This window comes from Paenibacillus ferrarius, from assembly GCF_002027705.1.
Lineage (GTDB): Bacteria > Bacillota > Bacilli > Paenibacillales > NBRC-103111 > Paenibacillus_E > Paenibacillus_E ferrarius.
The window spans coordinates 1-57,671 of sequence record NZ_MBTG01000016.1; the positions used below are offsets into that span (position 1 = coordinate 1).

Annotated in this window: 49 protein-coding genes (1 of these 49 running past the window's edge); 9 read left to right on the plus strand and 40 right to left on the minus strand. The window is 48.7% G+C overall.

The features are described from left to right. The first annotated feature begins 158 nt into the window (after positions 1-158). Complete coding sequence (locus tag BC351_RS18400; protein WP_079412048.1) at positions 159-1,481, plus strand: IS4 family transposase; 1,323 nt, start codon at positions 159-161, stop codon at positions 1,479-1,481. Between the two features lie 504 nt (positions 1,482-1,985). Here the strand turns inward: BC351_RS18400 and BC351_RS18405 are convergent. The 3 genes from BC351_RS18405 to BC351_RS18415 are packed head-to-tail and all read right to left on the minus strand — an operon-like array spanning position 1,986 to position 4,860. Beyond that, positions 1,986-2,786 carry an ABC transporter ATP-binding protein gene (locus BC351_RS18405; protein ID WP_079414206.1) on the minus strand — a complete coding sequence of 267 codons (801 nt, stop codon included), beginning with the start codon at positions 2,784-2,786 and terminating at the stop codon, positions 1,986-1,988. Positions 2,787-2,812: 26 nt separating this feature from the next. After that, entirely contained in the window at positions 2,813-3,853 is a 1,041-nt protein-coding gene (locus BC351_RS18410; RefSeq protein ID WP_079414207.1) for a FecCD family ABC transporter permease, read from the minus strand. After that, positions 3,850-4,860 carry a FecCD family ABC transporter permease gene (locus BC351_RS18415; protein ID WP_079414208.1) on the minus strand — a complete coding sequence of 337 codons (1,011 nt, stop codon included), beginning with the start codon at positions 4,858-4,860 and terminating at the stop codon, positions 3,850-3,852. The genes BC351_RS18410 and BC351_RS18415 overlap by 4 nt, the downstream gene beginning before the upstream one ends. 197 nt (positions 4,861-5,057) lie before the next feature. Between BC351_RS18415 and BC351_RS18420 the strand changes: the two genes are divergently transcribed. Beyond that, on the plus strand, positions 5,058-6,041 hold the full coding sequence (locus BC351_RS18420; RefSeq protein WP_079414209.1) for an ABC transporter substrate-binding protein: 984 nt from the start codon (positions 5,058-5,060) through the stop codon (positions 6,039-6,041). A gap of 328 nt (positions 6,042-6,369) precedes the next feature. Here the strand turns inward: BC351_RS18420 and BC351_RS18425 are convergent, their stop codons facing one another. The 18 genes from BC351_RS18425 to iolD form a co-directional block, all read right to left on the minus strand. Next, positions 6,370-6,870, minus strand: a complete 501-nt coding sequence (locus BC351_RS18425; RefSeq protein ID WP_079414210.1) for an RICIN domain-containing protein — start codon at positions 6,868-6,870, stop codon at positions 6,370-6,372. A gap of 144 nt (positions 6,871-7,014) precedes the next feature. Beyond that, positions 7,015-7,425 carry a hypothetical protein gene (locus BC351_RS18430; protein ID WP_079414211.1) on the minus strand — a complete coding sequence of 137 codons (411 nt, stop codon included), beginning with the start codon at positions 7,423-7,425 and terminating at the stop codon, positions 7,015-7,017. A gap of 185 nt (positions 7,426-7,610) precedes the next feature. Next, the gene (locus BC351_RS18435; RefSeq protein ID WP_079414212.1) at positions 7,611-9,860 is read right to left on the minus strand and encodes a glycoside hydrolase family 88/105 protein; all 2,250 of its coding nucleotides are present in this window, start codon (positions 9,858-9,860) and stop codon (positions 7,611-7,613) included. Positions 9,861-9,875: 15 nt separating this feature from the next. Beyond that, the gene (locus BC351_RS18440; RefSeq protein ID WP_079414213.1) at positions 9,876-11,612 is read right to left on the minus strand and encodes a hypothetical protein; all 1,737 of its coding nucleotides are present in this window, start codon (positions 11,610-11,612) and stop codon (positions 9,876-9,878) included. 12 nt (positions 11,613-11,624) lie between these two features. Next, positions 11,625-12,572, minus strand: a complete 948-nt coding sequence (locus BC351_RS18445; RefSeq protein WP_079414214.1) for a sugar phosphate isomerase/epimerase family protein — start codon at positions 12,570-12,572, stop codon at positions 11,625-11,627. A 101-nt stretch (positions 12,573-12,673) separates the two neighbouring features. After that, on the minus strand, positions 12,674-13,690 hold the full coding sequence (locus BC351_RS18450; RefSeq protein WP_079414215.1) for a Gfo/Idh/MocA family protein: 1,017 nt from the start codon (positions 13,688-13,690) through the stop codon (positions 12,674-12,676). 24 nt (positions 13,691-13,714) lie between these two features. Continuing rightward, positions 13,715-14,794: a Gfo/Idh/MocA family protein gene (locus BC351_RS18455; RefSeq protein WP_079414216.1), complete on the minus strand. Its 1,080-nt coding sequence runs from the start codon at positions 14,792-14,794 to the stop codon at positions 13,715-13,717. Between the two features lie 112 nt (positions 14,795-14,906). Then, positions 14,907-16,580, minus strand: a complete 1,674-nt coding sequence (locus BC351_RS18460; protein WP_244209080.1) for an extracellular solute-binding protein — start codon at positions 16,578-16,580, stop codon at positions 14,907-14,909. A gap of 69 nt (positions 16,581-16,649) precedes the next feature. Then, positions 16,650-17,522 (minus strand): carbohydrate ABC transporter permease, encoded by an 873-nt coding sequence (locus tag BC351_RS18465; protein ID WP_079414218.1) that lies wholly within the window; start codon positions 17,520-17,522, stop codon positions 16,650-16,652. Positions 17,523-17,542: 20 nt separating this feature from the next. Further along, entirely contained in the window at positions 17,543-18,397 is an 855-nt protein-coding gene (locus BC351_RS18470; RefSeq protein ID WP_244209093.1) for an ABC transporter permease, read from the minus strand. Positions 18,398-18,824: 427 nt separating this feature from the next. Next, positions 18,825-19,844: a LacI family DNA-binding transcriptional regulator gene (locus tag BC351_RS18475; protein ID WP_079414220.1), complete on the minus strand. Its 1,020-nt coding sequence runs from the start codon at positions 19,842-19,844 to the stop codon at positions 18,825-18,827. Between the two features lie 76 nt (positions 19,845-19,920). After that, positions 19,921-20,739, minus strand: a complete 819-nt coding sequence (iolB, locus tag BC351_RS18480; protein ID WP_079414221.1) for a 5-deoxy-glucuronate isomerase — start codon at positions 20,737-20,739, stop codon at positions 19,921-19,923. Between the two features lie 18 nt (positions 20,740-20,757). Further along, the gene (gene iolG, locus BC351_RS18485; RefSeq protein WP_079414222.1) at positions 20,758-21,795 is read right to left on the minus strand and encodes an inositol 2-dehydrogenase; all 1,038 of its coding nucleotides are present in this window, start codon (positions 21,793-21,795) and stop codon (positions 20,758-20,760) included. Next, positions 21,792-22,670 carry a class II fructose-1,6-bisphosphate aldolase gene (fba, locus tag BC351_RS18490; RefSeq protein ID WP_079414223.1) on the minus strand — a complete coding sequence of 293 codons (879 nt, stop codon included), beginning with the start codon at positions 22,668-22,670 and terminating at the stop codon, positions 21,792-21,794. Before fba ends, iolG begins: the two co-directional genes overlap by 4 nt. A gap of 20 nt (positions 22,671-22,690) precedes the next feature. Further along, the gene (locus tag BC351_RS18495) at positions 22,691-24,136 is read right to left on the minus strand and encodes a CoA-acylating methylmalonate-semialdehyde dehydrogenase (protein WP_079414224.1); all 1,446 of its coding nucleotides are present in this window, start codon (positions 24,134-24,136) and stop codon (positions 22,691-22,693) included. Between the two features lie 25 nt (positions 24,137-24,161). After that, positions 24,162-25,172, minus strand: coding sequence for a 5-dehydro-2-deoxygluconokinase (gene iolC / locus BC351_RS18500; RefSeq protein WP_079414225.1), 1,011 nt, complete (start codon positions 25,170-25,172; stop codon positions 24,162-24,164). A gap of 7 nt (positions 25,173-25,179) precedes the next feature. Continuing rightward, positions 25,180-26,088: a myo-inosose-2 dehydratase gene (iolE, locus tag BC351_RS18505; RefSeq protein WP_079414226.1), complete on the minus strand. Its 909-nt coding sequence runs from the start codon at positions 26,086-26,088 to the stop codon at positions 25,180-25,182. A 21-nt stretch (positions 26,089-26,109) separates the two neighbouring features. Then, positions 26,110-27,975 (minus strand): 3D-(3,5/4)-trihydroxycyclohexane-1,2-dione acylhydrolase (decyclizing), encoded by a 1,866-nt coding sequence (gene iolD / locus BC351_RS18510; RefSeq protein ID WP_079414227.1) that lies wholly within the window; start codon positions 27,973-27,975, stop codon positions 26,110-26,112. A 183-nt stretch (positions 27,976-28,158) separates the two neighbouring features. Between iolD and BC351_RS18515 the strand changes: the two genes are divergently transcribed. Next, complete coding sequence (locus BC351_RS18515) at positions 28,159-29,967, plus strand: cache domain-containing sensor histidine kinase (RefSeq protein WP_158082134.1); 1,809 nt, start codon at positions 28,159-28,161, stop codon at positions 29,965-29,967. Next, complete coding sequence (locus tag BC351_RS18520) at positions 29,954-31,531, plus strand: response regulator (protein WP_079414229.1); 1,578 nt, start codon at positions 29,954-29,956, stop codon at positions 31,529-31,531. Before BC351_RS18515 ends, BC351_RS18520 begins: the two co-directional genes overlap by 14 nt. Before the next feature lie 178 nt (positions 31,532-31,709). Here BC351_RS18520 and aroC read toward each other — a convergent pair whose 3' ends face one another. Beyond that, on the minus strand, positions 31,710-32,765 hold the full coding sequence (aroC, locus tag BC351_RS18525) for a chorismate synthase (protein ID WP_079414230.1): 1,056 nt from the start codon (positions 32,763-32,765) through the stop codon (positions 31,710-31,712). Positions 32,766-32,972: 207 nt separating this feature from the next. On the opposite strand from aroC, the gene BC351_RS18530 reads away from it, so the two are divergent. Then, the gene (locus tag BC351_RS18530; protein ID WP_079414231.1) at positions 32,973-34,346 is read left to right on the plus strand and encodes a WD40/YVTN/BNR-like repeat-containing protein; all 1,374 of its coding nucleotides are present in this window, start codon (positions 32,973-32,975) and stop codon (positions 34,344-34,346) included. A gap of 49 nt (positions 34,347-34,395) precedes the next feature. On the opposite strand, the gene BC351_RS18535 is transcribed toward BC351_RS18530, so the two are convergent. The 11 genes from BC351_RS18535 to BC351_RS18585 all read right to left on the minus strand — a co-directional run bounded on the left by BC351_RS18535 (position 34,396) and on the right by BC351_RS18585 (position 47,807). Further along, the gene (locus BC351_RS18535; RefSeq protein ID WP_158082135.1) at positions 34,396-35,211 is read right to left on the minus strand and encodes a response regulator transcription factor; all 816 of its coding nucleotides are present in this window, start codon (positions 35,209-35,211) and stop codon (positions 34,396-34,398) included. After that, positions 35,195-37,048 carry a sensor histidine kinase gene (locus tag BC351_RS18540; RefSeq protein WP_158082136.1) on the minus strand — a complete coding sequence of 618 codons (1,854 nt, stop codon included), beginning with the start codon at positions 37,046-37,048 and terminating at the stop codon, positions 35,195-35,197. The genes BC351_RS18535 and BC351_RS18540 overlap by 17 nt, the downstream gene beginning before the upstream one ends. Before the next feature lie 106 nt (positions 37,049-37,154). Then, positions 37,155-38,789 (minus strand): extracellular solute-binding protein, encoded by a 1,635-nt coding sequence (locus BC351_RS18545; protein ID WP_079414234.1) that lies wholly within the window; start codon positions 38,787-38,789, stop codon positions 37,155-37,157. Positions 38,790-38,857: 68 nt separating this feature from the next. Further along, positions 38,858-39,733, minus strand: a complete 876-nt coding sequence (locus tag BC351_RS18550; protein WP_079414235.1) for a carbohydrate ABC transporter permease — start codon at positions 39,731-39,733, stop codon at positions 38,858-38,860. Between the two features lie 18 nt (positions 39,734-39,751). Beyond that, the gene (locus tag BC351_RS18555; protein WP_079414236.1) at positions 39,752-40,702 is read right to left on the minus strand and encodes an ABC transporter permease; all 951 of its coding nucleotides are present in this window, start codon (positions 40,700-40,702) and stop codon (positions 39,752-39,754) included. A gap of 142 nt (positions 40,703-40,844) precedes the next feature. Next, positions 40,845-41,726 (minus strand): LysR family transcriptional regulator, encoded by an 882-nt coding sequence (locus tag BC351_RS18560; protein WP_079414237.1) that lies wholly within the window; start codon positions 41,724-41,726, stop codon positions 40,845-40,847. A gap of 63 nt (positions 41,727-41,789) precedes the next feature. Continuing rightward, positions 41,790-42,998: an MFS transporter gene (locus tag BC351_RS18565; RefSeq protein ID WP_079414238.1), complete on the minus strand. Its 1,209-nt coding sequence runs from the start codon at positions 42,996-42,998 to the stop codon at positions 41,790-41,792. Between the two features lie 200 nt (positions 42,999-43,198). Then, entirely contained in the window at positions 43,199-44,605 is a 1,407-nt protein-coding gene (locus tag BC351_RS18570; RefSeq protein ID WP_079414239.1) for a sulfatase family protein, read from the minus strand. A gap of 7 nt (positions 44,606-44,612) precedes the next feature. Then, entirely contained in the window at positions 44,613-45,491 is an 879-nt protein-coding gene (locus tag BC351_RS18575; RefSeq protein WP_079414240.1) for a carbohydrate ABC transporter permease, read from the minus strand. A 34-nt stretch (positions 45,492-45,525) separates the two neighbouring features. Beyond that, positions 45,526-46,482 carry a carbohydrate ABC transporter permease gene (locus tag BC351_RS18580; protein WP_244209081.1) on the minus strand — a complete coding sequence of 319 codons (957 nt, stop codon included), beginning with the start codon at positions 46,480-46,482 and terminating at the stop codon, positions 45,526-45,528. 5 nt (positions 46,483-46,487) lie between these two features. Beyond that, a complete protein-coding gene (locus tag BC351_RS18585) occupies positions 46,488-47,807 on the minus strand; it encodes an ABC transporter substrate-binding protein (protein ID WP_244209082.1) in 1,320 nt (439 codons plus the stop codon). Between the two features lie 132 nt (positions 47,808-47,939). On the opposite strand from BC351_RS18585, the gene BC351_RS18590 reads away from it, so the two are divergent. Both BC351_RS18590 and BC351_RS18595 read left to right on the plus strand, forming a co-directional pair. After that, on the plus strand, positions 47,940-49,415 hold the full coding sequence (locus BC351_RS18590; protein ID WP_144028448.1) for a sensor histidine kinase: 1,476 nt from the start codon (positions 47,940-47,942) through the stop codon (positions 49,413-49,415). Positions 49,416-49,450: 35 nt separating this feature from the next. Next, positions 49,451-50,137 carry a response regulator transcription factor gene (locus tag BC351_RS18595; RefSeq protein ID WP_244209083.1) on the plus strand — a complete coding sequence of 229 codons (687 nt, stop codon included), beginning with the start codon at positions 49,451-49,453 and terminating at the stop codon, positions 50,135-50,137. Positions 50,138-50,216: 79 nt separating this feature from the next. Here the strand turns inward: BC351_RS18595 and BC351_RS18600 are convergent, their stop codons facing one another. Beyond that, positions 50,217-51,257 (minus strand): YeiH family protein, encoded by a 1,041-nt coding sequence (locus BC351_RS18600; RefSeq protein WP_079414243.1) that lies wholly within the window; start codon positions 51,255-51,257, stop codon positions 50,217-50,219. Positions 51,258-51,431: 174 nt separating this feature from the next. Between BC351_RS18600 and BC351_RS18605 the strand changes: the two genes are divergently transcribed. Beyond that, the gene (locus BC351_RS18605) at positions 51,432-52,313 is read left to right on the plus strand and encodes a LysR family transcriptional regulator (protein ID WP_079414244.1); all 882 of its coding nucleotides are present in this window, start codon (positions 51,432-51,434) and stop codon (positions 52,311-52,313) included. A gap of 398 nt (positions 52,314-52,711) precedes the next feature. Here the strand turns inward: BC351_RS18605 and BC351_RS18610 are convergent, their stop codons facing one another. From BC351_RS18610 to BC351_RS18620, 3 genes are all read right to left on the minus strand, one after another. Continuing rightward, complete coding sequence (locus BC351_RS18610; RefSeq protein WP_079414245.1) at positions 52,712-53,827, minus strand: PAS domain-containing sensor histidine kinase; 1,116 nt, start codon at positions 53,825-53,827, stop codon at positions 52,712-52,714. Further along, entirely contained in the window at positions 53,820-54,470 is a 651-nt protein-coding gene (locus tag BC351_RS18615) for a response regulator (protein ID WP_208629775.1), read from the minus strand. Before BC351_RS18615 ends, BC351_RS18610 begins: the two co-directional genes overlap by 8 nt. A 97-nt stretch (positions 54,471-54,567) precedes the next feature. Then, positions 54,568-55,029, minus strand: a complete 462-nt coding sequence (locus tag BC351_RS18620; RefSeq protein WP_158082137.1) for a GAF domain-containing protein — start codon at positions 55,027-55,029, stop codon at positions 54,568-54,570. Positions 55,030-55,318: 289 nt separating this feature from the next. Here BC351_RS18620 and BC351_RS18625 point away from each other — a divergent pair, with 289 nt between their 5' ends. Then, positions 55,319-55,996, plus strand: a complete 678-nt coding sequence (locus BC351_RS18625; RefSeq protein WP_208629782.1) for a Crp/Fnr family transcriptional regulator — start codon at positions 55,319-55,321, stop codon at positions 55,994-55,996. A gap of 83 nt (positions 55,997-56,079) precedes the next feature. Here the strand turns inward: BC351_RS18625 and BC351_RS18630 are convergent, their stop codons facing one another. The 3 genes from BC351_RS18630 to BC351_RS18640 all read right to left on the minus strand — a co-directional run. After that, positions 56,080-56,511 carry a universal stress protein gene (locus BC351_RS18630; protein ID WP_079414248.1) on the minus strand — a complete coding sequence of 144 codons (432 nt, stop codon included), beginning with the start codon at positions 56,509-56,511 and terminating at the stop codon, positions 56,080-56,082. 73 nt (positions 56,512-56,584) lie between these two features. Then, positions 56,585-57,106 carry a hemerythrin domain-containing protein gene (locus BC351_RS18635; protein WP_079414249.1) on the minus strand — a complete coding sequence of 174 codons (522 nt, stop codon included), beginning with the start codon at positions 57,104-57,106 and terminating at the stop codon, positions 56,585-56,587. Positions 57,107-57,132: 26 nt separating this feature from the next. Continuing rightward, positions 57,133-57,671: the 3' portion of a hemerythrin domain-containing protein gene (locus BC351_RS18640; protein WP_079414250.1), read on the minus strand. 4 nt of this gene lie beyond the right edge of the window; only the last 539 of its 543 coding nucleotides appear in the window; the start codon falls outside the window, past its right edge — the gene reads right to left on this strand; its stop codon occupies positions 57,133-57,135.

Sequence of the window (57,671 nt, forward strand, 5' to 3'; positions counted from 1 at the left end):
CAATGTCATTAAGTTAAGGCGCAGGGTTAAAATCAAAAAAAGAGCAGGTTATCTGAAAAGATAGCCCGCTCTTTTTTTGCATGAAAAAGAAAAAAAGAACTTGACAAGCAGTTGAAAGTGTGTGGCGAAGCCCCTTGAAAAACGAGGAGGTTACGCCAATGAATGAGTACGCGAATTCGCTAAAAGAAACGCTGACATCTCTCATACGAGAAATGTCAGCGCTACCCGCACCATATGTCAAAAACCCCGAAAGAGATTTTACCCGAAAGAAAAAGCTGCCCTTTGAAACGGTTATGCAACTCCTGATCTCGATGGGCGGTAACAGCATCTATAAGGAACTCTTGGAGTCGCAGGGCTATGATGTAAACACCGCAACCACTTCTGCTTTTGTTCAGCAGAGGAATAAAATCCTGCCGTCTGCTGTGGAATTCCTGTTTCACGAATTTACTCAATCGCATACGGATATCAAAGACTACCACGGGTATCGATTACTTGCGATTGACGGTTCGGATTTACATATCGCAACGGACCCTGCCAACACGGACACCTATTTTCAAAGTCAACCGAACACGAAAGGCTACAACCTTTTGCATTTGAACGCAGCCTATGACCTCTGCAACAGACTTTACGTGGATGCCATTGTTCAGCCGCGAAGATTGAGTAGCGAGGGAAGAGCACTTGCAGCTATGGTTGATCGTTCCCCCATCAAAGGTAAAATCATTGTTATTTCCGATCGAGGCTATGAAAGTTACAACAATTTCGCGCATATTGAGCGCAAAGGATGGAACTACGTCATACGGGTAAAGGATTTGGATTCCAATGGTATTCTTTCGGGCTTGCGTTTGCCCTCTAGCGGTTCGTTTGATATTGAAGTTCATCTGACACTCACAAAAAAACAAACCAAAGAGGTCAAGGCTCATCCCGAGATTTACAAGTTCATCCCTTCCAAGTCAACATTTGATTTTTTGGATTTGCATGAAAACTTGTATTACCCGATTTCCTTTCGGGTTGTTCGTTTCGTCCTGCCAAGTGGCGCCTATGAAACTGTCATCACGAATCTTTCTGCCGCAGATTTCCCACCCGATGAACTGGAGTCCATTTATAACATGCGATGGGGCATTGAAACCTCTTTCAGAGCGTTGAAATACACCGTCGGATTGACGAGTTTTCACGCAAAGAAACAAGAGTCCATCATCCAAGAGATTTTCGCAAGAATGATCATGTACAATTTCGCTGAAATGATGACCTCACACGTCGTCATTTCCCAAATGGATAAACGGCACCACTACCAAGTCAACTTCACGGTTGCCGTTCACGTTTGTAGATATTTCCTGCGTTCAAAAGATGATGAACCCCCGCCCGATGTTGAAGCGTTGATTCACAAAAACATTTTGCCGATTCGACCCATCCGCCCAGGACAGCAGAATACGCGCAAAATCCGCTATAAATCAGCTGTTAGCTTCGTCTACAGAGTAGCATAAATCGTTTAACAAGACCATTTTTTTAGCGGATATTCCATCCGTTTGTTTGCTGTGCGCTTTTTTCCTTGTTTGCATAAAAAACAAACGGCACAGGGATTTTTCCCATGCCGTTTTCGGATTCATCTTTATTCCGTATTTTGTCTTTGAACTTATCTTAATGACATTGCGCTTATGGCCATTCCTTTTCTGTCTGGATTGTAAGGGCCATCTGGAGGATGGGCTTTCCCTGACAAACTGCCCTCCTCTAGGAATGGGAACTACAGTACGCTATTCAGCGGAAATAACGGCTAAATAGGCATGAAAGGGAACTGGAGTACGCTATTTCCCCAAAAAAAGCCTGAGAACGTGGGAAAACCACGATATAGCGGATCCTAGTTCCGTTTGGATTACAATCAGGGGCATTTCGAGCGAAATAGCGGACCCTAGTTCCGTTTCGTTGGTGATGGGCGCCGCTCTATACATAAAAGAAGGATGAAAGAGCGCCGCGCTCCTTCATCCTTCTTCTCAGTTCACTTTCAGCATCCGGCCTTTGCCGTGTGGAATGACCATCGGCGTCCCGAACAGCGGATCTTTGGCAACCACGCTCTCCATATTGAACACCGATGAGATCATCGCTTCATTCACGATGTCTTCAGGATGACCTGAAGCCCATACTTTCTGCTCTTTGATGGCGACCATATGATGCGCATAACGGCATGCCAAGTTAATGTCGTGCAAAACCATGACGATGGTACGGTTCTCGTTCTGGTTGAGCTCGAACAGCAGGTCGAGGACATCAACTTGGTGGGTTAAGTCCAGATACGTTGTTGGCTCATCCAACAGGATTGTGTCTGTGCCTTGCGCCAATGTCATTGCGATCCAGGCTCTTTGCCGTTGTCCGCCGGACAGGGAATCTACCGTTCTCTCCGACAAATCCGCGATACCGGTGGATTCCAGTGCCATGCGCACCATGCGCTCATCCTCCTGCGACCACTGCTGGAGCCAGGATTGGTACGGGTATCTTCCCTGCTTAACCAGCTGCAGCACCGTTAAGCCTTCGGGAGCTATAGGACCCTGCGGCAGGATGGCTAAACGCTTCGCGATCTCCTTCGTGGAGAGCTTGGCGATTTCGTGGCTATCCAGCAAGATGGAACCCTCTTTGGGCTTCAACAGACGAGCCAAAGAGCGAAGCAAGGTGGACTTGCCGCAGCCGTTGCTGCCCACGAAAACGGTCACTTTTCCTTTTGGGATCGTCAGATTCAGTTCATTAAATATTAAGGTATCTCCATAGGTAAGACGAAGATCTTTGGCTTCCATGGCAATCATGGTACCCTCTCCCCTTTATGTTCAAATTAGTGATGGCGATGGCGATAAAGCAAGTACACAAAGAAGGGGGCACCGACGGCAGCCGTAAACACGCCTGCCGGAATATCCAATGGTGTAAAGGCCGTACGACCAATCCAATCGGCAAGAAGTAGAATTAAGGAGCCTAACAGCGCCGAGACAGGTAGCACTCCGCCGAAAGCAGGGCCTACCAGCTTGCGGGCAATATGCGGAGCCATCAGTCCGATGAAGGCGATCGCTCCGCCAATCGAAACCGCGGCGCCGGCTAGCGCAACGGAGATAAGAAGCAGAATGAGGCGATGCCTTTGTACACGGCTGCCAACTCCGGCCGCCATATCATCGCCAAGCTCTTGAACATTCACATGCCGTGTGTACAAAAAGGCAAGCGGCATTAAAATCAGCGTCCAAGGAAGCAGCGGAACAACATCTTTGGCCCAGGATGTGCCGTAGATGCTGCCTGACATGAACGTCAAGGACTTCTGCGCGAGAATGTACGGCGCCGAAATGAGCAGCATATAGGTCAAAGCGGTGAACGCCGCGGTCATCCCAATCCCGATTAAGACGAGACGAAGCGGCGCTACGCCTCTTTTCCACGCCATCGCATAGATCAGCAGCGTCGAGACGAAAGCTCCTAGAATCGCGCCGATCGGCAGGAGGTGAATGCTCACTGTCCCTGCGAAGAAATAAAAGAAAGATACGGCGCCGAGTGTCGCGCCGCCAGTGATGCCCACGATATCCGGAGAAGCCAGCGGATTGCGGATCATCCCTTGCAGAATCGCTCCCGAAACGGCAAGCGACGAACCGACGAGAATCGCAACGACGATGCGCGGCAGCCGCAATTTATTAATAACGACCGTATGGGAGCTGTCATTGCCAATATGGAGCAGCACTTTCAGTACGTCCAGCGGCGGAATTTTGAGACTTCCGCTGCTTAGGCTGATCACCGCGACAACAAGCAGGAGCACGGTAAGCAGGAGCGTCACCCAAACGACTTTCCGGCTGATTAAGTAAGAGAAGCTTCTGTTTCTGACCGAGAAAAACTTGCTCATTTGGTTTCGCCTCCTTTTCGCGCGATATAAACGAAGAAAGGCACACCGATAATTGCCGTCATGACCCCAACAGGCACTTCCTTCGGCATAGCAATAAAGCGGGCGCCAATATCCGCAAGAAGCAGGAGCAATGCGCCCAGAACCGCACTATAGGGAACAATCCAGCGATAATCCGTTCCAACCAGATATCGTGAAATATGCGGAATAATGATCCCGATGAAAGCGATGGGCCCGGCCACGGCCACGGAGCCTCCTGCAAGAATGATAATGATGACAGCCGCGACGCACTTAATATACGCCGTATTTTGCCCAAGACCGGTGGCTACATCTTCTCCCATGCTCAGTACGTTGATATGCCGAGACATGACAACAGCAAGAAGCAGAGCGCCAATCATATAAGGATATACGGCATTCAGCATGCTGAGCTCTCGTCCAGCTACAGATCCAACTAACCAGAATAACGTCTGTTCAAAAACTTTGCCGTTCGTTAATTGAATGCCCTGCGTCAAGGAGGAGAAGAAGGCGGTCATTGCTGATCCGGCCAGTGTAATTTTGATTGGCGTCATCCCATCTTTCCCCAGAGAGCCGATGCCATAAACCGCACCTGCACTAACAGCAGCTCCAAGGAAAGCGATCCACGTCAATCCAATGAGGGAGACATCCCCAAACCAAGAAATTGTACATACGATGAAAAAAGCGGCCCCGGCATTTACCCCAAATATACTTGGAGAAGCCAGCGGATTCCGCGTCACAGCCTGCATATAAGCCCCTGCCACAGCAAGAGCTGAACCTACGGTTGCAGCGATCAGAGCGCGAGGCACGCGGGCACTTTTTATAATAAGATGCTCGTTCGATCCATTAAAAGATGTGTAAGCTTCCAAGACACTCCTGAGTGGAATTTTGGTAACGCCAAAAATAACACTGCAAGCCATTGCGATTAAAACCAGTATGAAAAAGACCACTAAGCCTATCCATTTGAACTGTTTGGTAAAAATGCCAGTTGTCATCCAAATCTACTCCGCCCACTATGTATAGTTACTTTGACAAGTTGATTTTATTATTGTAGGAGACCTCCTGAATGATGTCAATGATTATGAATATCATTTTCAATAAAACTTGACACCTCGTCAATAAAAGTATTATATTTATTCACGTGAATGATAATCATTATCAACATAAATGTTTTAGGGGGATATTATACATCATGTTTACGAGCAAAAAGAAAACCCGTTTCGCGAAATTAATTACGGCAGCACTTGCGGTTTCTCTACTTCTTGTTGGCTGTGGTCAGAAAGCTGTCGAAGACAACAAAGATGCCAAATCGGCAACGCCAGCCGTCGAGGAAACACGCACCATTAAACACGCAATGGGTGAAACACAAATCAAAGGAACTCCAAAACGCGTGGTGATCCTGACCAATGAAGGAACAGAAGCTTTGCTTGCTCTTGGCATTAAGCCTGTCGGCGCAGTAAAGTCCTTCACAGGAAACCCATGGTATGATCATATTAAAGCCGATATGGAAGGCGTAACGGTGCTCGGTGAAGAGTCACAACCGAACGTGGAGCTCATCGCCGGACTTAAACCAGACCTTATTATCGGTAACAAGCTGCGTCAGGAAAAAATTTATGACCAGTTGAAAGCTATCGCGCCAACCGTTTTCTCTGAAACCCTGCGTGGCGAATGGAAAGCGAACTTCTCTCTGTATGCGGATGCTTTGAATAAAAAAACAGAAGGCGTCAAAATCATTGCTGATTTCGACAAGAAAATCGAAGATTTCAAACAAAAAGCAGGTCCTAAGCTTCAAGAGAAAGTGTCCGTTGTCCGTTTCATGGGCGGCAGAACACGTATCTACCTAGCTGATACTTTCACTGGCATCATTTTCAAACAAATCGGAATTGCACGCCCGGCAACCAACTATAAAGATACTTTCGTAGAAGAAATCACCAAAGAGCGCATCCCTGAAGTTGATGCTGACATGATGCTTTACTTCACGTATGAAATCGGAGATGGCAAAGGAAACAAACAAGCGGAAGACTTCATGAAAGATCCGCTATGGCAGAACCTCAGCGTTGTGAAGAAAGGCAAAGCTATTCAAGTTAGCGATGCGATCTTCAATACCGCAGGCGGCGTACGCGCAGCTAATTTAATGGTAGATGAGCTTTACAAAATCTATGGTCTTCAAAAGTAATTGACAATAGGAAGCAGCCCTCACGTAGTAATTCTACATGAGGGCTGCTTTTTTCTGTGGTAAGAGTGTTGTGCGAGTTGGCGATAAACCTGCGATTATGCATCTTTTTATCTTAAAATGCGCTTAATCTCCTGTATTCCTGCAAAAGTACAGGTATTTTGACCTCATTTTAAATAAAGGGAGAAAATCTCTTGAAATTCCTGCATAATCGCAGGTATTTCATCATTTCCAACGATTTCGCCGAGGAAAACCTGCACTTTCGCAGGTTTTCGGCTATTTTCAACACCTATTGAGGCAGTCCCCCTCCTTTTCGCTCCCCTCATCGTCCTCAGTTAGGCGCAACCTCTTCTGCCCATTGGCTGGTCCAATAGGTTGCAGGCACGCTGCCTGTTTGTACATATCCCGTTAGTCCCTCGGTGTGCATATACTGGCCATTGGCCCGATTCTTGTATCGCTTGTAACCGGAGACAACCTCCTCTGTCCAGTTGCTTGTGGTATCCGTCTCGGCTGCGTTGCTGTACTCCACATTCCCTGACGCTCCTGCAATCATGTAATTTCCGGTCCAACGGTTTTTGAAACGAATATAGCCGTCTGCCGTCATCTCTTTGGTCCACTGTGAGCTCCAGTAGGTTGCCGGGACTGTGCCATATTGCACTTTGCCTGCTTGCTGCTCGATATGCATATATTCGCCGGTTTGGTGGTTCTTGAACCGATAGTAGGGCTCTGGGTAGCCTCCGTCCTTTTTCCACACTCTTACATAATCGACATTCCACTGTTTGGGAAAAGTAGCATTGTGAACGCCAGAACCTGCGTCCGTATACAGGTTCAAATTGGCCCCCGGCGGCTGCGGTAAGGCCGAAAAACAGCCCTATCATCCCCGACTTAGACTGCGCAACGCTGGTACTAATGCGCAAAAAAGCTACCCTCACTCCAAAGCAGAGTAGGTAGCTCCATTTTCAAACTATTCAACTGCCTATCCAGTACTCTTTCCTGGTTTATCCCCGATCAGTCCCAACAAAAACATTTGTGAAAAAGCAAAGCCGCCGTACGTTTTGGTTACAATCGAAGGTATGGTCAGATCATTCTCCAGATAGATGGATAAAATGAGCTGCGTGAACTCCTTCTGGTTCGTTAAGGAGTATTCCTGCAATTGCTTCGCAAAGTCTTTGCTGACTTGCCCTCTTCCCCCAAGTGATTGCTGCAGCTCATACCCAGCCAGATAGAGAGCAGCAGCTACCGCTTCATCCGTCTTCCGATGTTCAGTCACATAGTTTGAAATCCAATCGCGTACAAGGGACGATGTATCTTTATTGTTTTCTTTGGCGGCAGCTTGAAAGCTCTCTTTCAATTCTGTTGATAAACGAATGTGTAAATTCGTATCCATTTCGCTCATACCTCCAATAAAGGATAAGCGTAGTGTACTATTCCAGTAAACACAATGTCAACACAACGTGGATACATATAAAATACAGCCTGTGCGCGATAGCCGCCCTTGCTCTTATCCGCCGCTTTTTGAAACACGAAGCTGGATGTTTCGGACCAGTACCCGGCAAGCTAATTTGCCAAACATTACTCAGACTCACTTCGCTCCAGCTCCTGCTTTCCCAGCCAATGCTTCAGCTTCACAACTTCCGTACCTGCAAGCATCATGATTCCGACGCCATGATTGTCATTGGTGACGGTGAGCAGATCCTTTTTATAATAATCGGCTGTAAAGGCATAACGCGATCCGCTGCAAACACCGTGAACATTACCTTGGCTGTCTATGGCCAATCGAGTCAAAGCTCGCCATGCTTTCAAAGCTGCGCCGACAAAGTGCTGAGGCTCTTGGAACCAACCAAAGCGCACACCACGCGCAAAGCTATACGTAAACATCGCCGTGCAAGAGGCTTCTTCATACGCCTCAGGATCATTCAGCACTTGATGCCAAAGCCCGCTGTCTGCTTGCAGCTCCACGTATCCTTCACATAGCTCATTGAAAAATTCAACAAGCGCAGCTCGATTCAGATGCTCGGATGGCAGCACCTCCAACACTTCCGTCAGGGAGAAAAGCGTCCAGCCATTTCCGCGTCCCCAAGGAATTCCCGTCGGCTTTTGGTATTTGAAATCAAACACATGTGACATAATCTGTTGATCGGGCATGTACAAATACTTGCGGAATAAAAGAAACTGCTTGGCTGCCTCATCCAGCGCCTCGCTGCTGCCCGTGATCCCGGCATAGCGGCACAGAAACGGTGTGCTCATGTACAAGTCATCCGCCCACATCGTATTCTCGGAATATTCGTCCTTGCATATCCGGTAAAAGGCGCCATCTTCCTTCCGTTCCAGTCGATGCAGGATGAAATCCGCGATACGCTCCGCTATCGGCAAGAAGCCTGCATCCTGCTCTTCTTTGAAGGCTTCCAGCATCGCGGAGCCAAAAGACCCGCAGTTGTCCAGCATTTTCATCATCACCAATTGCTGATTCACTGCCGGGAAACCGTACTGCTCCCGGTCCCACAGGGAGTACTCGAACATCTTGGTGCAGCTTCGGACATGATCCAGCGCATACGCGATCATATCCTGCCGCTCCAGCAAGCGACCCGCTTGCAGCAGTCCGTAGATCGTTACCCCCAGCGGATAATCCCAACGCGCGTAATTCGTAACGTTGCCAACCGTCCATTTATTGCTCAGCATCGCATTCTCATAGTAGGGACGCAGCCAAGCATCGGGCCGATCCAGCCGCCAATACGTTTTGGCGCGGGCGTATGCATCTGTCGCATACAATTGATCCGTACGAGTCAATTCCGCAACGTTTAACTCCACATCTCCATCTAGTAGCCCTACATAAAACCACGCTTCACTTGAACCATGAACCTTTCGCGGAGGGAGCAGAGCAAGTCTTTCCCCCGCAGCACTTGCACGCAAGGTGCAGCCCCACGAAGCAGCCCCGCTTCTGCTGCGGATAATAAGATCGTGCAGCCCCGAGGACAGCTGCACGTCTACTCGAAAGCTGCCCTCGTCGATCAACTCCACGACTCGCGTCCCATCCACCCAAACGGTCAGCGGACCCGTCGAGCTGCCTTCCAAGGCACAAAGCTCGCTCCTATAGCTGGTTTGGTCCAGCTTCGTCCAGCCGTAGAACTGTTTGCCAGACTGCACGCCGAATAAGCGCTCGCCAATCGGCATCGCAAGCTCGCTCTCGCTCCAATCGCACCTCGGGAGCCAGCGCAGATCGCCCTCCTGCTCAGATCCCAACGCATCCGGCAGCGAAGTGTTCTCGAACACATCCCGATCCACCGGAGCTGAATATACCCAACCGGCTTGCCCTTGTCGTTCAGCGAATGGCGTCAATACATGGAGAATCCGCACCTTGGCTTCGTCAGACCCAAACAGACAGCCGAAACCGGCAGCGGTATGCTTAGCTTTGATGAAGAGACGATTCCAGCCCTTCACGAAATTGAGATTCAATTTCACGCACGCATCCGGCTTGATTTCATCAATGACATTCGAGCGATACGCCAGCTCGTCATTAAAATATAACTGAATCGGACCCAAACATTGCAGCAGCACATCCAGGTTCCGTTCCCCGTCACTCCAAACCAGCCCATAAGCGTAAGCATACTGGCCCGGCTTAGCTTCAGGCCATCTGCTGCTAAGGTTCAGGTCGTACAACCCTTGCGCATTTTGCAAAATGCCGGAACGATAGAAAGCACGAAAAACAAAAGGAATCGGAGGATTCGCTCCTATATAACGATCAGCGAGCACTTTCAATGTGCGGCTATCGTCCTCTCCCAGACGGGAGTGTATACTTTCCATTTCATTAAAATATGTCGTCATCTCGGGCCTCATCTCCTAAAGCAAACGGATCTTACATGTATAATCGAATGGCGTTACCAAATTTACATGGACATATTGGCAGCCTGCTGGATGCTGATCTTCACGCAGAACAGGCAGTAAGTGCTCATAGGCACCTGAGGATATCTCAATGGCTTCGCCTTCAACTTCGTACTTCATTGCGCCGCTTTTCAGGAAGTACTTCCCTTCTCCGGCATTCTCCAATCCCATACCGCTAACTTGACCTTCGTCTCCCAGTATAAAAGTTAGCTGCGTAAAGACATCTTCACGCGCATCCGAGTGAATGCGAATCTGCCACTCGGATTCACCAGCTGCAATTTCCGCCTGAATTTCATGGGTTTGCAAATGCGTCATTGGCCGATGCTGATGCGGCAGCAGGTACCAAGGGCTGCCTCCTGCTTGATTCCGTGTATCAGGCAAATGCTCACGCGGAATAGGCCCGTTATACCCTTTTTCCATGATGGTGCTCAGCTTGTAGCTGCCTGCTTCGGCGGTCAAACGATCAAACTTGATGATGCCTGGCGAAAAAGAGGTGGACAGCTTGATGCCCAGCAGTCGAACTTTCCCGTGACGAAGTGAGAAAAAGGATGGTGCCAAAGGCATCATCGTCACGCTAAGATCGTGGTCGCGAATGCGCACGATGGGGGCACCGAATGCGACATGCATGCTGCTGTGCTGAATCTTCATATGATGGCCAACACGTTCCATGCGCTGCAAATGCTCATCAATCGGGTGCTTCTCGTTAATCATCAGCGTATATTGCTCCGGCAGCTCAGCGCGTCCTAAATCATGAATCGCTGTTTCTGGATACAGCAGCAAACCAAGCAGTGCGTTGTTATTTACACCTTCTGCTTTGCGAATAAATGTCCCCGCATAATCGGACATCGCCGCAAACAACGGATTGCGGTCATGCGCAGCCATCAGCCGATAAATCAAGAAATAGGTCGCCATATCATAGGTCTGCCCGAAATCTTGGCGTCCCGAATAGTCCGTAACGACTTCACCTGAGGGATGGACTAAATACATCATCATGTTCAAATTGCGGCGCACGCCCTCCAAGAGCTCAGGACGGTTAAATAACCGAGCTGTATGGTAGAGCGCAATATCGCTGACCGCATTGTAGATGCCATTGCTCCGTTCGGTCCACTCGCCATCTTCCGTAATATCCATGCCCTCTGCCAACCATTCATTAGCTCTAGCTGCCAGCTGAGGCATTGGAAAAATTTCGTACAGCAGGGCGAGAGCTGCTGTTATTACCCAACGATGGTTAGGCGTATGGCAGCCACCGGTCAGCATAGCTGGAATTGTTCGTTCCAGGAAAAGCTTTAACTTGGCCTGAGCAGGTTCCACTGCTGCCCAATTCTGCTGCTCCAGCAGTTGATACATCTGCGTCACGCCGCCAACGACGAAACCTGTATCCGGCGGCGAATTATAGTTCGTGGAGCCAAGCGACACAGTACCATCTGGATGCTGGCGATTAAGCATAAACTGTGCAGCCTTGTCCAATGCCGCCAGCAGCGTTTCGTCGTGATAATAGCGTGAATCCTCGTTCACTAAAGCCGAAACCCAACATGCCATGGTGCTTGGAGAGCTCATATGACTAGCGCGGGCAATCCCTGTTTCATCCCTAATGCCGCCGTAATATTTAGAACTGGGATCAAGGATTTGAAGCGGCAGCGTAGACGTGGTGTAATCGTCGTTGATCTTGACTAAATGATGATAAATAGCATCCATGCGGGTCACCTTTTATCCTTTCCGCGCTGAAATTTTGGTTGTGATCAATTGATGACTTTCGTCAATTTCTGCTGGCTGGCATACAGCCTTTAATTCATATACTTTCACCTTGGCGAAGTTGATCGCTTCCAGAAAATGATCGAAGTACTCCAAATCCTTGCTGTGCACATACGGGCACCAATGATCGGACAATTCCAGCGTTTCATGGATATGAACACCATAGATATATGGTTTGACCTCTTCCAGCTCTTTCAAATTGTCATACAAGCCCATGCGATCCATCATCATGGCATGCCCGATATCGTACCACAGGCGTACAGGTCCGCCTTTCAAATTCTCACAGATCGTCTTGGCCTCCATAAGCGACGGCATCTGATAACAGCGGGATCTTGTTTCAATGCCAAGCGCGATATCCCAGCCTTTTTGCGCAGCATGCTCGCTGACGATTTCCAGACTTTCTTGTATCCGTTTCGTGTATAAGGGACTTAAGCGCTCGCGACGCTCCAGCATCTCTTGCCACAACTGTTGGTACGCTGCTGAATCCTTGCCCTGTTCACGGTAGAGCTTCTTTAAATCTGAATCGATATTGTAGTCAAAAGGCACCTCGCCTGGGTGAACAACCACCGCTTTGGCCCCGTACCGATTGGCGTACTCCATCGAACGAATCAACAGCTCCACAGAGCGTTTACGCTTCTCTTCATCATCGAAACCCAGCATGACAGAGTCCGTATCATAGTCCTTATCATCAATAAAAGGAAATACATTATGCACGCTGGATACGCCGATTTCACCGTTTTCGATCATAGGCTCAATCGTTCGCATCATGGCTTCGGTCACATTATAATTCAGTTCCACGTTGCGAAAGCCGAGTTCCTTGATCTCTTCGATCATCTCTCTGCCAACCGTGTGCCTTTTAATATTCCAACAAGTTGAAAATGAATAGCTGCCTTTATCTATCATGGTTCATCCTCCTTAAGTTTCATCCAACGTCCGAAAACAGAAAAAACCAGACAGCCCATGCCAACCTGCAGGGGATGAACTGGCCTTTTCGCAAGAGATCGTTACTCTGAAAGGTCACTCAGCCGATAGGCCGCACCGGATCGGGCCGACAAATTGGAAGCTTCCATTAAACGGGTTAAATCACGTGCCAGCTCGATATTCTCTACACCCTTCGTCCCATCCTGAATATGAGATACCCATTGCTCGAAAGCAGAAGCTATCGGAGCTGCCGAATCCGCCACTTCCTGCCATCCGCTTGTTCCACCAAGCTTTGCACTGCGAGCAAACAATTTGTTATCGCTTCTGTCGTACATGATGCTGCCTTCGGTGCCCTGCACCTCGATGTTGAACTGTGAATAACTGTTCACGAACCCAGCTTCAACGATTCCCAAAGCTCCACTGGCATAATGCAAAATCGTTACAGCGCTATCCTCCACCTCGCGCCCTGTGATATAGCCATATCCAGCGCTTACGCTTTCGGGTAGTCCCAGAAACAACCTCGTTAAGTACATCGGGTGGCAGCCGAGATCGATCATCGCGCCGCCTCCGCTCTCTTGCAGCTCGAAAAAGTGAGCAGGCAGCGAGCCCCTCGGATTCGCTTCTGTCGGCAGCGCTCCGTTATGGGCAAGACGTATGCGGACTGTCGTCACTACACCCAGCGCTCCTTCATGAATGAGGCGTTGGGCAGCCTGTGCAAAACCCGTGTAAAGACGCGGTAGCGAAACCATAAGCTTAATCCCGGCTGCTTCTACAGCTGCCAGAATTTCGTTGCACTCTTTCGTTGTAACCGCAACGACCTTCTCTGTGAAAATATGCTTGCCTGCCTCCGCTGCGGCGATCATCACCTCACGATGCTGCGTAGTTGGCGTAACGACAATGACAGCGTCTAGATTCGGATTTGCCAAAAGGGCAGATAAATCTTCATAGAACGGAACCCCGAGTTCTTCTGCCTTCTGGCGTCCTCTTTCCGGGCTTTCATCCCATACAGCGATAATTTCCGTATCAGGGTGCTCAGCGGCCATACGCGCATAATCCTTGGCATGAACATGCCAATAGCTTAAGATGGCGACTTTTATCATGTGCGGACTGCCTCTTCCCTCTGTTTAGTCAAAATAGACCGCTTTCCCCGTCCGGTTCGATTCATAAATCGCTTCCAGAATCTCCGACACGACACATGATTGTTCCGGTGTTACAACAGGCTCTCTATCATGAATGACGGCTTCGATCCATAGACGGATCTCCTTATCCTGCATGCTTTCCTTTTTGCCTTCGTAAAAGTCTGCGCCCTTCGCTTCGAATTGCAGTTGATTCATATACAACCGGCTATGATTTTCACCGTTGATGCGCAAGCCATCCTGCATATCTGCGCCGCCTTCCGTACCGCAAAGCGTGCATTTCGCTTCTTTCGTATCGAGCGTATTTAATGCCCAGCTCGCTTCCACCATAATGGTAGCGCCATTTTTCATGACAATCATGGCAAATGCTGAATCTTCTACCTTGAATTCCTTCGGGTCCCACGGCCCCCAGGAATTGGCGGCATTTTCTTTGCGGGAAAGCTTATGATAAGCAGTGCCAAGCACTACCTTAGGTTCATAGTTATTCATCATCCACAGCGTCAAATCGAGGGCATGTGTGCCAATATCAATCAGCGGGCCTCCGCCTTGCTTCTCTTCATCCAGAAAAACACCCCATGTAGGTACGCCACGTCTGCGAACCGCATGTGCTTTGGCGAAATAAATCTCGCCCAGATCGCCATCTGCAATAATTTGCTTCAAATATTGACTGTCAGCGCGAAAGCGATTGTTGTAGCCAATCGTCAATTTGTTCCCCGTACGCTTAGCGGCTTCCACCATGCGGCGAGCGTCCGCAGCTGTCTTCGCCATCGGTTTCTCACACATGACATGCTTGCCCGCTTCCAAGGCGGCGATCGAAATTTCTGCATGTGAATCATTGGGCGTGCAAATATGTACGACTGCAATGGAAGAATCGGCCAGCAGCTCCGAGTAGCTGCCGTATACCTTTGCATTAGGCGCGCCGTACTTGGCAGCCGCTTCCTGAGCTCGTTCGAGTGAGATATCATAAAATCCGACAATCGCCACTTGCTCTATTTTATGCAAACTGGGCAAATGTTTCCCTAAGGCAATACCGCCACAGCCAATAATGGCTACGTTTAGCTTACTCATTCCCGTTTCCTCCCAAGATGAAATGACCTGTGACAACGATGCAGAGCCGTCAAGGGAAATCCGTCCAACTAACGGACCTCCCCACCCTGCCCTGTCTCGCTAACCCTATAAATTACTTCACTTGCTCCATTTGCTGTTTCGCGATAGCGAGCACATCTTTGGCAAGGAACGCTTTATCTTTGTTTTCTTGGTACCATTTGTTCATGAAATCTTCGAGCTGCTTACCGCCTGCTTTGTCCCATGCTGCCTGCGAATCCTTAATTGCTTGTTCAGGACTGTATTTGCTTCCGCTAATAATCGCTTTAACGAAGAGATCGCCTTTTTCCTTCAAAATGGTCGTATTGATAATTTGCAGATCAGCGTTGTACACCGGCATGTGCTCTCCAACCGTGAGACCTGGATACTCTCTTTGCGGATCGAAGTACACTTTCTGAATCTCTTTGTACATATCCATGGCAGCCTTTTGCTCAGGCACCTCGGCATTAAAGCCGCTTAGGACAAAGCTGCATTTATCTTGACCCGATGAGTAGAACATTTCGTAATCGCCTGCATAGCCAACTTCATTTTTGGATTTAGCTGGATCAATCGCTTGTGGACAGCCATTGGCTGCTTTCTTCCAGTGCGTTCCTTCATCGCCATTGATCACTTTCAAAGCGGTTTCCGGCTTCATCATAAAATCAAGATAACGGCCTACAGCTTCAGGATCTTTGGCCTTGGCATTAATAACGGTTGTCATTTGAACCGGATTGTCGATCGCCCCTGTGAACGTACCTACCGGTGATTTAGGATAGCCTAATGGCGCAATATCCGCAGTGGGAACATTTTTCTTCAAAGTCGGAAGGTCGTTCATCATGAAATCGTACCAACCTCCGGTAAATTTCACGTAAATCCCGATTTTGCCATTCAGGAAGTCTTGCTTCGCTTTGGCGCCATCTTTGTCATTAATATAATCCTTGTCGATGATCCCATCGTCGTAGAGTTTCTTTTTGAAAGTAAGAGACGCAAGCTCATTGTCCCACTGACGAATAATTTTGCCATCCTTTACGCCCCAAGCCAATAAGTCCTTCGAAGAGCCTTCGCCGAAGATTTCATTAATCGCTTGCTCGGAATACGTACTCATATTCAAACCGTACGTATCTTTCTTTCCGTTGCCATCTGGATCATTTTCCGCAAAAGCCTTCGCTACCGCCATCAATTCATCTGTGGTTGTAGGCATGGAAAGATTCAGCTTCTTCAACCAGTCCGTTCGAACCAGCAGGAGATGAGCAGGCACAGCTTCTTTTACTTTGCCGATTTCGTACAGCTTGCCGTCCGGCTTCGTTCCAGCTTTTTTCAGCTGCGGGTATTGTGTCAGCAATTTCTGATATTCAGGCATGTATTTTAAAATGTCATCGATCGGGAGCAGCTGCTTTTGATCATACAAACTGCCACGGAACGGCGTATTATACTCACTGACGATGTCCGGCGCCGAACCGGATGCAAACAGCACATTTAACTTCTTCGTTGAATCGCTGCGGAGAATTGGCACATACTTCACATTTTCCGGCCCATTCTGGTTGATCCATTTGGTCCAGCGATTTTCTTCGTACGATCCTTCTGAGGCTGGAACCGCACCGCGATCATACATCGTTGCCGTGACATCGCCACGTTTGGCCGCTGATTTGGCCGATGCCGCTTCAGTTGCAGGCGTTGTAGTTTCCTTCTTGTCGCTGCTGCACCCCACTAATGTTGCCCCTAATGCTACGAACCCTACTGTTACACCCAACCACATTTTCTTGTTCGTCATTCGCATTTCCCCCAATTCATTTATTGTGAAGTTTTGTTAAACGGGAACACCTCAACAGGTTAAACATCCTCAACCCTTTACAGACCCCAGCATGACGCCCTTCACAAAATACTTTTGGAGGAAGGGATACACCACCAGCATCGGAACGACCATAATCACCACGCCGACAGCCTTTACCATTTCTGTTGCTACTGCGGCTTGCTCCTCATTATTTAAAGATGGCGAATTCAGAAGATCATTTTTTTGCAGCATTGCCTGAACGATAACCGTCAAATTCTGCAAGCTGCTTTTATTAATGTACATCAGCACGTTCATAAAGGAATTCCAATAACTAATCCCATAGAACAGCGCTAATGTTGCCAGCATAGGGAGTGACAATGGCAGGATAATGCGGATCAGAAGCGATGTATCGCTGCATCCGTCAATGCGAGCTGCTTCCTGCACCTCATAGGGAATATTCTCAAAATAGCTGCGCATCAGAAGCATATTATACGTACTGATGAATCCCGTAAGCCAGATGGCCCAATAGGAATCAATCAAAGACATTTGCTTCACAATGAGGTAGGTTGGGATTAATCCCCCCGAGAACAGCATCGTAAACACCATAGCCAATATGAGATATCGACGCCCTATCAGATAAGATCTTGATAAGGGATACGCTGCCAGAATGGTGCCAAGCAAACTTAACACAACGCCAACCAGTGTAATGACAATACTATTGCGAAAGGCTTGGAAAGCCGGGCTTGATATAAAAAAGATTTTATAAGCAGTAAATTGTATCCCCACCGGCCAGAAAAAGACATGACCTGAGTCAACTGCTGATCGTTCGCTAAGCGATAAAGCCACGATATGGATAAACGGCATCAGGCACGTTAAAGCGATAACCGCGAGCAGTACATAGTTGATGGCATAAAAGATCTGTTCTCCCCGTGATATTTTCATGGGCTCCTCCTTTTTGGCTTCTAGAATAAAGCTTGGTCAAATTTACGGGCAATCTGATTCGCAATCAAAACAAGACTACAGCTAATGACCGATTCGAAAAGCCCCATTGCCGTCGTTAAGCTGAACTGCGAGCTGCCCAACCCTATTTTATAAATATACGTACTTATCACCTCAGACACGTCGGCTACAGCCGAATTCTGCAAGTTGTACACTTGGTCAAAACCAACCTCCATCACACGCCCCATCGCTAGAATCAGCAATAAAATAATCGTGTGCCGAATACCAGGCAGCGTAATGTGCCAAATTTGCCGCCACTTCGTAGCGCCATCCATACAGGCCGATTCATAAAGCGAAGGATCGATAGTTGTCAGTGCAGCGAGATAAATGATCGTACTAAACCCCATTTCCTTCCATACACCAGACCCAACAAAAATTGCAATCCAAGAATGAGATTCATACAAAAAAGTAATCGGTTCTATATGTAAGAGCTTGAGCACTTTATTGATGGACCCGTAATCTGTCGCGAATAAGGATAAAACGATTCCGGAAACGATGACCCACGAGAAGAAATGAGGCAAGTAAACAATCGTTTGCACCCATTTTTTAAACCAGGACTTGCGAACTTCATTAAGCAAAACAGCCAAAATGATCGGCACCGGGAAGCCCACCAGCAAGCTGAGCAAGCTGAGCCAGAACGTGTTCCAAATAATTTGCAGCGTACTCGCGCTGGAAAACAAGAGCTTGAAATACTTCATCCCAACCCATGGACTGTTCCAGATGCCATCTGCGAAATTGTAGTTCTTGAAAGCGATCACAAGACCGCCCATTGGCCAATATTTGAACAAAATATAATAGGCGATCACGGGGATCAGCATAATAAACAAAGGAATATTTTGTTTCAGCAATCTTCTTCTTCGTATTAGCGCAGCTTCTCTAAGCCGCTGTACATCAAGGGTGACAGGAGTTTTCTCTAACCTGCTGCTCATCACTGCATCGCTCCTTCTTTGGTATACCCTAATTATAGAAGGTACTGCCGATAGATCCCTTAAAAAATTATAGATAAAACTATAATTTCATTGGTTTTGTTTGTGGTTTGGGGAGCGGGGGCGGGGGCGTAGCGCGGACCACTTTAAGGCTGTTTTTCAGCCTTATGGAGGGCATCTCCAGCTTTCCCTCTACTTTAGGGCTGAATTTCAGCCTTACAGCGGGGGGCTTGCGCTGCCGTAGATGCCCGCCCCCCCTCACTATTGAAAAAGAACTGTCCCCAAGTAGCAGATTCTACTTGTGAACAGTTCTTTTCAATTAATGCATGTCACCCGGCGATGCCGTGGATTGACGGATCATCAACTCCGGGCGCAGCACAACGCGTTGTTTGAGTTTCGATTCTTTTTTCAGCTCCTGAATCAGCAGGTCGACGACCTTCTTCCCCATCGGCTCAATCGGCTGGGCGACCGTCGTGAGCGGCGGGTCCGTCACCGAAGCCAGAATCGTGTTATCGAAGCCAATCACCGATAGCTGCTCCGGCACTTTCAAGCCCAGCTGCTTCGCAGCCTGCAAAGCCCCGATAGCCAGCATATCATTGCAGCAGAACAGAGCAGTCGGCCGAACCCCTGCCGACTCTTCCAGCAGCGCAATCGCCTGCCGCTTCCCATCTTCCACGGTATAGTGGCAGTTGCGCACACCGCTGTCCGGCAGTACAACACCCGCTTCCTCCAGCGTGTTCCTAAACCCGCGCACCCGCTCACGGCTGCTGATAACCTTGGCATGCTCCGCCAGAATAGCTATGCGCGTATGCCCCAAATCCAGCAAATGCTTGGCCGCCAACGCGCCGCCAACGCAATCGTCCACAACAACGGTATGCACGCCGATATCCGGCATTTCTCTGGCGATCATCGCAATCGGGATCCCTTGCTTCATTAGAGGCGTCAGCATCTCCTTGTTGTCCATCCCGGTCCCGATGATCATGCCGTCAATACTTTTCTGCTGCAGCAGGTTCAGGTAGCGCTCGACCCGTTCGTCCTTATTGTCTGTGCTGCAAATAACCAAGCTATAGCCCAAATGGTGCCCCTGATCCTCAACCGCCCGCGCAATTTCCGCGAAAAAAGGATTCGATATATCCGGCACAAGCAGTCCCAAAGTAAATGTCTTCTTGCCGGTTAAAGCCGAAGCGATCACACTTGGCTGATAATTGAGCCGCTCCATCGTTTTGAGAATTTCCGCGCGCCGTTCTTCGCTGATCTTCCCCTTGCCGTTCATCACCTGCGACACCGCTGCAATCGAAACTCCAGCCTCGCGGGCGACATCATAAATTGTTGCCTTCATCCTATGACCCCATTTTTCCCGAAGAATACTTGTTTGTCTTCTATTATGCAGGGGCACAAGGGAAGTTGCAAACGGCCTACTCCTCCACTGGCTTCGCCATTAGCCAAGCATGCTCAGGATCATTATGGAACTTCCAAGTGCGCGACGGGCCTGCCATCACATTCAGATAGTAAACGTCATAGCCGGGAGGAGCACAAACAGGATGATAGCCTCGCGGCACCAGCACAGCTTCCCCATCCTTCACCAGCAGCGTTTCATCCAGCGAGCGGTCATCCGTATACACACGTTGGATCGCAAAACCATGCCCAGGATCGACGCGGTAGTAATACGTTTCCTCCAGAAAAGACTCCTGCGGAAGCGCATCCCGATCATGCTTGTGCGGCGGATAGCTCGACCAATGCCCATTCGGTGTAAAAACCTCAACGACAAGCAAGCTGTCGGCCGGTTCATTTTCCGGTAAAATATTATGAATTTGCCGCTCGATATTCCCGTAACCGCGGGTTTCAACCCCCACATGGCTAGGTTCAATCAAGCGCGCAGGATAACCGCCAGCACCGGGAGCGCTGCAAATCGCAAGCTCCACAGCTGTTTTTGCGGCAACTTGATACTGATCATCACTTGGGACATAGACTGAAAACGGCGGAATTTTCTCAAATACGTTCATCCGCTCTCCGATGTCACTCCAGCTTGCCTCCTTGGTCTGCACGTCCGCTTTACCGCTCAGCAGCACTAAGCAAACTTCTTGCTCGCCCGTAACACGGCTCAGAGATTGCCCCGCCGCAAGCCTTACAATTTCAAAACCGACATAGTTCCAGCCAGCGGATTCCGGCGTTATTTTCAAAATGCTGCCCTCAGCATGAGGATGTTCCAAAGGTTTCACAATCAGATTAGGCATATCCCGCAGCTCCTTTCCTTAAAGCGCACTCTGCTGTAACAAAGCCAAAGCCTCGCTAACTTTCACCGGCCGACCCAACCTAGAAGATAACTTGGCAGCAAGTGCGATCCGCTCCGCCTGCATACCATCATGACCGTCCACAGGTACAGCTTTATCGTTCAACAGACAATCTATGAAGATCTGCGTCTCTTCCATATAAGCAGCTTGATAGCGCTCGAGGAAAAAATGCAGCGGTTTCTCGCTCACAATCGCATCTGCGGTGCTGACCACGGCCGTATTCGGATGATCGTTGGTAACGGCTACGCTGCCTTTGGACCCGAACACTTCCACACGCTGGTCATAGCCATAGACGGCTTGACGGCTATTGTCGATGACGCCAAGCGCGCCATTTTCGAAGCGAAGCGTGACTATCGCCGTATCCACATCCCCATGCTCAGCAAAAACCGGATTAATCAGCACATTGCCCTGCGCATACACCTCTTCAACCTCGCTGCCAGCTACAAATCTAGCCATATCGAAATCATGAATCATCATATCCATGAAAATGCCGCCCGACACTTTAATGTAATCCTCATGCGGCGGATTCGGGTCACGAGAAGTGATTTTGATAATATGCGGGTTCCCGATCGTGCCTTCTTGGACAACCTCGCGAACACGCTTAAAGTTATGGTCAAAACGGCGGTTGAAGCCGATTTGCAGCTTCACGCCGGCTTTGTTCACAGCAGCAATGGCTGCTTCCGTTTGTGTAATATCCATGCTGATCGGCTTTTCACAAAAGATGTGCTTGCCTGCTTCAGCCGCTTGCTGGATTAACGGCACGTGCGTGTCGGTCGACGAACAGATGAAGATAGCATCAATCTCTGGATGCTCGATCAGTTCCTTGCTGTCCTTCGTAACTAAACCGATTTGGCGCGCTGCCGCCCAAGCCTCTAGCTCAGGACCGGCAAATAAATCACTCACCGCCACAATGTTCACTTGCGGCAGCCGCAGCAAATTGTCTGCGTGGATTTTGCCGATTCGCCCTGCACCGATGATTCCGATTTGAATAGTTTTCATGATAGACTCCTTCCGGCTTTGCCTGCGCTGCCGAACAATTGAATTTTGGCTCTTACGGATGCCCCAATCGCTTCCCGCGCGGGGATTAAATAATTCCGTGGGTCATAGGCCTCTGGATGTTCATTCAAAAACGATCGTATGGCCGCTGTACAGGCGATTTGATTGTCTGTATTCACATTAATTTTGGCTGTTCCGCAGGCAATCGCCTGACGAATTTCTTCATCCGGCAAGCCGCTTCCGCCATGAAGCACAAGCGGAAGGCCCGTAACTTGGCGGATTTCAGCCATCCGTTCGAAGCCCAGCTTGGGCTGTCCCCGATAAGGACCATGCACGGAACCAAGCGCTGGCGCCAAGCAATCGATGCCTGTTTCCTGCACTAAACGCACGCAATCCGCCGTGACCGCATACATGCCTTCGGCTTCATCGACGACCAAATCATCCTCGCGTCCGGTAATCCGGCCCAGCTCAGATTCAACGGAAACGCCGAGAACATGAGCAGCCTGTGTCACTTGGCGGGTCACTTCGATGTTATGTTCGAGCGAATGATGCGAAGCATCGATCATCACGGAAGTAAAACCCGCGTGAATCGCCCGGATGCACACCTCATAGCTGCTTCCATGGTCTAGATGGAGCGCGACAGGCACCGTAATGCCGTAATGCTCCATCAACGATTTCACCATACCCGCGATGCAAGGCAGCCCGCCCATATATGGAATGTAAGCCTCGCTGACGCCAAGAATGACGGGCGCTTGCTCCGCCTCGGCAGCCAACAGAATGGCTTGCGTGAACTCCAAATTGTTTAAATTAAACTGTCCAACCGCATATTGACCGGCTAGCGCCTGATGCAGCATCTCTTTCATCGAAACAAGTCGCATGAGATTCTTCCTTTCTGGGCCTACCAGCGGGCTGTGACCATTTTTTTGCGTGTATAGAATTCAACGCCATCCGTCCCATTCGCGTGCAAATCACCATAGAACGACTTTTTCCAGCCTGAAAAAGGGAAGAAAGCCATCGGTGCAGGAACGCCGAGATTGACGCCCAGCATACCCGCATCAATCGTTTCACGGAATTGGCGGACATGACTGCCATCACGCGTGAACAGGCAGGCGCCATTGGCAAATTCCGAGCGATTGGATAACGCAATCGCTTCTTCCAGCGTTGCTACCCGAACGATGGAAAGCACAGGCGCAAAAATTTCGTCCTCCCAAATTTTCATGCCGCACTCCACGCCATCAAAAATAGTCGGGCCTACGAAGTACCCCTTCTCGTCGGAAGCCTTATCCTTGCGTCCGTCGCGAATAAGAATCGCGCCTTCTTTTTCGCCGATCTCGATATATTTCAAGGTGCGCTCTCTGTGCTGATCGCGAATCACCGGCCCCAAGAACACGCCCTCGTCCGCGCCATTGCCCATCGTGATGCGGTTAGCAGCATCAATCAGCTTGCTGACAAGCGTGTCAGCCACATCGCCAACGGCTACGACAACCGAGCACGCCATGCAGCGCTCGCCCGCTGAACCAAAAGCCGCGTTGACGATTTCCTTCACCGCGATATCCAAATCCGCATCCGGCATCACAATCGAGTGATTTTTGGCGCCGGCTAAGGCTTGCACCCGCTTGCCATGGGCTGAAGCGGTTTTGTAAATGTATTCGGCTACCGGTTGGGAGCCGACGAATGAAATCGCTTTGACCTCTGGATGCTCCAGAAGTCCATTCACAACATCGTGCGCGCCATGAACGATGTTCAGCACGCCGTCCGGAAGACCGGCTTGTTGGAACAGCTCCGCCAAACGGTTAGCCAAGTGCGGCGTGCGCTCCGACGGTTTCAGCACGAACGTGTTGCCGCAGGCAATCGCCAGCGGGAACATCCAGCAAGGCACCATCATCGGAAAGTTGAACGGTGTAATGCCACCGATGACCCCGATAGGATAGCGGTACATGCCGGATTCTAGATTCGACGCGATATCAGGCAGTTGTTTGCCCATCATCAGCGTTGGCGCTCCAGCCGCGAATTCGACACACTCGATGCCGCGCAGCACTTCGCCGTACGCTTCGGTGTAGCTTTTGCCATTTTCACGCGTCACGATCCGTGCAAGCTCTTCCCAGTTGTCGACCAGCAGCTGCTGATATTTGAACAAAATGCGTGCCCGGCGCGGCACCGGCGTGCGGCTCCAGGACTGGAACGCCTCTTGGGAGTTGCGAACGGCTTGATCAACTTCCTCCTTCGTAGAAATGGGAATGTATGCAAGAATTTCTTCCGTTGCAGGGTTGTATACGGGTTCTGTTTGAGTGGAGGCAGAAGCGATCCATTCGCCGCCGATCCAATTTTTCAAAGTCTCTGTCATCGTTAAGCTCTCCCTTTTCAGTCAATTATGAAGCTGTAATCTCGCCGCGGTTGCAGCGTTCGATATAATCATCCACCTGTGCAGCCGTTGGCATAGCATCCGAGCAGCTGTGGCTGGAAATGACGATACAAGCGGCTGCGCTGCCGTATTCCATACTTTTTTCAATCGTCCAGCCTTGCATAATGCCATAGATAAAGCCTGCCGCGTACGAATCTCCAGCTCCAAACGTCTTCACAACTTTAGCCGGGAAGCTCTTCGCACGGTGGCCGACACCGTCAGGCGTATAGGCAATTGAGCCCTCTTTGCCGTGTTTGATGATGACGATCTTGGCCGAATAGTCGAACCATTTGGCCGCTGTAATCCGATCATCCTTCTCTGGGTTCGTCTCGAAACGTTCCATCATGTCGAATTCTTCGCGCGTGCCGAGGATAATATCGCATTTCTCCGCCGCCAAGTTATAGTAAGTTGCTGTCTCTTCCGCTGATTTCCACGTATAGGGACGATAATCCAAATCAAATACGATCACAGCGCCATGCTTCTTCGCATAGCTGAGTGCCTGGAATACCGCTTCACGCGAAGGGCTTTGTGCAAGCGCCGTCCCAGAGATGAGCAGCACCTTCGCCCTAGCGATCAGCGATTCCTGAACCTCCGCAGGGGTAAGCAGCAGATCAGCCGCATTGTCGCGATACATCAGAATACTGCAATCGGTAGGGCTTTTGATCTCGGTAAAAGCAAGCCCTGTGACAGCTCCCGTTTGATCGGTCACGACATTCGTCGTCTCGATCCGATTGCGCTGCAAGTAATCCTCGATGAAGCGGCCCATTTGGTCATTGGCGATTTTGCCGATAAAAGCCGTTTGCAGCCCAAGTCTCGCCATCCCGATCGTGATGTTGGCCGGAGAGCCTCCGACATACTTCGTAAACGTCATCGTCTCTTCCATCGGACGGTGAATTTCGTTGGCGTTCAAATCAATGCACAGTCGTCCTATTGCGGCAAAATCCAGCGGCTTATCTAGTGGAAAAGTCACGTAGGTCATCGAACCATTACCTTCTTTCTTGGGGAATAAGAGATTGGATATAACTAAGTGCATTTTTGGCATATTCATAAGGAGGATGCGCAGCCGGGTCTTGCTCGCCTTCCAGCATCGCCCATCCTTCATATTTCCGCTCCAGCAGCTCTTCGAAAATCGGCCCAAAATCAAGACAGCCGTCGCCCGGAACGGTGAACACGCCTTTGCGAATACACGTCACGAAGTCCACTTGTTCCGCTCTCGCTTCATCCAGCACCGCTTGACGAATGTCCTTCAAATGAATGTACGCGATGCGGCCGTAATGCTTGCGCAGCACGGTCAACGGATCTGCCCCGCCGTAGTAGGCATGACCCGTGTCGAAAAGCAAATGCACGAGCGCAGGATCCGTCATTGCCATCAGCTTGTCGATTTCCTCCGGGCTTTCTACCACTGTGCCGCCATGATGATGATAGGTCAGCTTGAGTCCATACTCCTGCGCGATGGCCCCTGCAAGGTTAAGTCCTTCAGCCAAGCACTGCCAGCCTGCCTCATCCAGACGAAGCACTTCCTTCTCGTTAGGTGTCCGGCGCGGGTCAAAATGGAGCGAGCCCCCCACTTCCGCAGTGCTGATAACTGTGCTGCCCATTTCTTGGAGAAACTGCGCATGCTTGCGATAAGCGGCAAGCTCCTCGTCGCGGTAGGCAGGATCGGAGAAAAGTACCGATTTCCACTGCGAAACAAGCTGAATGCCCCGCTTCGCGAGTTCTTCTTTTAACACGGGAATGTCTGTTGGATATTTGCGCCCCATCTCGGTGCCTGCAAGCCCCAGTGCTGCTATATCATCTAAAATTTGTTCATACGTCGTATCCGCGCCATGCTCCTTAACATCTTCGCCCACCCAATTAATCGGGTGCACGCCCAGCTTGAATGGAAGCTCTGTCATCGTTCAAATCCCCTTTGTTGGTTAAATAGGTTTGGCCGCTTGGATGCGGTTCTTCATTTCTTCATGCGCTTTAAGCACCTTTTCGCTCTCGGACACCTCTGGCACGCCTACTTGCCACCAGGATTCATAGCCATCCGTGTTCGTTCCCGGCACAACTGGAATTTCAATCAAGGTCGTCACGGTCTCTTCCTTCGCTTTCAGCAGCGCTTCTCTAAGTTCTTCAGGCGTGCCTGCTTTGTAAGCCTTCGCTCCCAAACTGCGGGCATGCGCCGTAAAGTCGATCGGCATGTAGCTGCCTGTCAGCTTGCCTGTCGCCGCTTCGCGATAGCGGAATTCATTGCCGAAGCCATCGCTGCCGTGGCCTCTTTGCAAGTTGTGAATACACTGGAAGCCGTGATTATCGAACAGCAAAATCGTAATTTTGCGGCCTTCCTGCAAGCTGGTGAGCAGTTCGGAGTGAAGCATCAAGTAGCTTCCGTCTCCAACGATGGCGTACGCCTCGCGATGGGGATCAGCCAGCGCCACACCAAAAGTGCCGCTTACTTCGTATCCCATGCAGGAGAAGCCGTATTCCATGTGATACGTTTTGGGCTCGGTTGATCGCCATAATCGGTGGAGATCGCCTGGGAGACTTCCGGCTGCACAAACGACAACTGCTGAGGGGTCAATGGTTTGATTGATCACGCCGAGCGCGCGCGTTTGCGCCATGCCTTCGGTGTGCTCTAAGGCATACAGACGGTCGACCTCCTGCTCCCACTGCGCTTTCAAATGCTCCACATACCCGCTTTCGTAACCGCTCTCATGGTAATGAGCGGACAACGCGTGGAATAAGGTGCCTAACGTTTCTTTGGCATCTGCGGTGATGCCGATGCCGTTTAATTTGGACGCATCGAAGCCGCTGATGTTGATATTAATAAACTGCGCATCCGGGTGCGCAAAAGCTGATTTGGAGGCCGTTGTAAAATCGGAGTAACGCGTCCCGACGCCGATAATCAGATCAGCTTCTCTCGCGAGGATGTTCGCTGCGCGAGATCCTGTCACACCGATCGCCCCTACATGCAGCGGATGGTTCCATGGCAGCGAGCTTTTGCCTGCCTGCGTCTCGGCTACCGGGATGTGGAAAGCCTCAGCGAACTCAGCCAATTCCTTCGTCGCATCGGCATAGAGGACACCGCCGCCGGCGATGATTAGCGGCCGCTTCTTCCCGAGCATCAAATCCACCGCACGGTTCACAGCTTCTCTGGCTGGAGGCCGCCGATCTACATAATGCACCTGCTTGGCAAAAAAGGCTTCTGGGTAATCATAAGCCTCAGCCTGCACATCCTGCGGAAGCGCTAGTGTAACAGCTCCTGTTTCCGCTGGATCGGTAAGCACGCGCATCGCATGATGCGCCGCCGTCATCAGCTGCTCGGGACGCACGATGCGGTCCCAGTATTTGCTGACGGCCTTGAACGGATCATTGGCAGACAGGCTGTAGTCTCCTGCGACTTCCAACTGCTGCAGAACCGGGTCCGGCTGTCTGGAAGCAAAATTATCCCCCGGCAGCAGCAGCACTGGAATCCGATTGACGGTTGCTGTCGCAGCGGCTGTCAGCATGTTCAATGCGCCTGGCCCGATCGAGCTTGTGCAAGCGTAAATTTGCTGGCGGTTCTTTTGCTTGGCAAAAGCCGCCGCCGCGTGCACCATGCCCTGTTCATTTTTCCCCTGTATGTAAGTCAGATTCCCTGCGCTGCGTTCCAAGGCTTCCCCGATGCCGGTCACATTGCCATGACCAAAGATGCCCATGACGCCCCGAACAAATTTCGTTTCATGCCCATCGACTGAGATGTACTGTTGATCCAGAAAGCGAAGCAGTGCTTGGGCCATAGTAAGACGTATCGTATGAATGGCTTTCTCCCCCTCAAAGGTAAGGTAAAGCGCTTAATCTTGGTGGGTTAAGCGCTTAATCCGATAATATAACATATTTATTTTCATCGCAATCTTTATTTTTTGTGTTATCCTTTAGGTAGCAAATGACTCATCTGCGTTCCCCTATTTATCCCAAAAATGATTGAAACCGAGGTCATTACGATGCCGAATTGGATGCAAGCCCTGCTTGGAATCAACAGAAGCTTTCGCGTCAAACTTATCCTAAGCTTGTCTGTCATCATTCTTTTGTCCTTTGGGATCACCGGCTATTTAACGTATCAATACAACCTCAAGCTGTTTGAGGAAGAGATCAGCAAGCAGTTCTCTCGCACCAATGAAGAGGCTTTGGCCAAAATGGAGCTTAAAGTCCAGGAGATCATCCGCATCTCCCAAACGATTGTGTTTAATCCCCAGATTGAACAGGTCATTAAACGCATTAATTCGGCCGAAGATGCAGACGCTTTCAATTTGTATTTTGACAAGAAGCAGATTGAAGAACAGATTTTCCAAATCAAATCGGACGCCCCTTATATTACCGGAATGTATCTCTACGATTTAAACGGCAATCCATCTTATTTCAGCTATACTACCTCCACCATCAACAATTTGAGCGACGAGGTCTTTCAAGTCATTAGCTCCAAATTGAGCGATACCTACGGCAATCTTGTGTGGACAAGCATGGCCCTGCCCAGCTCTGTTGAGCCCAGCGGATTTCGACAAACGATCATCATTGCCCGCTATATGAAAAACAGTTTCTTGAATACTTATGGCGTGCTCGTTATGGCGATGGACGAATCTTTTTTCTCAGGGTCGCTCAAGGAGTTGACGAAGGATGGAACAGGTGAAGTGTACTTGTTTAACAATAACAAGGAACTGCTTTACAGCAACGTTACGCAAAATTTGGCCGGGAAGCAGCAGCTTCTGGTCAATCTCAATCAAACCCAAGTGATGGATAATCATTTGTTTGTTCAAGGCGAATCCAAAGCCACTTCATTTAAGCTGGTAAGCGGAACTTCTCTGACGGATATTCGAAGTAAAAATAAAGCCCTTTCGCAAAGAATCGTCTACTCGGGTTTAATCAGCATTCTGCTTACCAGCATCCTGATCGTCTTGTCCACGGGGAAACTGCTGCGCCCGCTTAAGGATTTATTGATGGGACTCCGCAAAGTTCGCTCCGGCGACTTCGAGACCCGCATCGAAATTCGCACCAAGGATGAACTTGCTTATATAGCTGAAAGCTTCAATGCCATGGCCGAGCAAGTCGGACGGTTGATTAAAGAAGTCTATATGACGCAGCTAAGCGAACGGGAAGCCGAGCTGAAAGCGCTGCAAGCGCAGCTGAATCCGCATTTTCTGCATAATATGTTTAACGAAATTTACTGGAAGCTTTATTTGCAAAATGAGAAAGAAACCGCCTCTTTGATTGCAGCGATCTCCGAAATGCTCAAATACTCGTTAATGCCAGTCAGAACGCCAACGAGCGTAAGGGAAGAATTGCAGCAAATGCGCAACTATTTGAAGCTGCAAACGGAGTTATTTGAAGCGAATTTAGAGACCGTCATTCAAGCAGATGAGGATATTCTAGACTGTGAAATCATGCGTTTCCTGCTTCAACCACTCGTGGAGAATGTATTCGTGCATGGCTTCCGCAACAAGGTAGCCCATAAAGTGCTAGTCATTAGAGCTCGCATTGCGGATGGATTTCTGGAAATTGAAGTGACGGATAATGGCTGCGGCATGGATGAAGCCGCCATTTCACAGCTGCTGGGTGAGAAAGGGGCCGCTTTGCCGCAGCGTTCTGACGGGCGTGAAAGCCTTGGAGTGCGAAGCGTCGTTCGTCGCATTGAGTTAGTCTATGGTTCACCCTACCGCTTGGAAATTATGAGCATTGTGGACAGCGGCACGACGATGCGTCTTCTTTTGCCTTATATCACCATGGAGAACGGGGGCCTGACATATGCCGAAAGGTAAAGTGCTGATCGTCGAGGATCAGCCGAATTTCCGCAAGGGACTGCGAAAAATGTTCGAAGACGGCCAACAAGGCTGGACGGTCGTCGGCGAGGCAAGCAATGGTCAGGATGCGCTTGCGTTAATCAAGCAGGTGCAGCCTGATCTAGTGCTGACCGATATTCGGATGCCCATTATGGATGGAATCGAGTTCGTAGGTCATTTGCGGCAGAGTCATCCCGAGCTGCTTGTTATCATTTTGACCGGGTACAAAAACTTCGAATACGCGCAGGCCGCCGTCCGGCTTGGAGCGCTGGATTTATTAATTAAGCCATGCACGGAACAAGATGTCCAGCAGGTGATGAGCAAGGCATCCGAACGTTTTTATGAAAAATATTCGAAGCAGCAGCAGCAGTTAGGCCAGCAAAGGCGGCAGCAGGATCAAGAGCTCCGCTCCGCTCTGCTGAACCTGCCTTACACCCATAGTACTGATGCCGAGAAAAGTCTCGACAGCATGCTCAGCAACAAAGAATTGTGGCTGCTTCAGATGAATAATGAGGATTTAGCCATCAAAGATTACGGCATCAGCGATATGCGTTTAATTCAGTTTGCCTTGTCCAATATTGTGGAGGAACTGCTGAAAGGCGCGGGACTGGATGCTCATCTTCTGCTCGTGGAACATGACCGTTTTGTGCTCGTTTCGGAATGCCATACCGTGGATGCGGCTATACAGGAAGCCATTCGGCAGGCGTCTTGGGAATATTTGAAAATCCATCTCAACATTCACCCTATGGGAGCTGATGTCTCAGCCACGCAGTTGGCAGAACGCTATGTGAAATTCAAAGAAGCCGCCCTCTCCTCTGGCGGAGTTCTGGGCACAAGCGGAAGTGAAACCGGCAACGGCTCCAGTATGACCATGACTCTGTCGCTCAACCAGTCAAAGGTGAATGAACTGGAGGTCCAGCTCATGTCCGCCATATTGATGAACCAAGAAGAAAGCCTTCAACAGCTCCTTGATCGCTTGCTGATAGAGCTTTCCAACGCCTCGCTGGCAGACATGAAAATTCAGGCACTTTCGCTTTCCATTGCATTGCTGGGAACTATACAAAAACAATTAGCCCCTGAGGAACAAACCTCACTGGCTCGGATTCCCGGGGACATGCCTCAAACCCATTGGACGGCGGAGGAAGTCTGCCATTGGGCGAGCGAGCAAGTAGCCAACTTCCTGCTGCTCTTCAACAACTGGCAGGCATCCAAAAATGACAATCTGATCGAGCGGGCTGTCAAATATATTGAGGAGCATTACAACGAGGAATGCCGGTTGACCGATGTCGCCTTTCATATTCATCTGAATGCCAGCTATTTCAGCGTATTGTTCAAGAAATCAACGGGAGAAAGCTTCACCCGCTTCGTCACTCGCGTCCGTATGGACAAAGCGGCCATTCTGCTCCGCAATACGGATATGAAAATATTCGAAATTGCCTGCGCTATCGGCTTCGATGAGCCGAATTACTTCACCAATGTGTTCAAGCAGCAGTATTTGATGTCTCCAAAGGAGTATAGGAATGGTCGTTTGGCTCCGGGTTGAGCCATCTTAAGAAACGGCCTTTTGAGCGAAATAGGAGTCTTTGGAGGCTGCTATTTGGCGCTCAGGCAACCAATTGGAGGCTTCTTTGGCGGAAGCAGCTTGACCCTTTACCTCCTTGCAGAAAAAACCGCGTCTCCATAAATTAGAGACGCGGGATTTCTTGCTACTTCTGCGACAATTAATACAGCATAGCAGCCTGACGCTTATAATGGTCCTCAACTACAAGGCAAGCCATCGCTTCTACCACGGGCACGACTCTTGGGCAAATACAAGGATCATGCCGTCCTTTGGTCACAATAACTTTCTCCTCGCCATTGATATTGATCGTATTCTGCGGCACAGAGATCGACGAAGTCGGCTTGACCACGACGCGAAAAACGATCTCTGCGCCCGTACTGATGCCTCCGATGATCCCGCCCGCATGATTGCTGCTGAACCCTTCCGCATTCATTTGATCATTATGCTCACTGCCCAGCATGCTGGCCGCAGCAAAACCTGCACCAAATTCGATCCCTTTGATAGCTCCAATGGACAGCATCGCTTTGGCTAATTCAGCATCAAGCTTATCAAAAGCCGGCTCGCCCAGCCCTGGATGTACGCCGCGAATTCTGCATTCTACGATGCCGCCGCAGCTGTCTCCAGCTAGGGCCAAGGCTTCAATCTTCTCAACCATTTTGATCGCTGCATCCGGATCACATGCTCGAACAGGATTAGCTTCAATGACGTCCTCTATAAAATCACGGCATTTGATCCCGCCGATTTCCGTTGTGTAGGCGACGATGGACACGCCTCTGCGCTCGAGCAGCTTGCGTGCGACAGCTCCCGCTGCCACTCTGGATGCCGTTTCTCTGCCTGATGCCCGGCCGCTTCCTCTGTGGTCGCGTACGCCGTATTTTTGCAAGTAGGTAAAATCTGCATGACCAGGCCGGAACGAATTTTTGATATCATCGTAGGCTTCAGGTCTCATGTCCGTATTGTATAAAATAATCGATAGCGGAGTCCCCGTTGTTTTGCCTTCAAAAGTGCCGGAAATGATATGGATTTTGTCATATTCCTTGCGAGGGGAAGTCACGGAGGATTGCCCTGGCTTCCTTCTATCCATCTGCACTTGAATGTAAGCCTCATCGATCTCAACGCCCGGCGTTACGCCATCAATAATTACACCGACGGCTTCTCCGTGGGATTCCCCAAACGTTGTAATTTGAAATCTCTCGCCAAATGTGTTCCCAGCCATATTGCCCATCTCCTAATCAACGAATGTTGGATCTCTATCTCTTTATTCTAGACATTTCGTTGGCATAAATGAAATTGGAATAATCGCCATTTGGCATAGAGAGTATCTATGTCATCGTATTGGAGGCCTGATCAATTTTATTGCTAATAGTGACGAAACAAAATCCCCCACCTCAACGTCTAATTGGTAATAAAAGGGGGTAAACGAATGATTATCCAATACCGCATGTTTACGATGATATCTCTCATAGGGTGTATGCTGCTTGCTGGGTGCGATTCAAATGAAACCAAAGTGGCCGTGCAGTCTTCCGCGCAGCCAACTCTTCAAACGATCCCAACTTTGCCGCCCAGTTCGACCGTTGTGGCATCGGCGGCTCCAACCTCCCTGCCAGATCCGGTTATCCCATCCAGCCAGCCAACCCCTGCTGCCACAGCGGTCCCATCTCCCGCAGCATTGGCTAGTCCGGCTCAACCGTCAGAATCTCAGCAGCCAGCCACCCCAAAAGCAAGTTCGACGAAACCGCCAGCCGCATCACCGAAACCGCAGCCAATACCCGTTCGTTTATTCCCAGCCAGCATCCTAACGATGGACCGTCAGGAAGGTTTAGGTATGCAAGACGGCAAACTGCTCTATACGAAGAATACAGGCAAGACATGGGAGGTTAAGATCCCGGACGGTATGCAGATCAAGGACCGCCTTCTCGCGGCTGATTTCTTAAGTCCGTTTCTGGGCTTTGCCTATTATCTTACAGATGCCAAGCAGCCGAAGCTTGTTGCTACCCAATGGCTGCAGGATAGCAGCGGCTTGCCAGCACATTGGAAAACAGCAGTATTGCCAACGGAAGAAGCATGGGAAACATCAACTAACATTTCGGTGTACAGCAACCTCAGCCTCACATACCCTGATCCCAGCTATGCACTCCTTACTTCTTCTCCCGCAGCCGGGCTAATGGGAAAGTCGCTCTATCGGACAGATGATCAAGGCACTTCTTGGCAACGAGTCAGCGATATCTCCAGCGCCATCAATGGTTACCCGACTGGTATCGCTTTTCCCCATTCCAATGATGGCTGGATAACGGCGACCTATCACGGGCCAGACAAATTCCCCTTATTCCGTACCCAAGACGGCGGTAAAACATGGGCAGTTCAGCATGTCGAAATCCCTGATGAATTCAAAAATGGATACGCCAACACATTCTCTCCCGTTTTCGATCAGGAAGGCGATCAGCATGGGCTGTTTATTGCCCAATTTGCACTGGGTGACAGTAGAACCTATGTCCCTTACGAAACCCATGACGGCGGGAATACGTGGCTTCCGCTGAAATATCAGTTAACGGATGTGCAAGAATCTCCTATTTACCAATTTGACAACATGATTGAAGGGCGTGCTATATCCACGGATGGCAAAAGCATTTATACCATGAGAACTTATAACAAGGAGGATTGGCAGCAAATTGTACCCAACATCATTTTAAAAGATGCAAAGCAATTTTTTCTGAACATGGACGGATTTGGCTGGGTTCTTCTCAATGGGCATTTAAAGATTACGATGGATGGTGGCAGAACGTGGAGCGCTCCCTAGAGGGAGGGCTGGTACAGCATAGGGTACGATTTAGTAAAATAATTACGAATCACAAAAATTTGTTCCGATACTCTGACGGCGTCAAGCCGTACTGCTTCTTGAAGCTTTCCCGAAAATGATCCTGATCCGCATATCCAATCCAATCGCAAATTTCATAGATTTTGATGGCAGGGTCCTTCAACAGCCGGGCAGCTTCCTGCATGCGAAGCCGAATAATCCAATGGTTGATCGTCATTCCGGTTACTTCTTTAAACAACAAGTTTACATATTTATCGCTTAAACCGACGGAAGACGCCACATCGGAAAGCGCCAATTCCTTGCGCATGTAGGATTCCTTCACATACTGGATAGCCTGCTCGACCAGCTTCTTTTTCTTCAAGCTTCCGGTCCACTCCCCGCGGAGCAGCGCTTCTGATAAGTTCGGAAGCTGATCTTTGGCTGTTTGTTCCGCCAACGTCAGGGCGAGGCGTTCTTCCCTTTCTTTGCGCAGCACCTCAACGGCATTCGACAGCACTTTCTCAATCTCGCTGGGGTCGATCGGCTTCAGCACATAATCCAGCACTTGCAGCTTTATAGCCTGGCGGGCATGATCGAACTCATTTAGTCCTGATAGAATGATGCAGCGAATATCCGGATTACGCACTTTGAGCGCTTCAATTAATTCTAAACCGCTCATTTTGGGCATCCCAATGTCGGTCAAAAGCAGATCAGGCTCCTCGCGCTCCAGCCATGCCAGCACTTCCTCTCCATTCTCTACAGCGCCGAGCAGTGTGATGCCTAACGCATGCCAGTTAATAGCATGGATTAATGTCTCACGAACGATTTTCACATCTTCGGCAATCAGCAGCTTAATCATTCGCAGCATCCTTTCTTCCTGTCTTCTGCTGCCTAGAATATGGCAGTACGACTTCAACACTTGTACCTTCATGCACTTTCACATAACGCAATCCATAGGTTTCGCCGCTATGCAGCTGAATTCTCCTGTGAACATTCAAAGTGCCGTAGCCGGTACCCGCCTCGCCTGCTTCGCCCACTTCTCTTGCAGGCTGCTTAAGAAGCATATGATTCATCTGATCTGCCTCACAGCCTTGGCCGTTGTCATCGACCCGCAGCACAAGTCCCTCCAGCTCCAAGCGGGCTGAAATCGTAATCCGGCAGCCCGTTCGGCCGTCCGCAAAACCGTGTTTAATCGCGTTTTCCGCGAGCGGCTGCAAAATAAGATGCACAATGGTTGTGGATAACAATTCCTTGGGGATCTGAAATTCCACTTGCAGATCATCCATCATCATCTTTTGAATATGGAGATAGGCTTCCACCTGCTTGATTTCCTCTTCCAAAGTGATCCACGTTTGCCCACGGTTCAAACCATACCGAAATACATTGGCTAACGAACGCACGATGCGGCTCGTCTCCTGATCACCCGTCATGATCGCGCGGCAGTTAATGAGATCCAGTGTATTATACAAAAAATGAGGATTGATTTGGGCATGCAGCAGCTCCAATTGAAGCTGTCGTCGTTCAATCTCTTCCGTAAACGATTTCTCGATCAGACCATGAATGGTGACTAGCATCGAAGCGAACTGCTGGTTCAGCTCGTCGATTTCATAAATGCCCGTATTCTGATAAGGAAGCGGTTCTTTAAACTCCACCACTTCCGGACGCTGGATAGCCGTGACCAGTCTGGTAATAGGAACCGTTACCCGGACAACAATTCTGCGGAGCCAGAAACCGGCAATAATTAAGGCAACAGCCGCTGTCACAGCGCCAAATAATGAAATGGCAAAGGTGTATTGGCTGAAATGGCTCTCTGGCACAACCGCAAGCAGCTTCCACCCGTTCTGAAGCGTCTCGAACATGACTCTGTGATTCTCTCCGTCAATTCTCGTAACGATGGACCCCTTGGAATCCTTGAGTGAACGAACATAGGGAAGCGCTCCTGCATCGTCGAGAAAGTCGTAGCGTTCGCTGTAGATCACTTTGTCCGCTTCATCCAGCAGCAGATGATACCCTTCCTCAAGCCGGGCATTGTCAAAGATCCCCCGGATGCTGCGCGTATCCGCTCCAACAATGAGCGTACCGATATTTCGGCCGTCCTTGAGGCTTGTTTTTTTTCTCGCCGAAAAGACCATCGCTGTATCGGACTCTGTCCTCTGGCTCCACCATATGTTCTGTCGTTCCCCGCGGCTTAGACTTTGGAACCACTTCTGATTCTGCAAATCATTGTTCTTAAATATCCCCGTAATTGGGGAAAAATGCTCAGCTGCCATGGCGTACAAGCCACTGCCCGGCTCCAATGCGACTGAAACCACGTATGATTGCTGTGCAACATTCCCAGAGCCGAAATCATTCAGTAAAGACAGCAAGGAAAGATTCTGTAAATTGGTTTCTAGCGTATACAAATCGCTGACAGCCTCATAGGGCTCCTGATATGTATTCACTAACAAATTTTCTATAGATTGATTGCTTAGAAAAAAGGCAGCTACATTATTCATCGTATCGAATTGATATTCGATATTACGGTAAACAAATTTCATGGACTGCTCTGCCATCTTCAGCGTATGGTCGTTCTGCACCCGGATGAGGATGTAGCTGGCCGCCGTTGCAAACAGGGCAATGAAGGTGACAATCAACACGAAAATCGGAAGACTGAGCCGTGACAACAACCCTGAGTGACCGCTGCGTTGCTTGAAGCGAATAGCCATGCCTAACATCCTCCTTCACTTAAATGATGGCAAAAGCCCCCTAGTCGGCGGCTGCCGAGCGAGGGGCTCCATAAGCTTTTATCCAGATATCCAGATATAACGGTGTTTATTTGCCTGATTTCTTTTTGAAGGAAGCTTCCAGCTCGGTAAGAATCTGAGTGCCGCCTTGTGATTTCCATTTCTCTGCGAAGTCATCGAATTTCTTGATGTCCGCGCCCATAATGATTTGCGTAAAGACGGAATCGCGCAGCGTGTTCAGTTCCACAAGCTTGGTGATTTTCGTCGGAGAATCCAAGTAATTCGAAGCATCTGTAATTTGAAATTTATTGTTGATGGCAACATCCAGCGCCTGCGACTGACGCAGAGGCAGCGATTCCAGATAACGCGGCCAGCCTTTCAAACCAGGGGCGAACAAGTAGCTTTGAATCCCTCTGAAGTTCCCATTCTTATCCTGCTGCGTCTTAGGATCGATCAGATCCGTAACCACTTTCATCTTGCCATTGTCGATCTTGTAGTCTTCGCCTTCAATGCCCCATACAGTCAGCATTTGATTCTCCAGCGACAAGGAGCTCTCTATGATAGCCAGCACCTTTTTGGGATCTTTGGTCTTGGCGCTGATTGCGTTCATTTGGCCAAATGGCGCGCCTGACGGAGCTACCGCTTTACCGTCTGCACCAACAAGCGAGCTGTTCAAAGACAAATATTTGTACGGTACATTGGACTGATCCGGCAGCTTGCCGTCAGCAGCCAATTTGCCGCTTTTCTTAAGTTCATTGCTTTCCACTTGCGTGTCATAATCATTTGGTGTGGACCACCAGCCCATCCACGAGAACAATTTGCCGCTATAAAGCTTAGCCCGCAGCTGCTCTTCCTTAATTGTAGCGAATTCTTTATCAATGAGTCCTTCTGCGTACATTTTTTGCAAATACTGCAGAGCCTCTTTCATTTTCGGATCGATATCATAATTGCTGAATTTGCCGTCTTTTTCCGTGAAATAGCCCGGTGTTACGCCAAATGCGCCAAAAATATGATCAAATGAATTGTTCGCATATTTCTGCTGGCCAATCTGTGCCGTATAGCCGCCGAGCGGGATGATATCCGGTTTCTCAGCTTTTACTTTCTTCAGCAAGTTGTAGTATTCATCCAGCGTTTTGGGCACTTGAGCGCCCATCCCCTCGACGAAGTCCTTGCGCAGCACAACATTCCAGCGATAGCCTGCACCTGGTCCGCCTTGATAAGGTATCCCGTAAATTTTACCATTTACTTTGGCTTGTTCGAAGACTTCCTTCGGCACTTCCTTGAGAATGTTCGGCGTATCTTTCTCATTAATGAGATTCGTCAGATCAACGAAAGCGCCTTGCTGCGCATACTTTTGGAAATCGTCGGCGAAATCAATCCGTACGACATCGGGAATGTCACCGCTGGACATTTTGAGATTAAGCTTCGTCTTGTACTGCTGAACGTCCACCATCTCCGGAGTGATTTTGATGTTCAGCTTTTTCTCTACGGCTTGCTTCACAGCATCCTTAGTAGGATCGTAGGGCTTGGATATATCTTGGGCTTTCAGCCATTTCAGCTCGTAAGGCTCCTCTGTTTTCGGTGCCGCCGATACCGCACTGGCGGATGTCGTAGGCGCAGCAGGTGCCGGATCGCCGGTCTTACTGCAGCCTGCAAGGGTTACAGAACCTGCAAGCAGTGCAGCAAGTGCGGTATACGACCAAACTTTTCCTTGATTTGACATAAGAATTGACCTCCTTGAATTATATTTTATTTTTGCCTCAATGGGAATGAATCCGCCAAACAAATCACTTAGCCTTTGACAGAGCCGATCAACATCCCTTGCTCGAAATGCTTTTGAATAAAAGGGTAAATAATGAGCATCGGCATTGCCACGATCACAATCGCAGCCATTTGGATACCGATCGTCGGGGGAGGCGTTGAGCCTGCCGCTTCAAGCAGCTCCGGCGGAAGGCTGGAACTGGCAATGATGGTGCGCAGGATGAGCTGCACAGGCGCTTTGTGCCAATCCGTTACATACAGCATGGCGTTGAAGAAATCATTCCAATAGACGACCAAGTACAGAAGTCCGATCGTGGCGATCACCGGTTTGGACAGCGGGAGCACAATTTGCCAGAGGATTCTGAACTCCGAAGCGCCATCAATGGAAGCTGATTCTCGCAGGCTCTCCGGAATGCTTTCGAAAAAAGATTTCATAATAATCATGTTGAAAGCGCTGTAGGCCATGACCAGCATAAGCACATAGTTGGTGTTCAGCAAACCCAGCTGCTTGATGGTGATGTAGGTAGGAATCATCCCGCCTTTGAACAGCATGGTGAAGACGAAGATGAGCATGAAGATTCGCCTGCCGGGCAGTTTTTTCTCTGCAAGCGCGTAGGCCGCTGTTGTTGTCAGAAACAAGGCGAGCAGGACGCCCCCTGCTGTATTGCGGATCGTATTGCCATAGGCCGTGAAGATCAGCGAGCCTTCTTTTAACAAGTACGCATAATACTCAAAACTCAGCGAGCTCGGAAACAAGATCAGGCCGTTCTTCTCGCTGAAAATATGATAGGGTGTCACGGAAACGGAAATCACGTACCAGAAAGGAATGACAATAATGATCGTCATGACCGTTAGAACCAAATAGTTCGTGGTGACAAAGGCTTTCTCGCCTGTTGTTAGCTTCATCGCATCTCTTCCCCTTCGTCAGAAAATACCGGAATCATTGATTCGCTTGGCAATTTGATTGGCTACCAGCATCATCACTAGCCCAATGACACCCTTGATCACGTCCGCTGCGGCAGCAAGGCTCAAATTAAATTGCTCAATGCCAACACGGTAAATGTACGTATCCAGAATATCTCCGACTTCAAAGACCATCGGATTGTACAAGTTGATGACCTGATCCAGCCCTGCGCTCATGATATATCCGACTCTCAGGATGAAGATGACGATAATGGTCCCGGTAATACCCGGCAGCGTCACGTGCACAATTCGCTGAAACCGCGACGCGCCATCGACAATAGCAGCTTCGTAGACCTCTGGGTTAAGCCCGGCGATCGCCGCCATATAGATGATGGCCGCCCAGCCCATCTCCTTCATCGCATCCGTGACGACCAGAATCGTCCGGAAATACGCGGGTTCGACCAGCAGATAGGCGGGATCGCCGCCAAAAAACTCGATGATCTTGTTTATGACGCCCGTTTCCGGCGAAAGGAGCAGCGTGATGATTCCTCCATAGACGACCCATGATACGAATCTGGGTAAATAGACGGCTGTTTGGAGTGTCTTTTTGAACCAGACGAGCCGTATTTCATTCAATGCAAGCGCTAACAAGATGGGGCAAAGAAAACCGCTGATCATTTTGTACAAGCTGATGAGCAGTGTGTTCTTGAACGCATTCATGAACATATCCGATTCAAACAGCATTTGAAAGTATTTAAATCCAACCCACTGACTTCCCGAGAACCCCTGTATCGCGTTATAGTCCATGAAAGCAATGCTGATCCCGTATAACGGCAGGTAATCAAAAATGAAAACCCATACCAATGCGGGCAGCAGCAGTACGTAAAGCAGCTTGTAAGTCCATATCCTCCTTATCTGCCTCGACAGCGACGTTTGTGTGGTGGTGGTGATCTTGGCAGTTATCGGTTCCATCCGTTTCCTCCTGTCCGCTCTCTCTCCCTAAGCTCTCTCTGTAATGAAAGTGTTTACACTAATTAGCTTAGCGGAATTTGACGGAACGGAAAACGGGTGCGAAGGACGAAAATACAGGGGAAAAGTCACAAGTATCGTATTTTTATTGCGTGAGCACATGCGCTCTTAGCGTTTCAATCAAATCTCGCAGCGGAGGCAAGTTCCTATTTTTTATTTTATAAGCCAAATACAAATCATTCGTCACCCCGTACGATTGGGCAATAATTTTAATTTTATTGGCTTGCAAGGAATTTCCGAGCATATAGGTGGGCAAAATACTGATCCCTGCTTGATGCTCGATGGCAGACAGAATTGCATGCAGATCCGGCAAGACGAATATAGGCTGCAGCTGCGGTCTTTTTCCAAAATGCTCCCGCCAAAATCGTCGGATAATAGGCAGCTCCTGACCATAAGCGAGCCAGTTTTGTACGCAGAGCCACTTTTCCTTATTCTCCGCTTCTTCAAACAGTTGATCATCAAAATCCGCAGCTGCCACAACGACAAATTTTTCCTGAAAATAAGGAATATACTCGATGCCAGGAGCTGACAGCTTCTGCGAGGTCACAATAAGATCAAGTTTATCTTCCAATAATAATTCCAAAATATGAGCAGCGATTCCGTATTGAGCAATGACACGCAGATGAAAACGGCCGAGATGAGGGGCTACTGTTTCCCTAAAAAGCTCATGAGATGAGCCGATTCTTACCACTGGCAGCATAGGGACAGCCGCCGTGTTGAAATTTCGCGTTGTTTCCTCAAGCGCCTCAACCAGAGGAGCTAATCGTGTGTAGAGCTCTTTCCCTCTTTCCGTAGGAAATATTTTTCTCGAAGCTCTTGTAAATAAAGGCTCTCCAACCGAGGCCTCCAAAGCAGCCAAATGCTGACTCATTGCAGGCTGCGTCATAAGCCGTGCTTTGGCCGCTTCCGAAACCGAGCTATGCTTGTATATGCTGATGAAACTGCGGTACCATTCAAAATCAACCATGTATGATTCCTTTCCAGACCGTTATTGGATATGAACAAATTCTATGAGAAAAAGAGCCTCGAATCAATCTCGAGACTCTCTGTTCATCTGCATCCTTCCCCAGAAGGTGAATAGTATGCCTAAGCAAGTAACCAGTGCCGCTACCCAAGGGACGGCTTGAAGCCCGCCTCCAAATTGATAGTCGATCACGACGCCTCCCAAATAGGCACCCAGCGCATTTCCGAGGTTGAAAGCAGCTATATTCAACGTAGATGCCAACGTTGGCGCTTCCTTGGCTGTATTCAGCATGTGCAGCTGCAGCCCAGGAACGATACCGAATGCCGCTATTCCCAAAACAAAGACGGTAATCAAAGCGAGCACTTTGTTATGATCCGTCAAAGTGAAAACAGCCAGCACAACAGCCAAAAGAATGAGGAAACCAATCAGCGAAGGCATCAGCTTCCGATCAGCCAGCTTCCCGCCATAAATATTGCCTATTGTAATCCCTACACCGAATAAGACAAGGATATAAGATACCGAACTTGGTGAAAATCCTGTTATATCCACGAGAATCGGGGAAATATAGGTGAAGGCTGTAAATACACCGCCGAATCCAAATATCGTCATCAAAAGCGCTACGTGTACGACGGGCCGCCGCAGGACGCCTAGTTCCTGCCGCAAGCTCGAAGGCTCAGCTTTGACCTTCGGGACAAGCAGGATGATGCCAGCCAGCGCGATGACTCCCATCAAAGTAATCACCCAGAACGTTGACCGCCAGCCGTAAGCTTGTCCCAGGAAGGTTCCGATGGGAACACCCAGAATGTTAGCCAAGGTCAACCCGGTAAACATGATAGCAATAGCACCAGCGCGCTTCTCCTTGGGAACCAGCGACGCTGCCACAACAGAGCCTACGCCAAAAAAGGAGCCATGCGTCAACGCTGCAATGATGCGTGCAATCATAAGGACGGTATAGTTGGGTGAAACGGCTGCCAGTGCATTGCCGGCAATAAATATCACCATCAACAGTATCAGCAGTGCCTTTCGCTGCATCCGATGCGTCGCTATCGTAATAAACGGTGCTCCTAAGGCAACTCCCAGCGCATAACCGGTGATGAGCAGGCCTGCAGAAGGTATGGATACATGGAGATTCGAGGCCACTTCAGGCAATAAGCCCATAATGATAAACTCGGTCATCCCAATGGCAAATGCCCCTATGGTAAGTGCGTATAAAGCGAACTGTGACGCTTTGCGCATAGCGACTGAAGAATGATTGAACGTACTTTCTGAATTCATGAAGCTCCCTCCTTACTTTTTGTACAACCCTAGTGTAAGTTCAGACCATTCATAATACAAATTATGATTTTATAAGTTAATCATAAATATTTTTATCTATTATGCCGTCGCCAGCACATAAATATGAAAAAGTCTAGCCAGAAGAACGAGTTGCTGTTCCTCTAACTAGACTTTATATATTCGCAATGCGAACGAGAAGCTCATGACAGTTCGAATGCGTCACCTGTACGTGTTAACCAACTCTTTAGCTCTTCTTCCAATGAGAGAAGCAGTTCATCCTCCTGCCATTCCGTGATGATGCGTGGATTTAACTGATACGGATCATGTTCATGATCATACAGCAGGCGCTGCGGCTCAGCTCCAGGCATGTATCCTTTATGCACGACATACGTATACCGCTCTGTGCGAAGGCCTCGCCAGCCAAATAGCCGATTGTCCAAACCACAGGCAGCGAACTGCTCAATCGCATCTTTCCGTCCAGGAAATGCACAGATAAAAGCGGAAGAGACCTCCGTCTGACTTTTCCCCAGAATATCGCCTGACAAATCCAGTCCCTCCGCTGTGGAAGGAACGGGAATTCCAGCAAGACCAAGCAATGTAGGCATAATATCCACACTGTTAAAAAGCAGATTCGTGCGTCCCTTCTCAATCGTGCCCGCCCAGTTCATCAAACAAGGTATGGCTATGGATTCTTCATGCCAGGAATGCTTGGCCATGAAACCGTGCGAGCCCATTAATTCCCCATGATCCGAGGTGAGCACGATCAACGTGTTCTCCGCAATTCCGAGCTGCTGGACTTCCTGCATGATGCGGCCGAACTGCTCATCCATTCCGGATACTGCCGCAAAATAATCACTTGTATACCGCTGCAGCGCTTCATCTCCGCTTTCGAATGGCTCACCCGTGTGCGCAGCAAGATGCTCTGCACGCACATTGGGACGCAACTTCAGCTCTCTTCCCGTATAGAGCTGCTTGTATTTCTCAGGGACAAGCTCGAATGGACTATGGGGTGGATTCCAAGAAACAAACAAGGCAAATGGCTCGCTGCCGTTCCCTTTGGATCGTATATAGTCAAGTGCGACATCCGTTTCATGCTCAAGCGACCATTGCTTGACCTCTATCATATCCGGTGTGTCTTTCCAATAATGCGGTTCCATGTGATGGTCATAGGCTCCATAGGAGTACCAGAAATCAAAACCGTGTCTCTTCGCACCTGGCGGCGTGTACGCATCCCAATCCCGCGCACCGGACACAGGCTCTGGGCTGAGATTTTGCTCTGGCAAATCCAGATGCCATTTGCCGATATAGCCCGTCTGGTAACCCGCTGATTTCAGCGCATCCCCGATGCAGACCTCGTCTGGACGCAGCATGACATCCGCACCGATCTTGCAATTCGTGTATACCCCCGTCGATTGCGGGTACTTGCCTGTCATTAATGCGGCTCGGTGCGGGGAGCATAAAGGCGTACATGAGAGTGCATGGTTGAAAACCAAGCTCTCTTCCGCAAAGCGGTCTATATGCGGGGTCATCACAGGATCTTCACCCATGAAACCAACAGCCTGCTTCCTCCACTGATCAGCGAAAATATAAATGATATTTGGCTTCATGTCTGATTCACCCTTTAACCGCACCAGCGGATATTCCTTCCACGAAATGGTCCTGGGCCATGAAGTAAATAAGAATCGTTGGCACAATCGCACAAACGGCTGCTGCCATTAACGGTCCGTATTCGGTGGCATGCTCCGATTGAAAATGCTGCATACCGAGCTGAAGCGTAAACAACCGATCCGAGTTCAAATAAATTAACGGCCCCAGGAAATCGTTCCATGCATGCATGAACGTAAAGATGGTTAAACTCGCAATAGCGGGTCGGATCAATGGCAAAATAATGCGCGAATAAATGCCAAACTCACCCAAGCCATCAATTCTGGCGGCTTCCGAGAGTTCCTCTGGAATGGACATAAAAAACTGTCTGAACAAGAATACCCCAAACGGGCTGAAGGCTCCCAACAGGATTAATGCCCAGTGTGAATCCATTAAACCCAGCTTCTTCATTAGCATGAACTGGGGAATCATCATGACCTGATAAGGCACCATCATCGTCGCCACATAGAGGAAAAACAACTTATCCCGTTCCGGGAATTTCACTTTGGCGAACGCGTAAGCGGCCGTGGAACATGTAATAATTTGCAGTAATGTGGTCAAAAGCGCAATTTTGATTGTATTCAAATAGTACGTAAAGAAAGGCAGCTGCGTCCACACCTTCGTATAATTGGACCAGTAGAAATGGCTGGGTATCCACTGAATCGGGAATCCGAATATCTCCGCTTCCGATTTCACGGAGGCAGAGAGCATCCAGAGGAAGGGAACAATCATGGACAAAGAGATCGCGATTACGATCACATACAAAGCTATTTTTCTAACCCATGCCCCAGTAGGCAACCGTTTCGGTAGGTTGATGGATGTCTTCCTAGGTTCTATGATTGTATTCAAGTTGGCTTCTCCTTTCTCTAACCCGCTAAACTCGTTAGGAGTAGTTCACCCAACGTTTCTGTCCTCTAAATTGAATCAGTGTAATGACGAGGATGATGGCAAAAAGCACGTAAGCCATCGCAGAGGCATACCCGTATTCGAATCTTTGGAATGCCGTATAATAAATATCATAGACCAGCATATGCGTCGAGCGGCCCGGACCGCCTTTGGTCAAAACGAACACAAGATCGAACACTTTGAACGAATTAATAATCCCCATAATGATGGTGAAGAAAATAACCGGCGACAGCATCGGCACCGTAATCTTGCGGAATTGCGATACTTTCCCTGCGCCATCGATTTCCGCTGCTTCATAGAGATCCTTCGGAATTCCCTGCAATCCAGCTAAATAGAGCACCATATAGTAACCGATGGAATGCCAAATGCTGACGATAATAACCGAGATAAGCGCCCAATGCGTGGAGGCTAGCCATGTGGGCGGATGATCGACCCCCAAGCTGCGCAGCATGCCGTTAATCGGCCCCATAGTTGGGTTGTAGAGAAGCTGCCATACGACGGCTACGGCTATCGTAGCTGTTATGTGAGGCAGAAAGATGGCGGTACGAAATATTTTAATGCCTCTCAATCCTTTATTGAGGGCAACAGCTGCCAAGATCGCGAGTAATAACGTAACCGGTACGGATACGCCCGTCATGATTAAACTGTTGAGAAGCGAGATGCGGAACGTTTCGTCACTCCATAAACGCACATAATTCGCTAATCCTGTGAATTGGATATCGCCAAAGCCATTCCATTCCGTAAAGCTCATAAGAAAAGATGCGCCTACCGGAAAGCAAATAAATAATAAAAATCCAATGATATTCGGAAGCAGAAATGTGTAACCGATGAACCGATTGCGCCGTACTTCTTTGCTCGTTTCTCTCATATGCTTCACCCCTATTGAAGCAATCGAGCTTCGCCAACTTCGGCGAAGCTCGACCGTCTCATTCATGTCTTTTACTTCTTGCCTGCTTTGAAATCCTTCGCGTATTTATCTGCCCATTCCTTTTCTACACGTTGCGCAATTTTGGCAATCGCCTGATCCACCGTCTGCGCGTTGGTCAAAGCCATTTCCCCTTCTTGCTTATACACGTTGTTGACCAGAATATTTTTCACGCCAGGCAGGAACGGGTATTCCGGATATTCTTTTTGTTCCACGAAATAGTGAATGTTCTTAGGCTTCATGCTACCATCGCCGATATAGGTTTTGCGGATATCGTCATTGATATAGCCTGTCAAGAATCCTTTGGCTGCGAATTGCTTCGCGCCTTTGGCTCCTGTCATGAATTGAATGACTTTAAACGCTTCTTCTTTGTGCTTGGAGTTTTTGTTCATCATTAACGATACGGGTGTTGCCAGACTTGTGTTCGCTGCTACACCATCTGGATGCGGAACTGGAACGACATCCCAATCGAAGCTGATTTTCTTCTCCGCTTCCGCTTGTCTAAGCTGTGCAACATGCCAGTCACCAATCAGATTCATGGCAACATTGCCCTTCTGGAAAGCCGAATTATAATGTGCGGAAGTCGTAATTTGCTCCGCCCAGCCCATGATCGAGCCGTCTTTTTCCATATCCATGCGGAATTGGAGCCCTTTCTTGAAAGGGGTTAAATCCTTATCGATAATCGAAGCGCCAGTTTGAACGCCCTGCATATACCAGGTTTGCGCCCACGGATGCAGGAAAGCACCATAAACTTTGTTCGCGCCCTCGCCCTTCGTCATTTTCTTCGCCAGCTCCCGGAATTCATTCCAAGTCATATCCTCTTTCGGATAAGGAACGCTCGCTTGATCAAACAGCGTTTTGTTATAGAACAACATCCAGTTGGACTTGCGGTAAGGAAGACCGAAAACTTTATCGTTAACTTTCAACGAGTCATAAAGCGGACCATATCCGGAAACGTCGACATTCCCTTTTTTGATGTAATCATCCAATGGTTCTAAGATGCCTGTATCCAAGAAAACATCCATATTGCCGCCGAACAAATCAATGTCTTCTCCAGATGACAGCTGCAGACGAAGTTTCTCATAGTATTGAGCTTGAGGAACGGTTTCGAATTGCACTTGGATTGTTGGATTCTCTTTACTAAACTCAGCATAGGCGGTTTTGAATGTTTCCAAATCGTCCGTTAATACCGTAGCCTTCAGGTTAACTTGCGCGGTTTTTGCCTCTGGCGAAGCCGTATTTTTATCGCCAGTCGTTTGCTGTGTGGAACCACATCCGGCAAGCAAACCCACAAGCACTGAGCCCGTTACCACCATACTCCAACTTTTTTTCATTTGACTATCACCCTTTTTTTGATATGATTTGAATGCGTTTTCTATATTTTGAATTATACGTAGATTCAAAGTCCATCGACAGGTGAAAGTTTTATTCCCCCTTTTTTGGCCAAAGAGAAAGAAGTGATTCCTATGCTTTTCATTACGCTTCTATTGTTGATTTTCACTATTTTATTTACTTACAAAAAACTGAATAATGCCTCAACCCGCTTCATGTATGGCATCATTATCGGTTGGATACTTTCCTTCGTATCCTTCACCCTGTATTTGAGCAAGTTCAACTACTATTTCAACGTCATTCATAGTTTCTTTGATTTCAGTCCAGGTACTTGGAATTACCTTGTGTTGACCAAATTTAATCCTAACTGGCTGATTCGTATGCTGAATGTGGGTGTTAGCCTGTTTTATTGTTCGCTGCTTTGCTTTGCGGTATCCTTCACCAGGAGCCTCAGCCACAGAAAACAGCAATTCGTCTACGGTGGTGTTCTGACCTTTTTCATCGTACAAACGGCTTATTATGACCCTACTCTGCACATCGCTTTAACCAATTGGAATGATAGTCTTCCGTACCTAAATGCAGTTGAAGCTATATTTAAAAGCTTTCGCTACCTCTTTCTTTTTGTTGCATTTGGCCTGCTAGTGAACTATTATTTGAATTATCCGAAAATTAGGTTTATCAAAAATCTCACCTTATATCATATTTTGCTGTTCATCCCGCTTGTGATTATTCACTTGTTAATCTTCTCGTGGGCACCAAAAGTACTAGTAAAAGCAACATTTCTGGATGGCTATTACAATTACTTGCAGCCTCCGCTTGGTTCTCAGCCCATCCTGCTGTCCGTGTTTCCCTATGCGATTTATTTGACACTGATCCTGATGATTTTCATCGTTTACAAGTTCAATTCCATCGAGAATTATCGCAAAAATCGCGATATCCAGATTAATAAAAGCATTGATACCGCAACGTTAGGCACCCGTGCTTTCACACATGCGCTCAAAAACCACTTGATCGCGATACAATCCGAGGCAGCTTATTTGAAAGACCGCCATCAAGCGGATAACGAGTCCGTGTACAGTCTTGAACTTATTTTAAAATCATCGCAAACAGCCCTTACGAGCATTAACGATGCCGCTGATAAATTAAAAAACATGAATTTAAATCTTCAATCCATGTCGATCGAGCTGCCTATACAGCAAGCACTGCTCCAGCTGCGGGAGCAATCCAACCGCTGCCAAGTCGACTATCGGCCAAGCTCGGTTCCCGTAAATTGTTATCTCGATTACAGCCATTTCACGGAAGCCATTTACAACTTGCTGATCAATGCCAATGAATCGCTGCAGTATCGCGATGATGGTCTCATTGTTGTAGAAACGAATCAGCAGAACGGCTGGGCGCTTATCCGCATTGCCGATAATGGTCCTGGCGTAGCCGAGGAAAATTTAGAAGCTATCTTTGATCCGTTTTTCACGACGAAAGCTTCCGTAAACAACTGGGGTATCGGCTTGTCCTACTGTCACAAGATCGTACTAGGCCACGATGGCAAGATTCTGGTGGAAAGCAAAGAAGGTCTCGGAACGACATTCACCCTATTCCTGCCGATTATCTAATGTTCCTGGAATGCTAAAGAAAGAGGTTCATGCGAATGACACAACTACAAATGCGAATCCTCATTGCGGATGACATGGAAGCCCACATTAGAAGACTAGAGAGGACATTCTCTGGGCATGAAGATTTTGAGTGCATCGCGCGCGCTTCATCTGGCAATGAGGCGGTCACGCTGGCGGCTCAGCATCAGCCCGATGTTATTTTGATGGATATTGAGATGGAAAGTCAGTATGCCGGAATTCATGCGGCCAAACAGATTCACGAAAAGCACCCTCATATCAAAATCATCGTATTGACCGTTCATAAGGATGAGAATTTCATCTTTGCCGCCTTTCAGACGGGAATCACGGACTACTTGCTGAAAAATGCTTCAGATGTAGAAGTCATTGAAGCCGTTCGGGCTGCTTTTAAGAACGAATCACCGATCCGGCCGATGATCGCCGAGAAGATTAGGGAAGAATTTGTTCGCGTCAAAAAAGCGGAAGCCAGCCTGCTGAATATCATTCAGATCATCTCCGAACTGACTCCAAGCGAGCTGCAGGTGCTCCGCCTCCTGTGCGAAGGCAAGAAGCGCAAGCAAATTGCCGAGGAACGCTGCGTTGAGTATGAAACGATCAAGAAACAGATCAATTCCATTCTCAAAAAATTCCAAATGCCCGATGCCGCTAAAGTGATTCAAACGATTAACGATTTGCGCATTTTTGAGGTCATGAGGAAGCTTTGATGTTGGTTTGCGGGGGCGGGGCTTTTTGCTGCTGAGCCTGCCTTTTTGGCAGGCTCGGTGTATATTTGCGGGGAAGAGGCTACCTCAATCCAAAAAATGCAACAAGAGCATAGCCCAAAACCGAAAGCAATACCGACCCCACCAACCCCGCAGCAAACGACTTCATCCCCATGCGGCGAAATGTGAGTAGATCAACTTGCAGTCCCAGACCAACCATCGCCATGGCGATTAGCAAGTAAGCAGCGACAAGGATCTGAGTGGTCAAGCCAGCGGGAATTATCCCCAACGTGTTGACACCGCTCATAGCAAGAAATCCAAGAATAAACCACGGCATCGGAATCGATTTCCAGCTTGCCTTTTTCACTTCGCCACGCTCTTTTCTTTCTATCCGGTTCGTCCAGATGCCGAGCACAATGGCGACCGGTACCAAAAGGGCAACACGCGTTAATTTCACGATGACCGCCAGATCAACCGCAGCTTTGCCGCCAGGGGCCGCAGCCGCAATGACATGCGCCACTTCATGAAGCGTTGCACCTGAGAAAATACCGTAGCCTTGCGCCGTCAAGCCCAGTACAGGATAAAGAAGCGTATAGGCAAGTGTGAACAGTGTCCCTAATATGGCAACCGTGGCTGCCGCAACAGCAGTCTCTTCCTCATTGGCCTTAATTTGCGGGGATATGGCGACAACGGCAGCCGCACCACAAATCGCCGTGCCGCAGGCCGTCAAGATGCCCAAGCGCTTTTCGACCTTGAACATCTTCGTAAGCGCATAGACAACAACCAGTGTAAAGATGATATTGATGACGGCAATCGACAGCACCTTTGGACCCGCATGCACGATATCAAGCAAATTCAATCTCATGCCCAGCAAAATAATGCCATATCGTAGAAGCTTTTTGCTTGAAAATGAAACGCCTGTAAGGCTCTGCCGAGGGACTCCGATGATGGCCTTCCAGAGGATGCCGAGTAAAATGGCTATTACTAACTGTCCCATTATATTTAGAAATGGCGCTTCGGCCAAATATTTGGCGGCAACCGCAAGCATGAACGTTAAACCAATACCTTGTGCAAATCCGAAACCTTTATGTTCTCTTTGTGGTAAGACGTAGGCATGTGCCATCATCCTCACTCCCATCTTCAAGCTGCTCTGTGCTGTTCTTCTAACCTCACTATAAAGCGAACCGTACGATAAGTGAAATATCAATATCCTATCTCTATCATGAGAAAAACTGATGATAAACTTGTCGTTAACCCCCTTCCTTATGTAGAATATAAAGACTAGGGGGAGATGCAGATGATCGTAGAAACACTTCGTGTTTTTGTTGCCGTTACTGAACAACGCAATTTCTCCCGCGCAGCGGAGCTGTTGAATTTATCCCAACCAGCCGTCTCGCTGCATATTCGGAATCTGGAGAACGAATTCAGCTCCAAGCTCATGCATCGTTCACCTAAACATGTCATGCTAACAGAAGCTGGTGAAATTCTATATCGGCGAGCCAAAGAAATTCTTGCCCTTTATGAACAAGGAAAGCAAGAAATCCATTTGCTGACTGAAAAAGTAACAGGGGCGATTCACATTGGCGCGAGCTTCACGATTGGGGAATATATTTTGCCGCGCCTGCTTGCCGAGTTTGCACAGCAATTCCCGGAGGTCGAGATGTCCGTTACGATTGCAAATACCGAGGAAATTACCCAAGCGCTGAAGGCGAACAAGCTTGATCTCGGTTTAGTTGAAGGGCAAGTATCACCGAATGGGCTCCAAGTTTCCTCGTATATGAAAGACGAAATGATCTTAATAGCGTCTAATTCCCATCCTCTCGTTTCCAAAAAAACGGTAAAACCGGAAATGCTCCACGACCTCACTTGGATTTTCCGCGAGCATGGATCCGGTACTCGGTCTTTCAACGATCAGTTTATTCAGGCGGCGGGGCTGCGCATCAAACGCTCGTATGTGTTCAACAGCAGCCAGGGTGTTAAAGAAGCCGTTTCCGCTGGGCTGGGGATATCTATTCTCTCCCGCTGGATTGTGCGCAAGGAATTGGAATCCGGGGAAATTTGCGCTGTCCCACTCAGCCCCAAGCTGCCGGAACGGAATTTCTGGATCATTCAGAATCAGGATCATTCAGCTACGATGGCTATCCAAATGTTCCTGCATATGCTACTTCAGCGCGCATAGTTTTGTTAGTTTTCACCTGCTGCGGCGTATTTATGCCGAATGCTAGTAAGCCGGATGCCTCATGAGTGGCGTCTGCTCCAAAACCATGCGCAACCACATCGGCAATATCCGTCACTCACCGAATTTGAGAAACCTGCGAAAATACAGGCTTTTTCGAGGGAATCGTGTAAAATCAGAAAAAGCCTGCGATTATGCAGGCTTTTGAAGCTTTTCCATCCCGATATCGAAAAAAGGCCTCAAAAGCCTGCAGATTCGCAGGCTTCTCGAGATTTTGCCTCCTTCCCAAGATAAAAGGATGCATAATCGCAGGAATCCCTCAATTTAGAAGGTTCAGACATCTACGAAGAAAGTGGGGCAAAAGCAAACTATCCGCTCAGTCAGGACGCAAGCCCCCTCTTTCATCCTTTCAAAGGAACAACCAAACTAACCACCGTTCCTTGCCCCTGCTCGGAGCGAATGTCCAGCCTGCCGCCAATACTCTTGGCTCGCTCTTCCATGCTGAAAAGACCCACGCCTTTGGCAGCTTTATTCCTCGCAAAGCCTTTCCCCTTGTCCTCCACACGAACTAAGACTTGGGAGTCCATCTCCTGCACAACAACCGTCGCTTCTGACACGTCCGCGTACTTGGCAATATTGGTAAGCGCTTCTTGAATTACGCGGTAAATGACGGTTTCCTCAAGTGCTCCCAGTCTGCGGGACAAGCGGCTGTCCAGTATCACCCGAATCCCGTAATGATTGGTATAGTTTTCAATATACGTTCGAATGGCAGGGACAACCCCTAGGTCGTCCAATACGGAAGGCCGTATTTGCCAAGCCAAACTTCGCACATCTTCAATGATGCCGGAAACCTGCTGTCTAAGTGCAGTCAAATCCGTGCTTTTGGCCTCGCCCTCCCCGATCAAGCGATCCATTTGGATCAACAAGGAGAATAAGCTTTGACCAATGCCATCGTGCAGCTCGCGCGAAAACTTGCGGCGCTCTTCCTCCTGAATGCGCATGACCTGCGACATCATCAGCTGGAGTTCTTCTTCCACACGCTTTAATTCCGTTACTTCATTCCGAATAGCAAGATACTGATAAGATTGCCCATATTCATCCAGGAACGGCACGATGGTTGTATCTACCCAATAAAAGCTGCCGTCTTTGGCTTTATTTTTAATTTCGCCGCGCCATACCTTCCCTGAGGAAATGGTTTGCCACAAGACAGCCATGAACGGCTTCTGGTGATAGCCCGAATTGATAATCCGATGATCTTGACCGATCAGCTCGCTCCGGGAGTACTTGGAAACTGCACAAAATTTATCGTTCACATATAAAATCTTCCCTGTATGGTCGGTAACAGCCACAATGGAGGATTCGTCCAGAGCAAATTTAACATGGGATAGTTGTTTAAGCGCTTGTCTCAAATCCTGCTGAAACAGGGAATCCGCGATATGCTCGTCAAGTCGATTTAATAGATTCAGCACATTCTCACCGATGACTTCTGGATACGCTCTGTTCTTATCCTCACTCAAAGTTCAGCAGCCCTTTCTTCACAGCGAATTTCACCAGCTCTGGTCTCGTCTTCAGTCCCAGCTTCTCCATCACATTGCTTTTGTGCGACTCAACCGTTTTGACGCTGATAATCAGCTGTTCGGCAATTTCTTTATTCGAGAAGCCTTTGGCAATTAGCGCCAAAACTTCTTTTTCGCGCTCCGAGAGCGTTTCGAAGGTATCTTTGTTCTCGCCTTGCTTCAAGCGTTCGATATATTCATTCATGAGCCTCTTCGTCGCCGTAGGATAGAGATAAGCATTGCCCGCAGCAACGGAACGAATTGCCGTTAACAGCTCCTCATGCGGCGAGCTTTTCAGGATATAGCCCGATGCGCCGACGTGAATAGCTCGAAACAAGTACTCATCATCGTCATGCATGCTCAAAATCAGTATCGCCATGCTGGGCATTAACCGCCTGAGCTCGGCTGTCGCCGTTAGCCCGTCCATGCCGCCAGGCATATTCAAATCCATTAAAACAACGTCCGGTTTCAGCTGCTGGGCGGCTCGAATTCCTTCTTCGCCGTCCGCCGCTTCTCCAATGATTTCGATCCCTTGCTTGCCATGGAGCAGCATGATTAAACCCGATCTAACTACAGCATGATCATCCACGACCAGAACCTTCAAAGTGTCATACCTCCTAATAAATGGATAATCACTAACCCGATCCCATTCTTTTCATTTGCCCTAATCATAACAAAAAAAACGAATTCCAGTAAGGAATTCATTTGGCAGTCTCTTGTATGATTCCTTCCAACAGAGAAGCTAGTGCGGCGATCTTCTCCTGAGCTGCAAGCAGCTCACTTCCTTCAAATCTACTTTGTTTGCGCTTACCTAAATAAATCAAGCCAACGATCTGGCGATTCGAAGACGTCATCAGGGGAAATACGGCAGCAGATTGCAGCTGCTCAGCAAGCATCAGCGGACAATGAAGTCTTTCTTGACTATTTTCAGCACACGTATCGTCGATCTTGACCCACCTGCCCAGACGCAGAGCGGTACCTGCTAATCCATGACCTGCCCGTATGACCATATGTTGATAACGATCGTTTCGGTTGCCCCATACATAATCCCAGCCGCCGCGGCCTGAATGCCCCTGCAGAGATGCCAATGCCATGAAATCGCTTGACGTCAAGCTTTGCAAAAGTGCTAATTCTACTTTCAGGCTTGTGTCGCCAATTGCCATCTCCTGCACCTCCTTTTCGACGAAAACAGTTAGCATTTCCTTTCCTACCATTGTAGACCTTTCTACGCATCTTGTAAGTCAGGGAAAACCCTGATTTTCGCATCAGGATTTCGCGCCTTTTTCCCCTGAAAAGATCAGCGTACCTCCCGATAACCAAAAACCGGAAATAGCGTTATGATAAAGATAACAAAGAAACGTTGAGGAGTTGGTCCTTATGGCCATAAATCATACATCGACTAAAGGATGCCGCACTTGCGATCACACAGAAGTCCAAGCGAATAAAGGAATTATGAAATATTTCTCTGCAGCCAATTTCGAAAAGCTTCAGAACATCATGTATGTGAAGCACGCAGCCAAGGGAGATTTCCTATTCAGAGAAGGCGACTCAGCCGACAAATTGTTCTATGTCCGCAAGGGTGGCGTCCGCATTACGAAGCTGTCTGAATCGGGGAGAAGCTTTATTCTTTATTTGCATCAGGAAGGTGACTTGTTCGGGCAGATGGACCCCTTCCAAGACTCATTGCAAAGCTTCAGTGCCGAAGTGACAGCAGATTGTGAAATTGGCGTAATTCAGCGCAAAGATCTGGAGGTGCTGCTGTGGCAGCATGGGGAATTAGCGATTGAGTTTATGAAATGGATGGGGCTTATGCACCGCATGACGGAAACCAAATTCCGCGATTTAATGATGTATGGCAAGCCAGGCGCGCTTTGCTCCTTGTTAATTCGATTAAGCAATTCCTATGGCGCTCCGACCGGTGACCATGTTCGAATCAACTACAAGATCAGCAATGCTGAAATGGCCGATATGATTGGAGCTACACGCGAAAGTGTTAATCGCATGCTGAGCGATATGAAAAAAGAAGATGCCGTCGATTTCCACAACGGACTCATCACGATTAAGAACCCCGCTTATCTCCGCGATATCTGCCACTGTGAAAACTGCCCTCTGGATATTTGCCGCATGTAGGTGATTGAGGATTTTTCCCATTATGACATAAAAAGGACTTCACACTTCATTCGAAAATGTGGAGTCCTTTCGCTTGTGCTGCTCTATTTGATGACAAGTACAGGGAGCTTGGCATGCTGAACCACATTGTGGCTGACACTGCCAAGAACAAACTCGCCAATACCGCTAAGGCCTCGGCTGCCGATAATGATAAGATCGGCTTGGATCTCATCAGCATAATTGAGAATTTCCTTCGTAATCGCCCCGCTTCTCACTTCAATATGAATATTGGAGAAGTCCGTAATTTTCTCTTTAATTTTCCCGATGACTTGCTCGGAGTAATCCAAATAATTCGTTTCGATCACAACCGGCGGGATGACAACCGAAGAACCTATGACATACGTAGGAAGATTAAAAATATGAAGGATATCCAATTTCGAAAAGTGGTTCAATTTAGCCAATTTCAACGCCGAATCCAGCGCCTTGTCAGCAGCATCGGAGCCATCGTAGGCGACTAAAATTTTTGAATATAACATATCACTTACACCTCGTTTGTATGATGTTTTCGTATAATGAATATTACCCTCGGACACGATGTTAGAAACATCCCTATCGCTTTATCTCACTCAGCATTTGATTCGCAACCGGGAAGAACATCTCTTCTTCAGCTGCCAGATGCTCGGATAGCACCGAACAGGCCACGCTTAGCAGCGAAATGGCTTTCTTCAGCTTCAAGCTGTCAGCCCCCTTGCAGGAATCGGCATATTCAAGAAATGAGCGGACAAATCGTTCCGCTTGCTTGTGATCCTCTTCCAACACCCATGTTGAGGTCAAAAAGGTTGGCTCCATCCCTTGATTCGCATAATCAGCTAGCAGGGGCAGCACTTCTTCTTCTTCCCAATGCTCGTGCGCATCAAGCTGTTTCATGAACATTTCCATTTGCTTGCGGATATCTTGAAGCAGACGCTTCGAATCTTCCGAGCCAAGCCTGCTGACCATTTGACTGGTCATATCCTGAACATGGTCAAGCTCCTTTTTTAGCGCGCCATGCTCGTCTTTCAACCGCGTTAGAATCTGTTGACATCTAGGCATCTGTGCCTGATCCTGCGGCAACCCAAGGTCCACAACCATCTATAAATTCCTCCTTTTATTGTCAGCTACGAGAAAAAGGATTCCAGATCGGTTAATACATTCTCAGTCAATGGAAAAATAAGCTGTTCTTCCATGGTAATGTGGTCGTTTAGTATTAAGCAGGCCTGCACCAGATGTGCTGCGGCATCGGCTAATTGCTTCTTCACAACGAATGAGCCAACATCGAGAATGGCCTCTTGAAAAGACTGAATAAACGAAAGGCCAAGCTGATGATCCTTTTCCAATACCCAGAATGAAGGCATCATCGAGGGCTGCGGTTGACGATCAAAATACGTGAACAAGAACGGGAATAACTCCTTTTCTTCCCACCCTGCATGCTGTTCCAGCTCATCCATGAATTGATCGCTCAATTCTTTGAGCGCATGCACCAACTGTATGCCTTTCGCCAAATCATCGATTAGAATCAATTCTTTGGCACTGTGTTCAATCATCCTTAGCTTTTCTCTTAATGCCTCATGTTCTTCCTTCAAACGATCCGTCGCATAGGCTAGCTCCGCCGGATTGGAAGATGCAATTCCCGATGCGTAGCCTGCCGTATAGATAG

What these genes read in the sequence shown, in the direction of transcription:
- BC351_RS18455 (WP_079414216.1), bottom strand. Translation starts at nt 14,794, where the DNA reads ATGAGTAAGCTAAACGTAGCCATTATTGGCTGTGGCGGTATTGCCTTA.
- BC351_RS18405 (WP_079414206.1), bottom strand. Translation starts at nt 2,786, where the DNA reads ATGATTGCCATGGAAGCCAAAGATCTTCGTCTTACCTATGGAGATACC.
- BC351_RS18515 (WP_158082134.1), top strand. Translation starts at nt 28,159, where the DNA reads ATGCCGAATTGGATGCAAGCCCTGCTTGGAATCAACAGAAGCTTTCGC.
- BC351_RS18580 (WP_244209081.1), bottom strand. Translation starts at nt 46,482, where the DNA reads ATGAATGAGACGGTCGAGCTTCGCCGAAGTTGGCGAAGCTCGATTGCT.
- BC351_RS18420 (WP_079414209.1), top strand. Translation starts at nt 5,058, where the DNA reads ATGTTTACGAGCAAAAAGAAAACCCGTTTCGCGAAATTAATTACGGCA.
- BC351_RS18560 (WP_079414237.1), bottom strand. Translation starts at nt 41,726, where the DNA reads ATGGTTGATTTTGAATGGTACCGCAGTTTCATCAGCATATACAAGCAT.
- BC351_RS18530 (WP_079414231.1), top strand. Translation starts at nt 32,973, where the DNA reads ATGATTATCCAATACCGCATGTTTACGATGATATCTCTCATAGGGTGT.
- BC351_RS18600 (WP_079414243.1), bottom strand. Translation starts at nt 51,257, where the DNA reads ATGGCACATGCCTACGTCTTACCACAAAGAGAACATAAAGGTTTCGGA.
- BC351_RS18465 (WP_079414218.1), bottom strand. Translation starts at nt 17,522, where the DNA reads ATGAAAATATCACGGGGAGAACAGATCTTTTATGCCATCAACTATGTA.
- BC351_RS18435 (WP_079414212.1), bottom strand. Translation starts at nt 9,860, where the DNA reads ATGACGACATATTTTAATGAAATGGAAAGTATACACTCCCGTCTGGGA.
- iolE (WP_079414226.1), bottom strand. Translation starts at nt 26,088, where the DNA reads ATGACAGAGCTTCCATTCAAGCTGGGCGTGCACCCGATTAATTGGGTG.
- BC351_RS18630 (WP_079414248.1), bottom strand. Translation starts at nt 56,511, where the DNA reads ATGTTATATTCAAAAATTTTAGTCGCCTACGATGGCTCCGATGCTGCT.
- BC351_RS18400 (WP_079412048.1), top strand. Translation starts at nt 159, where the DNA reads ATGAATGAGTACGCGAATTCGCTAAAAGAAACGCTGACATCTCTCATA.
- BC351_RS18555 (WP_079414236.1), bottom strand. Translation starts at nt 40,702, where the DNA reads ATGGAACCGATAACTGCCAAGATCACCACCACCACACAAACGTCGCTG.
- BC351_RS18445 (WP_079414214.1), bottom strand. Translation starts at nt 12,572, where the DNA reads ATGATAGATAAAGGCAGCTATTCATTTTCAACTTGTTGGAATATTAAA.
- BC351_RS18540 (WP_158082136.1), bottom strand. Translation starts at nt 37,048, where the DNA reads ATGGCTATTCGCTTCAAGCAACGCAGCGGTCACTCAGGGTTGTTGTCA.
- BC351_RS18450 (WP_079414215.1), bottom strand. Translation starts at nt 13,690, where the DNA reads ATGATAAAAGTCGCCATCTTAAGCTATTGGCATGTTCATGCCAAGGAT.
- BC351_RS18410 (WP_079414207.1), bottom strand. Translation starts at nt 3,853, where the DNA reads ATGAGCAAGTTTTTCTCGGTCAGAAACAGAAGCTTCTCTTACTTAATC.
- iolB (WP_079414221.1), bottom strand. Translation starts at nt 20,739, where the DNA reads ATGCCTAATCTGATTGTGAAACCTTTGGAACATCCTCATGCTGAGGGC.
- fba (WP_079414223.1), bottom strand. Translation starts at nt 22,670, where the DNA reads ATGCGACTTGTTTCGATGAAAGAGATGCTGCATCAGGCGCTAGCCGGT.
- BC351_RS18545 (WP_079414234.1), bottom strand. Translation starts at nt 38,789, where the DNA reads ATGTCAAATCAAGGAAAAGTTTGGTCGTATACCGCACTTGCTGCACTG.
- BC351_RS18590 (WP_144028448.1), top strand. Translation starts at nt 47,940, where the DNA reads ATGCTTTTCATTACGCTTCTATTGTTGATTTTCACTATTTTATTTACT.
- BC351_RS18625 (WP_208629782.1), top strand. Translation starts at nt 55,319, where the DNA reads ATGAAATATTTCTCTGCAGCCAATTTCGAAAAGCTTCAGAACATCATG.
- BC351_RS18635 (WP_079414249.1), bottom strand. Translation starts at nt 57,106, where the DNA reads ATGGTTGTGGACCTTGGGTTGCCGCAGGATCAGGCACAGATGCCTAGA.
- BC351_RS18475 (WP_079414220.1), bottom strand. Translation starts at nt 19,844, where the DNA reads ATGAAGGCAACAATTTATGATGTCGCCCGCGAGGCTGGAGTTTCGATT.
- BC351_RS18605 (WP_079414244.1), top strand. Translation starts at nt 51,432, where the DNA reads ATGATCGTAGAAACACTTCGTGTTTTTGTTGCCGTTACTGAACAACGC.
- BC351_RS18585 (WP_244209082.1), bottom strand. Translation starts at nt 47,807, where the DNA reads ATGAAAAAAAGTTGGAGTATGGTGGTAACGGGCTCAGTGCTTGTGGGT.
- BC351_RS18535 (WP_158082135.1), bottom strand. Translation starts at nt 35,211, where the DNA reads ATGCTGCGAATGATTAAGCTGCTGATTGCCGAAGATGTGAAAATCGTT.
- BC351_RS18495 (WP_079414224.1), bottom strand. Translation starts at nt 24,136, where the DNA reads ATGACAGAGACTTTGAAAAATTGGATCGGCGGCGAATGGATCGCTTCT.
- BC351_RS18415 (WP_079414208.1), bottom strand. Translation starts at nt 4,860, where the DNA reads ATGACAACTGGCATTTTTACCAAACAGTTCAAATGGATAGGCTTAGTG.
- BC351_RS18470 (WP_244209093.1), bottom strand. Translation starts at nt 18,397, where the DNA reads ATGCTGATCCCCGTGATCGCCTATTATATTTTGTTCAAATATTGGCCA.
- aroC (WP_079414230.1), bottom strand. Translation starts at nt 32,765, where the DNA reads ATGGCTGGGAACACATTTGGCGAGAGATTTCAAATTACAACGTTTGGG.
- BC351_RS18620 (WP_158082137.1), bottom strand. Translation starts at nt 55,029, where the DNA reads ATGGCAATTGGCGACACAAGCCTGAAAGTAGAATTAGCACTTTTGCAA.
- BC351_RS18520 (WP_079414229.1), top strand. Translation starts at nt 29,954, where the DNA reads ATGCCGAAAGGTAAAGTGCTGATCGTCGAGGATCAGCCGAATTTCCGC.
- BC351_RS18460 (WP_244209080.1), bottom strand. Translation starts at nt 16,580, where the DNA reads ATGACGAACAAGAAAATGTGGTTGGGTGTAACAGTAGGGTTCGTAGCA.
- BC351_RS18430 (WP_079414211.1), bottom strand. Translation starts at nt 7,425, where the DNA reads ATGGATACGAATTTACACATTCGTTTATCAACAGAATTGAAAGAGAGC.
- BC351_RS18570 (WP_079414239.1), bottom strand. Translation starts at nt 44,605, where the DNA reads ATGAAGCCAAATATCATTTATATTTTCGCTGATCAGTGGAGGAAGCAG.
- BC351_RS18565 (WP_079414238.1), bottom strand. Translation starts at nt 42,998, where the DNA reads ATGAATTCAGAAAGTACGTTCAATCATTCTTCAGTCGCTATGCGCAAA.
- iolC (WP_079414225.1), bottom strand. Translation starts at nt 25,172, where the DNA reads ATGACCTACGTGACTTTTCCACTAGATAAGCCGCTGGATTTTGCCGCA.
- BC351_RS18440 (WP_079414213.1), bottom strand. Translation starts at nt 11,612, where the DNA reads ATGGATGCTATTTATCATCATTTAGTCAAGATCAACGACGATTACACC.
- BC351_RS18550 (WP_079414235.1), bottom strand. Translation starts at nt 39,733, where the DNA reads ATGAAGCTAACAACAGGCGAGAAAGCCTTTGTCACCACGAACTATTTG.
- iolG (WP_079414222.1), bottom strand. Translation starts at nt 21,795, where the DNA reads ATGAAAACTATTCAAATCGGAATCATCGGTGCAGGGCGAATCGGCAAA.
- BC351_RS18595 (WP_244209083.1), top strand. Translation starts at nt 49,451, where the DNA reads ATGACACAACTACAAATGCGAATCCTCATTGCGGATGACATGGAAGCC.